The organism is Spongiibacter tropicus DSM 19543 (genome assembly GCF_000420325.1).
GTDB lineage: Bacteria > Pseudomonadota > Gammaproteobacteria > Pseudomonadales > Spongiibacteraceae > Spongiibacter > Spongiibacter tropicus.
The window spans coordinates 1-57,179 of record NZ_ATUS01000004.1; the positions used below are offsets into that span (position 1 = coordinate 1).

General features: G+C 55.8%; 53 protein-coding genes (1 of these 53 running past the window's edge). 20 read left to right on the forward strand and 33 right to left on the reverse strand.

Features of this window, described 5'->3' with window-relative positions:
- The 3 genes from G411_RS22280 to G411_RS0114850 form a co-directional block, all read left to right on the forward strand.
- Positions 1-747, forward strand: a 747-nt coding sequence (locus G411_RS22280) for a hypothetical protein (protein ID WP_022960004.1), incomplete at its 5' end; no start/stop codon positions are given.
- A gap of 130 nt (positions 748-877) precedes the next feature.
- Positions 878-1,657, forward strand: coding sequence for an OmpA family protein (locus tag G411_RS0114845; RefSeq protein ID WP_022960005.1), 780 nt, complete (start codon positions 878-880; stop codon positions 1,655-1,657).
- 209 nt (positions 1,658-1,866) lie between these two features.
- Entirely contained in the window at positions 1,867-3,561 is a 1,695-nt protein-coding gene (locus G411_RS0114850; RefSeq protein WP_157581352.1) for a ShlB/FhaC/HecB family hemolysin secretion/activation protein, read from the forward strand.
- Between the two features lie 35 nt (positions 3,562-3,596).
- Here G411_RS0114850 and G411_RS20695 read toward each other — a convergent pair whose 3' ends face one another.
- The 3 genes from G411_RS20695 to G411_RS0114865 are packed head-to-tail and all read right to left on the reverse strand — an operon-like array spanning position 3,597 to position 5,958.
- On the reverse strand, positions 3,597-4,955 hold the full coding sequence (locus tag G411_RS20695; protein WP_022960007.1) for an ATP-binding protein: 1,359 nt from the start codon (positions 4,953-4,955) through the stop codon (positions 3,597-3,599).
- Entirely contained in the window at positions 4,948-5,631 is a 684-nt protein-coding gene (locus tag G411_RS0114860; RefSeq protein ID WP_022960008.1) for a response regulator transcription factor, read from the reverse strand. The genes G411_RS20695 and G411_RS0114860 overlap by 8 nt, the downstream gene beginning before the upstream one ends.
- Positions 5,632-5,640: 9 nt before the next feature.
- The gene (locus tag G411_RS0114865) at positions 5,641-5,958 is read right to left on the reverse strand and encodes a PepSY domain-containing protein (protein ID WP_022960009.1); all 318 of its coding nucleotides are present in this window, start codon (positions 5,956-5,958) and stop codon (positions 5,641-5,643) included.
- Between the two features lie 194 nt (positions 5,959-6,152).
- Between G411_RS0114865 and G411_RS0114870 the strand changes: the two genes are divergently transcribed.
- Positions 6,153-6,776: a glutathione S-transferase family protein gene (locus tag G411_RS0114870; RefSeq protein WP_037509707.1), complete on the forward strand. Its 624-nt coding sequence runs from the start codon at positions 6,153-6,155 to the stop codon at positions 6,774-6,776.
- A 38-nt stretch (positions 6,777-6,814) separates the two neighbouring features.
- On the opposite strand, the gene G411_RS22175 is transcribed toward G411_RS0114870, so the two are convergent.
- The gene (locus G411_RS22175) at positions 6,815-6,985 is read right to left on the reverse strand and encodes a hypothetical protein (protein ID WP_157581354.1); all 171 of its coding nucleotides are present in this window, start codon (positions 6,983-6,985) and stop codon (positions 6,815-6,817) included.
- Positions 6,986-7,240: 255 nt separating this feature from the next.
- On the opposite strand from G411_RS22175, the gene G411_RS20700 reads away from it, so the two are divergent.
- Genes G411_RS20700 through G411_RS21620 form a run of 3 tightly spaced genes read left to right on the forward strand, consistent with a single transcriptional unit; the run spans position 7,241 to position 10,948 of the window.
- A complete protein-coding gene (locus G411_RS20700; RefSeq protein WP_022960012.1) occupies positions 7,241-9,175 on the forward strand; it encodes a DUF3604 domain-containing protein in 1,935 nt (644 codons plus the stop codon).
- Positions 9,172-9,975: a peptidylprolyl isomerase gene (locus G411_RS0114885; RefSeq protein WP_022960013.1), complete on the forward strand. Its 804-nt coding sequence runs from the start codon at positions 9,172-9,174 to the stop codon at positions 9,973-9,975. Before G411_RS20700 ends, G411_RS0114885 begins: the two co-directional genes overlap by 4 nt.
- The gene (locus G411_RS21620) at positions 9,965-10,948 is read left to right on the forward strand and encodes a HupE/UreJ family protein (RefSeq protein WP_022960014.1); all 984 of its coding nucleotides are present in this window, start codon (positions 9,965-9,967) and stop codon (positions 10,946-10,948) included. Before G411_RS0114885 ends, G411_RS21620 begins: the two co-directional genes overlap by 11 nt.
- Positions 10,949-10,960: 12 nt before the next feature.
- Here the strand turns inward: G411_RS21620 and G411_RS0114895 are convergent, their stop codons facing one another.
- Entirely contained in the window at positions 10,961-11,758 is a 798-nt protein-coding gene (locus G411_RS0114895) for a hypothetical protein (protein ID WP_022960015.1), read from the reverse strand.
- A 52-nt stretch (positions 11,759-11,810) separates the two neighbouring features.
- On the opposite strand from G411_RS0114895, the gene G411_RS0114900 reads away from it, so the two are divergent.
- Together G411_RS0114900 and G411_RS0114905 are read left to right on the forward strand one after the other, a co-directional pair.
- Positions 11,811-12,605, forward strand: coding sequence for an alpha/beta fold hydrolase (locus tag G411_RS0114900; protein WP_022960016.1), 795 nt, complete (start codon positions 11,811-11,813; stop codon positions 12,603-12,605).
- Positions 12,598-13,470, forward strand: coding sequence for a DUF2971 domain-containing protein (locus tag G411_RS0114905; RefSeq protein ID WP_022960017.1), 873 nt, complete (start codon positions 12,598-12,600; stop codon positions 13,468-13,470). The genes G411_RS0114900 and G411_RS0114905 overlap by 8 nt, the downstream gene beginning before the upstream one ends.
- Here G411_RS0114905 and G411_RS0114910 read toward each other — a convergent pair whose 3' ends face one another.
- Positions 13,471-15,069 carry a GMC family oxidoreductase gene (locus tag G411_RS0114910; RefSeq protein WP_022960018.1) on the reverse strand — a complete coding sequence of 533 codons (1,599 nt, stop codon included), beginning with the start codon at positions 15,067-15,069 and terminating at the stop codon, positions 13,471-13,473.
- A gap of 89 nt (positions 15,070-15,158) precedes the next feature.
- Positions 15,159-15,980 carry a pseudouridine synthase gene (locus tag G411_RS20710; protein WP_022960019.1) on the reverse strand — a complete coding sequence of 274 codons (822 nt, stop codon included), beginning with the start codon at positions 15,978-15,980 and terminating at the stop codon, positions 15,159-15,161.
- On the opposite strand from G411_RS20710, the gene G411_RS0114920 reads away from it, so the two are divergent.
- Entirely contained in the window at positions 15,979-16,572 is a 594-nt protein-coding gene (locus G411_RS0114920) for an SRPBCC family protein (RefSeq protein WP_022960020.1), read from the forward strand. The two genes, G411_RS20710 and G411_RS0114920, sit on opposite strands and share 2 nt — an antisense overlap.
- Before the next feature lie 47 nt (positions 16,573-16,619).
- Here the strand turns inward: G411_RS0114920 and G411_RS0114925 are convergent, their stop codons facing one another.
- Entirely contained in the window at positions 16,620-17,201 is a 582-nt protein-coding gene (locus G411_RS0114925) for a YtfJ family protein (RefSeq protein ID WP_022960021.1), read from the reverse strand.
- Positions 17,202-17,359: 158 nt separating this feature from the next.
- Positions 17,360-18,301, reverse strand: a complete 942-nt coding sequence (locus G411_RS20715; RefSeq protein WP_051151364.1) for an oxygenase MpaB family protein — start codon at positions 18,299-18,301, stop codon at positions 17,360-17,362.
- Between the two features lie 376 nt (positions 18,302-18,677).
- Here G411_RS20715 and G411_RS20720 point away from each other — a divergent pair, with 376 nt between their 5' ends.
- Positions 18,678-20,891 carry a TonB-dependent receptor gene (locus tag G411_RS20720; RefSeq protein WP_022960023.1) on the forward strand — a complete coding sequence of 738 codons (2,214 nt, stop codon included), beginning with the start codon at positions 18,678-18,680 and terminating at the stop codon, positions 20,889-20,891.
- Between the two features lie 273 nt (positions 20,892-21,164).
- Positions 21,165-21,755, forward strand: coding sequence for a porin family protein (locus G411_RS0114940; protein ID WP_084495586.1), 591 nt, complete (start codon positions 21,165-21,167; stop codon positions 21,753-21,755).
- 77 nt (positions 21,756-21,832) lie between these two features.
- Here the strand turns inward: G411_RS0114940 and G411_RS0114945 are convergent, their stop codons facing one another.
- Both G411_RS0114945 and bioA read right to left on the reverse strand, forming a co-directional pair.
- The gene (locus G411_RS0114945; RefSeq protein ID WP_022960025.1) at positions 21,833-22,651 is read right to left on the reverse strand and encodes an ion transporter; all 819 of its coding nucleotides are present in this window, start codon (positions 22,649-22,651) and stop codon (positions 21,833-21,835) included.
- Positions 22,648-23,955 carry an adenosylmethionine--8-amino-7-oxononanoate transaminase gene (bioA, locus tag G411_RS20725; RefSeq protein ID WP_022960026.1) on the reverse strand — a complete coding sequence of 436 codons (1,308 nt, stop codon included), beginning with the start codon at positions 23,953-23,955 and terminating at the stop codon, positions 22,648-22,650. Before bioA ends, G411_RS0114945 begins: the two co-directional genes overlap by 4 nt.
- Before the next feature lie 134 nt (positions 23,956-24,089).
- On the opposite strand from bioA, the gene G411_RS0114955 reads away from it, so the two are divergent.
- Entirely contained in the window at positions 24,090-25,472 is a 1,383-nt protein-coding gene (locus G411_RS0114955; protein WP_022960027.1) for a class II fumarate hydratase, read from the forward strand.
- Positions 25,473-25,477: 5 nt separating this feature from the next.
- On the opposite strand, the gene G411_RS0114960 is transcribed toward G411_RS0114955, so the two are convergent.
- Positions 25,478-26,092, reverse strand: a complete 615-nt coding sequence (locus G411_RS0114960) for an arylesterase (RefSeq protein ID WP_022960028.1) — start codon at positions 26,090-26,092, stop codon at positions 25,478-25,480.
- Here G411_RS0114960 and G411_RS0114965 point away from each other — a divergent pair.
- Positions 26,091-26,765, forward strand: a complete 675-nt coding sequence (locus tag G411_RS0114965; RefSeq protein WP_022960029.1) for an ABC transporter ATP-binding protein — start codon at positions 26,091-26,093, stop codon at positions 26,763-26,765. The genes G411_RS0114960 and G411_RS0114965 overlap by 2 nt on opposite strands.
- Complete coding sequence (locus tag G411_RS0114970) at positions 26,765-29,248, forward strand: ABC transporter permease (protein WP_022960030.1); 2,484 nt, start codon at positions 26,765-26,767, stop codon at positions 29,246-29,248. The genes G411_RS0114965 and G411_RS0114970 overlap by 1 nt, the downstream gene beginning before the upstream one ends.
- Before the next feature lie 20 nt (positions 29,249-29,268).
- Here the strand turns inward: G411_RS0114970 and G411_RS20730 are convergent, their stop codons facing one another.
- Entirely contained in the window at positions 29,269-29,934 is a 666-nt protein-coding gene (locus G411_RS20730; protein WP_022960031.1) for a TetR/AcrR family transcriptional regulator, read from the reverse strand.
- Between the two features lie 217 nt (positions 29,935-30,151).
- On the opposite strand from G411_RS20730, the gene G411_RS0114980 reads away from it, so the two are divergent.
- Complete coding sequence (locus G411_RS0114980) at positions 30,152-30,943, forward strand: SDR family oxidoreductase (protein WP_022960032.1); 792 nt, start codon at positions 30,152-30,154, stop codon at positions 30,941-30,943.
- A 36-nt stretch (positions 30,944-30,979) separates the two neighbouring features.
- Here the strand turns inward: G411_RS0114980 and G411_RS0114985 are convergent, their stop codons facing one another.
- From G411_RS0114985 to mutS, 4 genes are all read right to left on the reverse strand, one after another.
- Positions 30,980-32,707 carry a potassium/proton antiporter gene (locus G411_RS0114985; RefSeq protein WP_022960033.1) on the reverse strand — a complete coding sequence of 576 codons (1,728 nt, stop codon included), beginning with the start codon at positions 32,705-32,707 and terminating at the stop codon, positions 30,980-30,982.
- 113 nt (positions 32,708-32,820) lie between these two features.
- On the reverse strand, positions 32,821-33,039 hold the full coding sequence (locus tag G411_RS0114990) for a hypothetical protein (RefSeq protein ID WP_022960034.1): 219 nt from the start codon (positions 33,037-33,039) through the stop codon (positions 32,821-32,823).
- A gap of 277 nt (positions 33,040-33,316) precedes the next feature.
- The gene (gene fdxA, locus G411_RS0114995) at positions 33,317-33,640 is read right to left on the reverse strand and encodes a ferredoxin FdxA (RefSeq protein WP_022960035.1); all 324 of its coding nucleotides are present in this window, start codon (positions 33,638-33,640) and stop codon (positions 33,317-33,319) included.
- Between the two features lie 138 nt (positions 33,641-33,778).
- Positions 33,779-36,343 carry a DNA mismatch repair protein MutS gene (mutS, locus tag G411_RS0115000; RefSeq protein ID WP_022960036.1) on the reverse strand — a complete coding sequence of 855 codons (2,565 nt, stop codon included), beginning with the start codon at positions 36,341-36,343 and terminating at the stop codon, positions 33,779-33,781.
- A gap of 199 nt (positions 36,344-36,542) precedes the next feature.
- Between mutS and recA the strand changes: the two genes are divergently transcribed.
- Positions 36,543-37,571 carry a recombinase RecA gene (gene recA / locus G411_RS0115005; RefSeq protein ID WP_022960037.1) on the forward strand — a complete coding sequence of 343 codons (1,029 nt, stop codon included), beginning with the start codon at positions 36,543-36,545 and terminating at the stop codon, positions 37,569-37,571.
- Positions 37,572-37,646: 75 nt separating this feature from the next.
- Here the strand turns inward: recA and G411_RS0115010 are convergent, their stop codons facing one another.
- From G411_RS0115010 to G411_RS20740, 12 genes are all read right to left on the reverse strand, one after another.
- Entirely contained in the window at positions 37,647-38,807 is a 1,161-nt protein-coding gene (locus G411_RS0115010) for a PilT/PilU family type 4a pilus ATPase (RefSeq protein WP_022960038.1), read from the reverse strand.
- Between the two features lie 125 nt (positions 38,808-38,932).
- The gene (locus tag G411_RS0115015) at positions 38,933-41,023 is read right to left on the reverse strand and encodes a pilus assembly protein TadG-related protein (RefSeq protein WP_022960039.1); all 2,091 of its coding nucleotides are present in this window, start codon (positions 41,021-41,023) and stop codon (positions 38,933-38,935) included.
- A gap of 5 nt (positions 41,024-41,028) precedes the next feature.
- Positions 41,029-41,292, reverse strand: coding sequence for a DUF3613 domain-containing protein (locus tag G411_RS0115020; RefSeq protein WP_022960040.1), 264 nt, complete (start codon positions 41,290-41,292; stop codon positions 41,029-41,031).
- A 10-nt stretch (positions 41,293-41,302) separates the two neighbouring features.
- Positions 41,303-42,001: a hypothetical protein gene (locus tag G411_RS0115025; protein ID WP_022960041.1), complete on the reverse strand. Its 699-nt coding sequence runs from the start codon at positions 41,999-42,001 to the stop codon at positions 41,303-41,305.
- A 5-nt stretch (positions 42,002-42,006) separates the two neighbouring features.
- Positions 42,007-42,879: a type II secretion system F family protein gene (locus G411_RS0115030; RefSeq protein WP_022960042.1), complete on the reverse strand. Its 873-nt coding sequence runs from the start codon at positions 42,877-42,879 to the stop codon at positions 42,007-42,009.
- An 11-nt stretch (positions 42,880-42,890) separates the two neighbouring features.
- Positions 42,891-43,757: a type II secretion system F family protein gene (locus tag G411_RS0115035; protein WP_022960043.1), complete on the reverse strand. Its 867-nt coding sequence runs from the start codon at positions 43,755-43,757 to the stop codon at positions 42,891-42,893.
- 11 nt (positions 43,758-43,768) lie between these two features.
- Positions 43,769-45,028, reverse strand: a complete 1,260-nt coding sequence (locus G411_RS0115040; protein WP_022960044.1) for a TadA family conjugal transfer-associated ATPase — start codon at positions 45,026-45,028, stop codon at positions 43,769-43,771.
- Positions 45,029-45,045: 17 nt separating this feature from the next.
- A complete protein-coding gene (locus G411_RS0115045; protein WP_022960045.1) occupies positions 45,046-46,356 on the reverse strand; it encodes a type II and III secretion system protein family protein in 1,311 nt (436 codons plus the stop codon).
- A gap of 35 nt (positions 46,357-46,391) precedes the next feature.
- Positions 46,392-47,264 carry a Flp pilus assembly protein CpaB gene (gene cpaB / locus G411_RS0115050; protein WP_022960046.1) on the reverse strand — a complete coding sequence of 291 codons (873 nt, stop codon included), beginning with the start codon at positions 47,262-47,264 and terminating at the stop codon, positions 46,392-46,394.
- A gap of 160 nt (positions 47,265-47,424) precedes the next feature.
- Positions 47,425-47,895 (reverse strand): TadE/TadG family type IV pilus assembly protein, encoded by a 471-nt coding sequence (locus G411_RS21625; RefSeq protein WP_022960047.1) that lies wholly within the window; start codon positions 47,893-47,895, stop codon positions 47,425-47,427.
- 13 nt (positions 47,896-47,908) lie between these two features.
- Complete coding sequence (locus tag G411_RS0115060; RefSeq protein ID WP_022960048.1) at positions 47,909-48,385, reverse strand: prepilin peptidase; 477 nt, start codon at positions 48,383-48,385, stop codon at positions 47,909-47,911.
- A 43-nt stretch (positions 48,386-48,428) separates the two neighbouring features.
- Positions 48,429-48,608 (reverse strand): Flp family type IVb pilin, encoded by a 180-nt coding sequence (locus G411_RS20740; protein WP_022960049.1) that lies wholly within the window; start codon positions 48,606-48,608, stop codon positions 48,429-48,431.
- 175 nt (positions 48,609-48,783) lie between these two features.
- On the opposite strand from G411_RS20740, the gene G411_RS0115070 reads away from it, so the two are divergent.
- Both G411_RS0115070 and G411_RS0115075 read left to right on the forward strand, forming a co-directional pair.
- A complete protein-coding gene (locus tag G411_RS0115070) occupies positions 48,784-49,221 on the forward strand; it encodes a regulatory protein RecX (RefSeq protein WP_022960050.1) in 438 nt (145 codons plus the stop codon).
- Positions 49,218-49,682 carry a Spy/CpxP family protein refolding chaperone gene (locus tag G411_RS0115075; protein ID WP_022960051.1) on the forward strand — a complete coding sequence of 155 codons (465 nt, stop codon included), beginning with the start codon at positions 49,218-49,220 and terminating at the stop codon, positions 49,680-49,682. Before G411_RS0115070 ends, G411_RS0115075 begins: the two co-directional genes overlap by 4 nt.
- Before the next feature lie 37 nt (positions 49,683-49,719).
- Here G411_RS0115075 and G411_RS0115080 read toward each other — a convergent pair whose 3' ends face one another.
- The 4 genes from G411_RS0115080 to mnmC form a co-directional block, all read right to left on the reverse strand.
- Entirely contained in the window at positions 49,720-52,659 is a 2,940-nt protein-coding gene (locus G411_RS0115080) for an insulinase family protein (RefSeq protein ID WP_022960052.1), read from the reverse strand.
- A gap of 11 nt (positions 52,660-52,670) precedes the next feature.
- Entirely contained in the window at positions 52,671-53,483 is an 813-nt protein-coding gene (locus tag G411_RS20745; protein ID WP_022960053.1) for a glutaminyl-peptide cyclotransferase, read from the reverse strand.
- Between the two features lie 70 nt (positions 53,484-53,553).
- Positions 53,554-54,060 carry a nuclear transport factor 2 family protein gene (locus tag G411_RS20750; protein ID WP_022960054.1) on the reverse strand — a complete coding sequence of 169 codons (507 nt, stop codon included), beginning with the start codon at positions 54,058-54,060 and terminating at the stop codon, positions 53,554-53,556.
- A gap of 46 nt (positions 54,061-54,106) precedes the next feature.
- A complete protein-coding gene (mnmC, locus tag G411_RS0115095; protein ID WP_022960055.1) occupies positions 54,107-56,158 on the reverse strand; it encodes a bifunctional tRNA (5-methylaminomethyl-2-thiouridine)(34)-methyltransferase MnmC2/FAD-dependent 5-carboxymethylaminomethyl-2-thiouridine(34) oxidoreductase MnmC1 in 2,052 nt (683 codons plus the stop codon).
- Between the two features lie 50 nt (positions 56,159-56,208).
- Here mnmC and G411_RS0115100 point away from each other — a divergent pair, with 50 nt between their 5' ends.
- Positions 56,209-57,179: the 5' portion of a peptide ABC transporter substrate-binding protein gene (locus G411_RS0115100; protein WP_022960056.1), read on the forward strand. Its footprint extends 643 nt past the window's final position; 971 of the gene's 1,614 nt are visible here — the first part of the coding sequence; its start codon is at positions 56,209-56,211; the stop codon falls past the right edge of the window.

Sequence of the window (57,179 nt, forward strand, 5' to 3'; positions counted from 1 at the left end):
CTGGATCAACTGGCCGGCCTGAGTGGCGGCGCTGGCGGTGGTGATAACCCATTGCAACCGCTGCTTGACCAACTGCAAGGCGCCGGTGGTGGCGACAACCCGCTGCAACTGCTGCTTGATCAACTGCAAGGCTTGGGTGGCGGTGCTGGCGCTGGTGGTGAAAACCCCCTCGCTCCTTACGTTCTCCAGCTGACAAAAACGGTTGATGACCTGCTTGCTGATGTGGCGGGTGAAAATGGTACTGTCGATGCGGTTACCGATGTCGTTGATACGCTGGTTACCGACCCTGCTGGCATACAGGCCAGTGTCACAGTCATTCCCGCATCACTGCAGTACGCCTTGGGTCGTCTGCAAGACAATCTGATGGGCTTTGCTCCTGCCTCTGGGGGTGACAATCCGCTGCAACCTCTGCTGGATCAGCTGACTGGCTTGGGTGACATGGCGGGCGGTGGTGCCGGTGGCGATAACCCGCTTCAGCCGCTGTTGGACCAACTGCAAGGTGCCGGTGGTGACAACCCACTGCAACCTTTGATTGATCAGTTCCAGAATGCCGGTTCAGGCGGTATGGAAGGTGACAACCCTCTGCAACCGGTTCTGGATATGCTGACTGGAGCGGGAGAGGGTGGTGATGCTGGTGATACCTCGGCCGCACCGTTCTCCTTTGCGTTCTCTTTCGAGTCTGACGCATTTTCGGTCTCGTACAGCTTTGACGGCCAACAGCCGGAGTTCAGCGTACCCACTCCCTGAGTGAGTTTGCTGTAAGAGTAAGCGCTCAAAAGCCAGCCCCCAGGGGCTGGCTTTTTTACTTTCATGTTGTGACACGCTGTATAACAATACTCGCCATTAGCGAGAGTTTTCTTTTAACAGGCGTTAACCCTTGAATAACCGGCTACTGACATATCTGCTGTTGGTCCTGATGGTGGCATCCGTCAGGGCGCATGCGCAGCTGATCTCTGTCGATGTGCTGGGGGTTGGCGTCGATACCAATATCCCAGGTGCGGCCACCGGCGGTGATGATGATTTGTCGGCGCTGTCACTGGATGCCCTGAACGACGATAGTATTTTTGGCAGCGGCCTCTCGGGGCAGGACATCCTGTTGCTGGGGGCTCCTGCTGAACCCTTGGGAAATGCGCCGGGCTCTGACAGCGCACTGGCGCCGTTGCTCAACAATATCGGCGGCGATAGTCCGGTTATCGAGTTCCTACAGGAGACGGCGGGCGGAGAAGATATCACGCCAGAAATCCTCACTATCGACCTTTCCGGCGAAGATGAGAGTGGACTGTCAGCGGACGCGTCGTCGGATCGGCTCAGGGAACAGGGGCAGCGCGAGTCTGCTCAAATGCAAGCGAGTAGCGCCCGACAGTGCGAGGATGCTGATGGAGACAGTGTTTGTGATGACGTAGATAGCTGTCTGCAATCCCCCAAGGGCGCGGTAGTGTTGCCCAGTGGCTGCCATTTTGATGGTCGTCAGGCGCTGGAGTTAAGAGGCGTCAGCTTTGCGACGGGTACCGCCTTGCTGGATACCGCTTCTGGCGCGGTTTTGCGCCAGGCTGCCAGAATTCTCAAATCTGCCGCCAATGTTCCTTTGAGTATCGAAGTCGCCGGTTATACCGATGATCGGGGCGATGAAGAGAGTAATATGCGGCTCTCTGTTTAGCGTGCACTTGCCGTCATTGACTTCCTGATTGCTGAGGGTGTGGCTGCAGAGCGTTTACATGCGGTTGGTTACGGTGAAAGCCGACCGAAGGAGTCCCTTTCTGGACTCAGTGGCGCCGCGTTAGATGCGGCAAGAGCAAAAAATAGGCGCGTAGAACTGCGCGCGATTCCCGCAGGCGGGAAATAACAAGGTTCACAGGCAGAATAACTATGGCTATTGATTTACCACCAGTGATCCCTCCTCAGGCATGGACTGCTGAGCGTGTAGAGCACGCCGCAGCCAAGCTACCTGTGGCGATGTACGAGGTAGGTGGCTACTCCCTTCATATCACTGGTAATCGCCATTTGAGTGCTGACCAGCTCGACCTGCTGATGCGTAACGCGAAGACCCCGGCACAGGCGATAAATGCCATTAATCAGGCTTACTATCAGTTGGGGCACCTGCTGACTACGGTTTATTTTGCGCAGCGTGGCGATGTGATTTATGCCCATGTCGTACATGGCCGCTTGGCGGATGTAAAAGCGCCTGATTCGATTCGGGGATATTTTAGCGGCTTGATCGGCGATGACGACCTGCGTCGCCGCGAATTCGATGCTCAGAGAGTATTGGCGAATTTGAAAAGCGATAGAGCGGGTATGGACTACAGCGTGAGTTATCAGGTGGGTAAAGACCCGAGCGCGCTGACGCTGGTGCTCAACGAGCAATCGCAGCAGGATTATGATCCGACCGAGTTCAGTTTTGCGGCGAATAACTACGGTAACCGGTTTTTAGGGCGTTATTTTGCCGGTGGCTCCGTGACACATAATTTTCGTAATGGTTTGGAGGCGCAGTTTTCCTACGATCGCGCGTTGACAGAGTTTGGTGAGGTCAATGGTGGTGATTTTTACGATGGGTATACGTTTCGCCTGAATAGCCCCAGCCCATGGGGGCTGTATGGGTTTGAGGCGCGGCGCGTGGATTATGCCCGTTTTGTCGATGCCCGTGTTCAGAGCCCAGACGATCCGCTGTTTACGCTGGATGCCTGCGCGCTGCAAGCATTGTGTTCGATTCTCGGGATTGATGACGGCCTGATTGTTGTTGGCGGCGGGACGAGCATTGAGGATCGACGGCTGGCTCTTGAGGCAGAGACGACGGTACTTGCGCTAACGGGTGAGCAGGTGCTTCTCAGTGATGCGCTTTATCGCCTGACATTTACGCAGCGACTCGAAGATGTTGATTCCCGTATTGATGTAAAGCGTGGGCAAAACTTGCTTGATGAGCCGCAGCAGAGTCTCGAGTTGGGACTGAAATACAATCAGCTCATGCGCTTGTGGGGCCTGCCCAGCAAACTGGCGGTGCAGGGGTTCGTTGATCTGGGCTTTAAGTCCGATTCCGGTACCTTGGGTACGGACGATACTGAGGGCTCGGTCAACTTGGGCCGGCGCAGCAGTGAATTCACTATCTTTAAGCCCCGCTTGTCGTTCCAGACGTCACTGACAGAGCGCGTCGAACTCACGCTCAGTTACAGCGGCCAGTACTCTGACAATACCCAGCTTCCCCTTCAGCAGCAGTATTTTCTCGGCGGTAATAATGGCTTGAGTGCCTATATGCCTGGTGTGCTGGTGGGTGACTCCGGACACTACGCCAAGGCCACGTTGGCGGCTGTCGAATTACCTATTGCAGGTCTGCGTTTCACGCCAGCGTTTTATGTTGAGCGTGGAGAAGCCTGGTTTGAGAATGCCAGCGGAGCCGACGGCGATACGCGAATGCTCAGCGATATCGGCGTGTCTTTTCGGTTCAGCTATCAAGAGCTGATGGAGACGGAATTGGTAATCGCGCGACCGCTATCGGATCAGAATATTGATGAGGAAGTGCGTGAGGCTGCTGAGGCCGATTTCTTCTGGCGATTGAGGGTTAACTTCTAGCTGGGACAAAGCTGGCTCGCGATTTGTGGAGAATGTCAGCGGCGTGGAAAGGTAAGTCGCACACGGCCGCCGGGCGCCTGTTCTCGGCTGACGAGTTCAAGCCCGATATCGCAGCTATCCGCGATATCGCGGACAATAGCTAATCCCAACCCCTGGCCTTGACCATATTGATCTCCCCGTCGTCCGCGATCCAACAGAGCTTCCACTTCACTGGGCTGCAATCCTGCGCCATCATCGTCAATACATAGTTGCAGTGCTTCCGTGCCTGGTGCTGATGATGTCGAGAGCGTGACGCGTTTTTGACAAGCTTTGCAGGCGTTATCTAACAGGTTGCCAAGTAGCTCGAGCAAGTCGTCTTCGTCGACGGCAACGCTGGGGTTGCCGTCGATATGCAGGTGAATCTCAAGGTTTTTGCTGTGATAGACCTTCATTAGTGTATTACGGAGACGCTCAAGCGCCGGCAGCAAGGGTATTTGAGGCCCCAGTTTTCCCGCGCTTCCACTGACTGCTCGACGTAGTTGGTGCCGAATAATATCGTCCATGCGGCTCAATTGCTCCCGTCGACTTTCGTCATCCAGCTGATTGTTCTGAAGCACGGCCAGTGGCGTTTTCAGACTGTGAGCGAGGTCGCCCAGGGTATTGCGATACCGCTCCCGTTGTCGCCGTTCTTTCTCGAGTAACTGGTTAAGGTTCTGCGTAATCCCGCTAAGTTCTTCAGGGTAGTCGTCGCTGAGTTGATGAGTATCGCCTTTTTCCAGATGTCGCAGCTCTCTAGCCAGTTTCCGAAGGGGTTTTAAGCCCCAGAATTGCAGCCCGGTTACCAGCGCAAGAGACAGCAGCGCAACCATGCTCAGCCACAGTGCGAGTTGGCGGCGGAACTGCCTCAGTTCATTCAACATGCCTTGCTTACTGGCGTAAATCGAAAACCGGATGGGAATATCGCGGCCATTATCGGTTTCCCACAGGGCGTAATAGCGGTAGTAGAGGAAGGCGCGCTGATCAATGATGGACTCGCCGAACAAATCTTGTCCGAAGCGTTGTCCTTTTTCTGTTGAGGGAATACCCGGCAGTTGAAGGGTGTCTGCGCTCAGGGATTGCCAGTAAAGTGCGCCATCCAAGCCCTGAATATCAGCATACAGTCCCGACCGGAATTGCCAGAATCTCGGTTCTTTCAAGCGGTCGCTGGTATCGAAACGGTCACCACTCCATTCAACCGCGCCAAGCAGGGAAAAGAACTGTGTTTTTAGCCGGTTTTCTTCCGCCTTGATCAGACTGCTGTGATAGGCGCGGTCGATAGCTAACCCCGTCAGGCCGAGAAGTACCGGCATGCTCAAACTCATGGCCAGCAGGAGCCGGCGGCTGATAGAGCTGCGCCGCGTGGGGCGTTCAGGCATGGGTTTCCTTCAGCTCAAAACGGTAGCCGCGGCCGCGCAGGGTTGTGATTGGCTTGAGGCTGCCCTCGGGGTCGAGTTTTTTGCGCAAACGAGCAATAAAGACCTCGATAACATTACTGTCTCGATCGAAGTCCTGATCGTACAGGTGCTCGGTAAGGTCCGACTTCGATACTACCTGACCACTCCGCATGACGAGGTATTCAAGCGCATTGTATTCAAATGTGGTTAATTCCAGTGCTCGCTGGTCGACGCTGACAGATTTCGCGGCGGTGTCGATAACGACGGGGCCGAATGCCAGCTGAGGGCTGGCGAATCCCGCTGAGCGCCTGATCAAGGCATTGGCGCGGGCAAGGACTTCTTCGATTTGAAAGGGTTTCGCTACGTAATCGTCAGCGCCGGATTCCAAGCCTTTGACTTTATCCTGCCAGCTGTCGCGAGCGGTGAGGACCAGTACCGGGAATTTGATACCTTGTTGGCGCCACTGACTGATCACGCTAATGCCGTCCCGCTTGGGTAGGCCGATATCGACAACCGCAAGGTCATAGGGCATTTCTTCCCCGAGGTAGGCGGCTTCCTCTCCGTCTGAACTGGCGTCACAGGCAAACCCAGCTTCGGTGAAATACTTCAAGAGTTGCGCCTGCAGGAGTGGTTCGTCTTCCACGATGAGTACACGCATGCTTGCTACCTATTTGCCGTCAATAATGACGTTTTTTATTTTTCCATCGTCTTGGAGAATACGCACTTTGTAGGCATTACCGATCTTCTTCGCGCCCACAGCACGGCCGCCATAGCGGCGTTCGGCAATGGCGATGGCGTCCCGGGCTGTCAACTGAGGCTGCAGGCGCTGATGTTCCAGCTGGCCGTTTAGAGAGGGCGAGCCCAGAGCACCATTGCCTCTGGGCAGGTTGATGCCGCCGCGGTCGAGCAAACCTGCGGCAAAGCTCGTGGCCGGCGCTGTGCCGATGCCAAATATCAATGCGGCGAATAAAAAATAACGGGCCATATTCCACACTTTGCTGGTTGGGCGTTTGAGGTCGGTAGGCTATGTGTCCTTTGCCAAGCTTAACCCAGTAACGTAGCGAATTTCAGCTCCTGCCTGTATTTCACAGTGATCTGACCGTACTTGCAGTTTGGATAGCTTCGGCTTAACTTTCGCTGAACCCAGATTCAAGTCACAACATAAAAAGGAAGATGACGGTGAAGCTTTACACCTATGACCCTGCACCCAATCCGCGCCGTGTCGCGCTGCTACTTAAATACAAAGGCGTTGAATTAGACGCCGAGCAGGTGGACCTTACGAAAGGTCAGCAAATGAGCGCGGAGTTCTCAGCAATTAATCCGCAGTGGACGGTGCCCGCGTTGCAGCTGGATAACGGCGAGGTGCTGAGCGACGTGATCGCTATTTGCTATTACCTCGATTCCCTGTATCCCGAAAAGTCGGTTTTTGGCAAGGATGCATTGGAATGTGCAAAAGTCATTGCCTTCTGTCAGCGGCTGTATGTGGACGGCTTGGCTGCCGTGGCTGAAGTCCTGCGTAACGGGAATCCGGTATTCAAAGATCGCGCGTTACCCGGCGCGCTGAATGTGCCTCAAATCCCTGAGCTGGTTGACCGAGGGCACCTGCGTTTGGACGCGTTCTATCAATCGATGAACGAGGTTGTTTCCGGACGGGAATTCGTCGTCGGAGAGCAACTGAGTCAGGCAGATATTGACCTCTATGTCGTGCTGGGTTTCTGCGGCTGGGTAAAACGCAGCATTCCGGAAGATTGCGAAGCGCTGGTTCAATGGTTTGCCGACATGAAAAAGCGCTTCGGTGAGTGACAGGGCCTAGCGCAGCCAGTATACATTCACTCTAGTGTTCAACGATGGGCGGTGGCCACATCGCGGCCCGTGTTGGTGGTAACGCGTTCCTGCTTGCAGGCGGTGGCGATAATCGCGGTGATAATTGCTGCGATACCGCTGGTCGCGCAGGCCATCGCGATAGCCTTGTCGATACGCCCACGACGAGGCGTGTCGGTCGTGAAAGCCATGATACGAGTGTGTGCTGTGACGCATTTGGTAGCTTTGTGGCACAGGTCTGGGGTCAGCCAATGCCAGAGCAGGCAGTCCTAGGATCAGCAGGCCGGTCATGATTCTTGCAAACATGGGATTCCCTCCTGTTAGCATTTCGAGCTCAGTATACCGCCGATAGCGTTAACCCAGGCTGAACCTGCCATATGGGTGATGTTACTCGCTCGCTGCCTCTTTAGAATCTTCGCTAATATAATAATGATAAGGAGCAGGATATGTCGGTGATAGGAGCCCAGGTGAGGGCCACTGGCGCGTTACTCTTTGCATGTGCGGTTGGGTGCTTGTTTTCGCCGCCGCTGCTTGCCAGTGACGATACTTGCCCCGAATGGACCGATGAGCGCCAACTCTTCTTTGGCGATTTACATGTACACACAAAGTACTCACTCGATGCGAGTACACAGGGAACGCGAACGGGGCCGGCTGATGCGTACCGCTTTGCTCGTGGAGAGAGCATTCCTCTGCAGCCCTGGCTGGAGAATGGCGAGGCGCTGCGTCAGCTGAAACTTGAGCGGCCACTGGATTTTGCGGCGGTGACCGATCATGCAGAGCTGCTGGGAGAACGTGAAATCTGCAACAGCCCGGATGACGAGGGCTATGGAAGCTGGCAGTGCAAGTTGTATCGTCACTGGCCCAGAGGGGCTTTTTTCCTGTTCAATACGCAAGCGGCCAGAGCCGTTCGCATGGGTTTTTGCGGCGAGGACGGGGAGTATTGTCGTCAGGCCGCGATGCGTCCCTGGCAAGATATCCAATTATCAGCTGAAGCCGCGAATGACCGTTGTGCATTCACCAGCTTTGTCGCTTACGAGTGGACTGGGGCGGCTGAAAACCTCGCTAACCTGCATCGCAACATCATCTTCCGTAACGCGCAGGTGCCGCGCTTGCCTTTTTCCTTTATCGATGCGCCTTCTGCACCGGCCTTGTGGGACGGGCTTGATGCGCGCTGCGGTCCCGGCACGGATTTGCCCGCCTGCCAGGCACTGGTTATTCCTCATAACAGCAACCTCAGTGATGGCTATATGTTCGTGCTGGATGAGGTCAATACTGAGTTGGGCACTCGTCGGGCGGAGCAACGCTCACGGCTAGAGCGTCTTGTTGAAATCATGCAGCACAAAGGCGCCTCAGAATGTTTTTTTGATCCGCTCAATACGCAGGATGAGCTGTGCGCCTTTGAGCAATTGCCTTACGGCAGCTTTCGTAGCAAGTTTGTCGGCAAAATATCCAGCCGATTGAGTGAACCCGCGCAGAGCGATGCGGGATTCCTGCGAGACGTGCTGAGCGATGGCCTGGCCTATGCACAACAAGACAAGGAAAATACAAACCCTTACACCCTCGGTGTTATCGCAAGTACCGATACACACATCTCCGCGCCCGGCGCCGTGAGCGAGGATAATTTTCCGGGGCATGGCGGCGCCGGCCAACCGGCAGGTCAGGAATTACCCCCCGGATTGCCCGACGACCTGGAGTTTAATCCTGGCGGCTTGGCGGCAGTCTGGGCGGAGGAAAACAGCAGGGAGTCGATTTTCGCTGCGCTTGAGCGGCGCGAGGTCTACGCCACCAGCGGGCCCCGTATTGGACTGCGGGTTTTTGCGGGAGCCGACATGCCACAGAACCTGTGTGAGTCAGACGAATTTGCGCGGCAGGCTGATCAGCACGGCGTACCGATGGGCAGTGAATTAACGTTGGAAAAGGACGGGGCTCCGGTTTTTGCGATACTTGCTGCGATGGATGTCGGGACCGCGAATTCGCCAGGGCTGCCACTGCAAAAAGTGCAGTTGATTAAAGGGCAGCTTGGCGCGGACGGGCAGCGTAAGGAATCCGTTGTGGATATCGTCGATTCTGGTATTGCGGCATCTGTCGATCCGCTCAGCTGCCAGCTTGAGGGTAGCGGCGCTGCGCAGCTCTGCCAGGTGTGGCGTGATCCCGACTACGATCCGCAAAGCCGCAGCTACTATTATGCCCGTGTCTTGGAGGTACCTCGTTGTCGCTGGAGCCAGCAGATCTGCGTGGCGCAGGGGGTGGATTGCAGTAAGCCTGAGACAATCCAGGCGGGCTATGAGGACTGCTGTCGCGCGGATCACCGACCGATTATTCAAGAGCGGGCATGGAGCTCTCCGATTTGGGTGCATCAGGCAAAAGAGGAGGCTGAGTGAGGCGGGGGCTTTGGCGGCTGGCGATTTTTTCTGGTTTGGCAATATTGCTGGCAGCGGGCGTGACTCGCTGGGAAACCTACCAATATCGTGTGCTGGACTGCCCGTCGTCGGTCAGTGTGGCGGAGCGCGCTCGTCAGTGGCGAGCCCTGTATCCGTCGCAGCCGGTGGACCTTTACGGCGTGCAGCAAAGCCTGATGGACGAGGACATGTTGCTGAAAGAAGCGTTGCTGCTAGGTATTCACCGGGAGGACGTGGTGATTCAGCAACGCCTCAATCGGGACATGAGCTTCCTGAAGCTGGAGGGCCAGGGGCTGGAAAAGGATAGCCCATTGCTTGAGGCGCTTATTCTGGGTGATGTGGTCATCCGCCGGCGCTTACTGCAACGCATGGAGGCCATGATGACGGCGACAGCGCCTGAGGTTTCATCTGCTGCGATTCAAAATGAGACTTGGCGGGTCGATTTTCAGCAGTATTTGTTCCGGGAGAGGTCGACCGCCGAGCAGGCGCTCGCCAACGGCGAGTACAGTGAAGCCATACCCTTCCTCCACGGTGGCGCGCTGATGGGACTGGATCAAGCCAGGGTAGATGCCCTGTTTGGAGACCGTACCGATATGACACTGCCGTCTCTGCCTTTGAGGCAGTGGTTTGGGCCGGTTCAGTCGCCCTATGGTTGGCATGTGTTGCGGGTGGTCGATCGCCGTAAGGAGCTGATCAAGGTGCCATCGCCACCGTCAGAAATGTCGGCGTCAGCCCTGACGCGATTGCGGGATAAATACCGGAACCTCTGTCATGCCACGTAGCTCCGTGTTGTCGCTTCTGTTCCTACTCAGTCTGCTGTGTACCCCGGCACATGCCCATAAGCTGGCGCCAGCCCTGTTGGAGCTGCGGAGCCTGCCTTCGGGCACTATTGCGGTCAATTGGCGCTTGCCTGCGGATGGCAGTGCAGCGCTGGCGCTGAGCTTCTCGGCGGACTGCCGACGTTTGGGCGAAGGGCCGCCAACGCGTCAGGGCACGGCATTGGAATGGCAGTTTCATGTCCAGTGTGGCAGCCAACCGGAAGTGCGAGTCGAGGGCCTCAGCCCCTCACAAAGTGCGGTATTGCTGAGGTGGTGGCCGGAGGAGGGCGATGAGCAGCAGCTGCTGTTAAATAGCGATGAACCGGGATATGTACTCGAGAGCAAAGATCAGAAGCCTCATGGCGTTGCCCAATACCTGCAGTGGGGGATTAGCCACATTCTCATCGGTTTTGATCATCTGCTTTTCGTATTGGGGCTGTTTCTGATCTCCGAGCACTGGCGGCAGCGATTGCTTTGGGTCACCGCGTTTACCCTTGGACATAGCCTGACATTGATAGCCGCCAGCACGGGGCTGGTGTCGTTCGACACGGGTCTGGTGGAAGTCGCGATCGCCGCTTCGATACTGGTACTCGCACTGGGTATCAACACCAGGCCCAGCGATGTGACGCGTTCTGGATTTGCTTTATTGGTGTTGGGATTTGGCCTGCTGCATGGCCTCGGTTTCGCGTCTGTATTAGGGGAGCTGGGCTTGCCGCTGGGACAACAGCTGACCGCTCTGCTGCTGTTTAATCTTGGCGTGGAAGTGGGGCAGTTGCTGTTTATCGCCATGTTGGCGCTGGTGTTTGGTCTGATCGCCCGGATTCCGGTCAACGGTGGCGAGACGCCGCTGTTTGCGGCGCGTTTGCTGTCGATTTACACGATGGGCGGCTGCGCGATGTATTGGATGGTCTCCCGTGCAGCCACTAGCCTGTGGTAGCGAAGAGTACGCTTACTGGTTCTCGGCTGTTTGCTTCGGCGGTGCGGGATAGCGCTTCATCGGAATCAGCGGGTGAAAGCCCAGCTCGATACCTTCTTCGATATTGCGGCTGTTGCTCAGTATTTTTGTCCGGCGCACGAAGCTGCGCTGGGATTTCCGAGAATTGATTGCATGCAGGGTGTCCAGGCCTCCGCGGCTGGAGAACAGAGGTTGCCCTTCGCTGCTGTAGATCGTGACGGCGAGACTGGCCCCTTTGATAATCTGCGTCCAGTTGAAATCAGAGGGCACACTGGCGGTGGCGCCCTCGGTGGCCGGCTCTCGGGTGACGCCGTACCAACGGGCGTAATGTTTCATCCCTGCGCTGTGCTGAATATCGTGCACCATAAGGTCAGTAAACAGCACGGCGTCGATCTCTTTGTGTTCCTGCAGGCTTTTGAACGTAGCGCCCATCACATTTTGCCAGCCCACTTGATCAACCTTACCGGTAGTCGGGTCGTAGAAATCGCCGAAGTTCAGCAATGCCTGCTGCCAAGCGTTATTGAAAATATGCTGCGGCACAATCTGGTAGCCATTGGCGGTCAGATAATCCTGAACCATGCCGTCGATTTTCCCCTCGCTGTCCCTTAACATGGAGCGCGTTGGCTCACCGCTGACATTAACGCTGGCTATGATGATTTTCTTGATAGGCTTTTTGGCCAGAGACTCTTTGGCGATGAAGTAGTCATATACCGTTGGGTTGTAACTCACCGAGCTACAGGCGCTGGTGATGACGGCCATCAGTGCGGTAACAATCAGAAGCGTTTTTTTCACAGCGGTACCTATTTATTCGGATGCGCAGGCATTCTAACAACCGGGGTAGAACATGAGAAGTGAACTGGGAGCAGGCGCGGTATGCCTGAACAGTGAGACGAGAGGTAGTGGTGAGCCGGTAGTATTACTGCACGGACTGTTTGGCTCAGCCAGCAATCTGCTCTCATTGGGACGCAGTCTGGAAGCGCACTATCAGGTAGTGCGTATGGACTTGCGCAACCATGGAAAATCTCCCCACTGCGACTACATGGATATCCCGTCGATGGCCAAAGACGTGGCGGTGACCATGGATGAGCTTGGCATCGCGTCGGCCTCGGTTCTGGGCCACTCCTTGGGCGGAAAGGTCGCAATGGAGCTGGCAGCAACGCAGGCCGACCGTGTCAGTAAGCTGATTGTCGCGGATATCGCTCCGGTGAGTTACGGCCGAGGCCACGACGCTATTATTACGGCGCTGCTGGCGATGGATTTGCGTGCCTTGCGCAACCGCGAACAGGCCGACCAACTTTTGCAGGATGCCGTGCCGGAGTTAGGCATTCGTCAGTTTTTGCTCAAGAACCTGATGCGCGATGGCGACCATTGGGCATGGCGGATGAATCTGCCAGTGATTGCCGATTGCTATGACCTGCTGCGGGCAGCACCCGATACAGGGGTATACAAGGCGCCAGCGTTGTTCATTCGCGGGGAATTGTCTCGCTATATCAAAGACGAAAATCGGGTGGGAATTCAACGTCAGTTCCCGGATAGTCGCTTGGAAACCATCGCCGGTACCGGGCACTGGCTTCATGTAGAGAGACCTGCGGAGTTCAACGCTCTGGTGGCTGGCTTTCTGGCGAGCGGCAATGATTGACGCGATTACCGCCAGTCTCTACGCGCAGCAGCCCACAGAGACGCTCTACCATTACACCTCGCTGGGGGGCGTGCTGGGTATTGTCGGCAGTGGTGTGTTGTGGGCCAGTGATATCCGCTATATGAATGACTCGGCAGAACTGAGGCATACGGCAGATTTGGTAAAGCGCGATGTCGAACAGCGCATTGCGGCCGGGCACCCTCACCCCGGGTTGCTGAATGCCTTTCTCGACTGGGTGCAGCACCGAATTACTAACGGCCATATTCTCTTTGGCGCCTCCTTCCGTTCTCACGGCAACCTGCTCAGTCAGTGGCGGGGCTACAGTTCAGTGGGGAAGGGAGCCAGCCTTGGTTTTAATGCCGAGGCCATCGAGAGCTGCGCTGCGGCGCAACACTTTAAGTTGGGCCGTTGTGTGTATGAGGCGGTGGAGCAGCAGCGGCTGATTGCGCAGATTATCGACGCAGTGGAGTTGCTGGCAGAGCCACAACCTCAAGGCAGTGCCAGTGATCAGCGTGAACAATGGTTTAAGCGCTTTCAACACCTGGAAACGGATCTGCTGCGCATCGCAGCGATTCTCAAACATCCCTCATTTGAGGAAGAGCAGGAGTGGCGGCTGGTATCGCCGGTGATTTCCGACTACCTGGGGGCCAAGGTGTATTTTCGCGAGGGGAGGAGCATGCTGGTCCCCTTTATGAAGTTTTCATTGGCGGAGCAGGGCGAATCCATGCTGTTGGATCACGTATACCTTGGGCCGACACCCAATATCAGCTTGTCGATGAACTCTTTAAAAATGTGCCTCAGCAAGCACGGCATTCAACCGACGCAGGGCATCGACTATTGTCAGATACCCTATCGACAGCGTTGATCATTTTCCCGACAAGATAAAGTCTGCACAGCGCTCACCAATTAATACGGCCGTTGCATTGGTGTTGCCGGAAATAATGGTCGGCATCACCGACGCATCAGCAACCCGCAGCCCCTCGAGGCCGTGGACTTTCAGGTGCTGGTCGACGACGGCCATCTCATCGTCACCCATTTTACAGGTGCCCACAGGATGGTAGACGGACTCGCCGGTGTTGCGGACAAATTCCAGAATGTCTTCGTCGCTCTGAACATCGGCGCCGGGAATCAGCTCTTCGCGGCGCCAGGGCTCCAAAACAGGGGCCTCAAAAATTGCCCGCGTCTTGCGCACTGCCGCAATGATCGCGCGACGGTCTTCCTCTTCTGCCAGGTAATTATGTACAAATGCAGGGGCCTCACGCGGATCAGCGCTGCGAATGTGGACGTGACCGCGGCTCTTGGGGCGTAAGTAACATACCGTTGCGGTCGTGCCGGGCACGGTGAGCATACGGCCATTTTCATCCTGATCACCTGCGGCAGGAGTGAAATGGATCTGGGCGTCGGGGCGCGCTACATCGTCCGATGTGCGGAAAAATACCCCGACTTGGGCAGCCGGGTGGGAGAGCATGCCGCTGCCCTTGAAGATCAGCTTCATCAGCGTGTTGAGCATTGCCAGCGGGCGAGAGTCTTCATAATACGTTCTGACACCCTCAAATGAGCGCTGGGTATTCACCGTCAGGTGGTCCTGCATGTTCTCACCAACGCCAGGCAGGTTCTTAAGCGGCTTGATCCCTTTTTGAGACAGCATCTCGGCATTGCCGATGCCGCTCAGTTCCAATAATTGCGGCGAGTTAATCGTACCGCCGCAGAGAATGATCTCGCCGCGGCAGCGCACGGTGACTTCCTTGCCATTCTGCAAATAGCGCAGCCCACAACTGCGGTGGCCTTCGAACAGGATCTGGGTGGCGATGGCATGGGTTTGAATGTGAAGGTTGGCGCGTTTTGCGGCGTTGCGTAAATAGGTTTTGGCTGTACTTTGGCGTCGTCCCCGGCGAATATTCACCTGATAGAAGCCAACACCTTCTTGTCGCTCCCCGTTGAAATCGGGGTTGAAGGGAATACCGGCTTCCTGTGCGGCTTTGACATATAGCTCAGCCATGTCGTAGCGATTCTGAACGTCGTCAACCCAGAGCTGGCCGTCTCGGCCATGGTAGTCATCGCCGGATTGTCCAACATAACCCTCGCAGCGCTTGAAGATCGGTAACAGCTTGTCGTAGCTCCACTCCGTATTCCCGAGCTCCGCCCAGTGATCATAGTCCTCTCGCTGGCCACGGATATAGACCATGCCATTAATTGAGCTGGAGCCGCCGAGCACCTTGCCCCGGGGTTGGTCAATGCGGCGGCCATTCATATGCGGCTCCGGATCACTGACGTAGCCCCAACTGAGTGTTGGGTGCTTCATGGTAAAGGCAAAGCCGAGCGGGATGTGGATCAGGGGGTTGCGGTCTTTGCCACCGGCTTCCAGCAAGAGCACATTGCGTTGGCTATCTTCGCTGAGCCGGTTTGCCAGTGCGCAGCCTGCGGAGCCGGCGCCGACAATAATGTAGTCATAGAGCTTGGTCACGGAGTACTTGCCTCATTTATTTTTCTTGAAGTATCACTGTTGGTACTAAGTGTGTAACTAGACTAAGTGCCTTTGTCTGACTTGTGAAGTTATATGTCTGTAACGTTTTTCCGGCGTTCGGGTATTGCGAGTTCTGTGGCACTTTTCAGCCAGCCGAAGCGTTCCAAAAGTTGCTCGTAGACACCGTCCACCGGGCAGTTGAGCACAATGCGCTCAGCGGTTTTGGGGTGTGTAAATCGCAGCTGCGTGGCGTGAAGCAGCAGTCGGGGGCAGTTCAGAGACTGTGCAAAGTAGCGGTTGTGCCGGCCTCTGCCATGCTTGGCATCACCGATAATCGGGTGAGAGATGTGCTTCATGTGACGCCGAATCTGGTGGGGGCGTCCAGTGAGTGGCTCAGCCAGAACCAGAGAGTAGCGTGATTGAGGATAGCGCTCGATCTCGACGTCGATTTCATGGCTCGCCAGTCGCTGATAATACGTCCGGGCTGGCTTGGCTTCGCCAAATTCTGGCCGTCCCGCGTAGGGATCGGGATCCGCTCGCAGTGCGTGATCAATCCACCCTGACTCTGGTGCGTAACCTCGAACAACCGCCAGGTAGGCCTTTTGAACCGTGTTTTCGCTGAATTGCTTGCCCAGTTGGCCAGCAGCTTCTCGGCTTAGCGCAAACAGCATGACGCCCGACGTCGGTTTGTCCAGGCGGTGGACGGGGTAGATCTTCTGGTCAAGCTGTCTTCTGAGTATCTGCAGCGCGTAACGGGTTTCGTGGCGGTCGATGGGGCTTCGATGAACCAACAGACCGGCTGGCTTGTGAATGGCAACCACGTATTCATCCTGGAAGAGAATCGGCAATGTTTCATCGGCTTGTACGACGTTCGTGCTGATTTCGGAGCAGTTTGATGAAGAGTTTGTCATGTTGGTGTCGTTTTCTTGTCGATATGACGGCTGCGGGTTAGATTCGGTTCTGCGCGGAAATATTGCGTTGAAATACTATGCGGAGAAGACAGTGGCAGACAAATTTCCATGCACATCGGTTGATATGACCTTTTTTGAATCTGCGCCATTTATCTACACGGCAGAAGAAGTCATCAACGTGAGTGCAGACACTGTATTTCAGTCCTTTGAAAATGCAGAGGACTGGCCCGTGTGGGCGGCTCCGATTCAGCGTGTGGAGTGGACCTCGCCGCAGCCTTTCGGTATTGGTACCACGCGTACCGTGTATATGATGGGCGGTTTGACGGGGTATGAGGAGTTTATCGCTTGGGAGCGGGGCCGTGAAATGGCTTTCTGTTTCACACATTCCAGCAAAGACAATATTGTCAGTTTTGCCGAACGTTATCAGGTAGAAGAGTCCGGCCCCAATTGCTGTTGCGTGCGCTGGACAATGGCGATGAAGCCCAAGGGGTTTAGCCGTTATTTCTTGCCGGTATTCAGCCCGTTTATGAATATGGGCGTCAAACTTATGTTGCGCAACTTACGAAAACTGCTTGAGAAGCGGGCTGCCTGAAAAGGGCGAAAAAAAGCCAGAGCGATGGCTCTGGCTTGGGTTAGTGCTTAATTCTTTGCCAGTTGCTCAGACTTGGCAATTTCATCATCAAGCGCGCTGATGATGTCGTTTACATCCTCTTCTGACAGCTTCCCTTCCTTGAGCAGGCGGATATTACCGTCAGTATTCAGTAAGATCACGGCGACTCCCTTGGGCTCCAGGGACCAAGCCTTCAGGCCACGGCCCTCATCGTCTGCGACCAGTACGGCCTGTGGGTGAGCACGCTTGTTCTTGGCCAGTTCGCTGGTTACCAGGCCCTGTGTTCCCCAGAGGGCGTCATCAAGGTTGACGACCGATATGGATTGGAAGCTGCCGGGCGCATAGTCCCCTTTGTCCAGACGGTCGCGCAGAGGCGCAATAATCGAGTCAGAAGACATGCGTGCCGCCATGTGGAAAATCAGCGCAGGGGTGTCTGCAGTGATCTGTTCTGTCGACCAGGGAACGAAGCGAACACTGTCGCCGTTGATTTCCAGCTCACCTCGGCTGGGCACATCCAGCGCGGGCAGTTCTCCGCCCAGTTCCAGGGCAGTACTCGCGGCGCTGACACACAGCAAACCGGCAGCAACCAATGATTTCCATAAACGCAGCATGTAAGATTCCTTGTTCGTTATCAAAACAGCGACTCGCGGCAGAATAGCACAGTCATTTGTCCGCAAAGATGACGCTTAGTTCACATTGTGCCGGGCTGTATATTAATCCGTGCTGAACCGGCCATATCCCCTGAAAAGCCGCTCCTTGCGGGCTGCTATCAGGACGCGTCGTTGCTGTATGACTCCCAGCTCTTCAGGCGTCCGCTGGCCTGTAATTCTTCCAGCAGGGCTGCTTGCTTCCGCTTACTCATCCAGAGGAACGTCCGCGGCAGGCCCAGTCGCTCGCAGCTTTGACCCGCGGGGCTGTCGGGTTTGGGAATGCGCTCGGAAAGACGTGCGACGAGCTTTACCAATAGTCGTCCAGACCGGCTTAGCTTGTACTTGTCGTTCAATCCCAGCCGCTCACTGACGGATTTCGGTACGATATCGACCGCCGCACAGACGATGGCGTGCAGCAGGAAACCCGGTATCTTCCTCTCCTTGGCGGAATTCTGGAGCACTTGCAGGAATTCCTCGTTGATAGGGTGCGCTTCGAAGCCGGGTTCCAGCTTTGCCATCATTTGATGAAAATCTTCCAGCGACGCCGGTTTTTTTTTCACGCCATACAGTTTTGCGATCTCGGTGCTCTCGCTAAAAAACTGTCTAATTTCCTGGTCGCTCAGTGGTGATACAAAGCGATGATAGGCGACCAAAAAACCATAGCCTGCGGTCGCAGCTACCCAATCCAATAGTTCCTGATCAAGCGCTTTGTAGTGCTGCCCATCGGGGGTGACGCCCTCGACCCGCGCATGCATCCTGTTGACCCCTCCGATAATTTTTCGGGCGGCGCTTGCGGGGCCGTATGCACCGATCATGGCTGCGTGCCCAGTGCGCTCGGAGCGGCCGACTGGATCCCGACGATAGGTAGAGTGATCCCATACGCCGCTGCGTATGCGCGGGTCGGCAAACTCAAGAAGTACCGCACAGACCCCACCAATGACCCGGCTGATCGGGTTCTTGTAGATTCGCCACGTCACGGAGTCAGGCCCGATATACGCGGGCTCACCGGGTGGTTGGGTGTAGTCCAGTTTCCACCCCATGTACGTGCTGCGTTCCGCCATAGTCTTATCCATATTTTTCAGAAGCTGCTGTTTGTGTGATGTCATTTTTTTGAACGGGCGCCAGTATTAGCCGCTGCTTCGAAGGCCCTTGTGAACGCTAGATTACGGTAAATTTTAGCGGCATTTTGTTTCGGGCGGACGAAAAAGGTTATTGGGTGCCAGCGCCGATGCCCGCTGTCTTGCCCTCGCATTAGCACACTGACTACAGTCTTCACCGAACGCAGGCTGTTCCCCCAGATGCTAGGGGGGAGGGCGGCATTAACGACAGTGTCCGGGCGGTTTTGTACGAGCCAAACCCGTTGATAAGAAGAATAGTTGGGGAAGAATTATGGCCTTGTCACCTAGAGCCGTTTTACCGTTAGTTTTTTTGTCTGGTATGGCAGGTGCTCAAGAGGAGCCCCGTCGTCAGTTGGAGGAAGTGGTGGTGACCGCGCAGAAGCGGGCGGAGTCTCTCAGTGATGTGCCTGTTTCGGTTACGGCCGTGTCATCTGAAAAGCTCAACCAAGCGGGTATTGAGAACCTCTCCGACCTTTCGGAATACACGCCCAATTTCAAAATGGTGAAAGGCGGCCTGGCCCCGAATGTTTATATGCGAGGTATCGGTTCAGGTTCAAACCTGGGTTTTGAAATGTCAGTGGGCTTCTTTTCCGACGGCATTCATCTGGGGCGCGCCCAGCAAACGCGCGCGGCGTTCATGGACGTGCAGCGGGTCGAGGTGCTGCGAGGGCCGCAGTCAATATTGTTTGGCAAGAACGCTATCGCGGGGGCGATAAATCTGATTTCTGCACAACCCGGCGACGAATTTGAGGGCATGGTTTCCGGTATTTATGGTCTTGAACTGGATAATCGTGAGGTCAATACGGTGTTGTCAGGTCCTCTTACCGAAACGTTCGGTGCCCGCCTGGCTCTGCGTTACCGCGAGGATGAGGGCTACATCTACAACACGGAGCTCGATCGCGACGATGGGGGCTCGGAGGAAGTCTCGGGCAGGCTCATTTTGCGCTGGACGCCGACAGACAGTGTCGATGCCAGCCTGAAGCTTGAGAAGACAGAGCTGGAGCAGATAGGTCGAACCTTGCAGGTCACGCACCCAAGTGCGTTAACGGGGTGTTCCGGCGAGAACACACGCCGCGATTATGTTCGCGCGAGTGACACGGATGAGCGGGTTAAGCTCGACAACTATAACGGCACCTTGAATGTCGACGTTCATACCGATGGCGGTACGTTTACCTCGGTGACCGGTTATACCGGCTTTGAGAATGATGAGGTATTTGACCCCGATTCGAGTAGTTTTAATACCTCAGTATTCGATGGTGTCGAGGAATTCAGCCAAGTCAGTCAAGAGTTCCGGTTTGCGTCACCCGGCGGTGAATTTATCGACTATATCGGTGGGGTCTTTTACCAGAAGAACGAGGTGAGTTCCGATGTTAAAGCGCCACTGAATGTTCGTACCGGTGCCATTGAAGATACCGGAGTTTGTCTGCTGAACACAGCACAGCTGGTCGCTGCTGACCTTGATCGCCAATTTGATATGGACGCCGAGGCATGGTCGGCGTTTACGCAATTTACCTTCAATTTCAGCGAAAGCTGGCGCAGCACGCTCGGTCTGAGATATGTCTCTGAGAAGAAGGAAGGTGAGCGGGTGTTTAACCTGTATGAGCGCAACACGGAAATTCCCGTTAACCCGGTGACCGCGTTGCTGCTGAGCCAGCTGAATGTGGGGGCCCATGAATTGCAGGGAGAGCGCGATAGCGATGTGTTACTGCCTTTGGTGAATACCCAATGGGATATCAATGACGACGTTATGCTCTACGTGTCCTACACGCGCGGTGCGAAATCGGGTGGCTATGATGCGCAGGGCAACAACGGTGACGACGGCCCGAGCGGCGGAGCCACCAATTTTGAGTTTGATGATGAAATCGCGAACGCTTGGGAAATCGGGGCGAAAATGCGCCTGCTGGATGGCGCGGCTGACTTGAATTTGGCGGTGTATCGTGTGGAATACGATGATATGCAGGTCAGTGTATTTGACGGTGTTGCCGGATTCAGTGTGACGAATGCCGGCCAATCGCTGACCCAGGGCTTCGAGCTTGATGGCCGCTGGTTGCTGACGGACTGGATGATGCTGACCGGGTCGGTGGCCTATCTTGACTTTGAGTGGCTCAAGTACGAGCAGGGGCCCTGCTATCCGGGGTCTCCAGACGAAGACCCCAATACCGGTACCTGTAATTTTGAAGGCAAGGTAAATCAACAAACACCGTCGTGGACGAGCAGTTTGTCGGCGATCTTTACCTGGCCGATCAGCGACGCGTTGATGCTTGAGGCTGCCGCTGACGTGAATTACCGCGACGAGCATTACATTTCCGGTGACCTTGATCCCAGAGGGCTGGAAGAGGCGGTGACCAAATACAATGCACGGGTTCGCGTGTTTGACGTCGCAGAAACCTGGTGGTTGTCTCTCGTGGGTAAAAACCTGACAGATGAGCTGGTCATGGGCTTCGGTGGCGGAACGGGCCTGGATGTCGGCGGCTATCGCGCCTCCGCGGAGCCACCGCGTTCGGTTTATCTGGAGGGCGGTGTGCGGTTTTAATCACATCGGGGGCTGGCCTGCATGGCGGGTCTAGCCCCGACTCGTAAGCACTTTCCCATTGAATGGGCAGCGGTGCAGGTCAACGAAAGCGGCAAAGAATCTTCCTCTCTTTTTCTGCCTGCTCATCCAATCACTTCTCGCCGTCTATTGCTGCCTCTTGAGCGCCTGAGGAACTTTTTACCTCCCAACTTCATCGTACTAGTGACAGCGGAATGCTCTTGCTACCAGCGAGAGCACTCCGCTGACGATGATTACGTTAATTAGGAGGAAGGCATGACACATAACGTCAAAACGACTCCAGGATTAAAAGTCGGTCTAGGGGTGATCGCTGCCGGTTTGCTCGCGGGTACAGCCAGTGTTCCCGCATTGGCGGCTGGAGATTCTCACTTGTACATCGGCGGTAGTTACGGACTTTATAAAGACCGCAACGGTGACTTTGACGAAGACGACAATTTCAAAGAGATCTTCGTCGGGGCGCAATTCAACCCGGTACTGGGGCTGGAGGCGAGCTACCTCGATTTCGGCGAATTCAGCGGAGCCTTGGGCAGCAGCGATATTGACGGCTATGACCTGGCTTTGGTCGCCCGTCTTCCGTTGACAGAGAGCTTTTCCATATACGCCAAAGGCGGCCAATTGTTTTGGGATGCGGATATCCGCGTAGCCGGATTCAAGGACAGCGCAGATGGCGATGATCCCTTCGTTGGCGTGGGCGCCGACTTCGCGATCACGGACAACCTCGTCGTGGCCCTTGAGTACGACCGGTACCGTATCGATATTGAAGACAACCAGTTCCCGGGAACAGGCAGTCAGGACTGGGATGGCGATATGGATACGATGAAAATCGGGGCGAGATTACTTTTCTAGGGCACCCGTCCCATATCTGGTGTCCCTTCGCCAGCCGCACAGCGGAGTCCCCCTAACGCACGGCGGCTGGCTTTTTTCTAATCGTGGGGAGGTAGCTTGGCGCCGCAGTGCCGGCAGTACATGGCATCGCGTTCATGACCACGGCGTCGGCAGGCGTGACACATGACTGCACTGCGCATGCGCTGGGTTTCCTGTATGAGCTCTGCACTTAATATCCCTGTTGGTATAGCGATGATGGCGTAACTGGTGACCATCGCCAGTGCCGCAACGGCTCTACCAATGGTTGTTTGGGGAACAATATCGCCATAGCCGACGGTGGTGACGGTGACAATCGCCCAGTAAATGCTCTGCGGGAGGCTGGTGAAACCGTTGTGTGGGCCCTCAATCAAATACATCAGCGAGCCGAAGACAATCACCAGGGTTACGACCGTGATGAAGAAGACGGTGATTTTGTGTCGCGAGGCTTTGACTGAACGAATCAGCACATTGGCTTCCGACATGTATTTGAACAGCTTGAATACCCGAAAGATTCGCAGCACCCGGAACACCCGGATCACCAGTAGGTGCTGGGCTCCAGGGATGAATAGCGCGAAGTAGGTGGGCAAGGCCGCGAGCAGGTCGACGATACCGTAGAAGCTGAGCACATACTCCCGGCGGTTTTCAGAGCAGTAAACGCGGGCAACGTATTCGATACTGAACAGAATGGTAAAGCCGATTTCTGCCGCGTAAAGCAGGTTGCCATAGCGCTCATGCAGAGAGGATACCGAGTCGAGGAAAAGGGCGAAGATGCTGGCGATGATGACGACAATCAGTGCGATGTCGAAATTGCGTCCTGCGCCCGGTTCGGTGCCGAAAATGACCTGCCTCATCCGTTCCCGGAGGTCGGTTTGGCTCATGACTGCGCTTCCTCCCGGAGTACGGCGACCATGCGTTCACACAGCGTCTGAAGGTCATCATCACTGATGACATAAGGTGGCATGGTGTACACCAGCTTACCGAAAGGCCGAATCCAGATGCCGTGTTCAACAAAGCGCGGTTGGATACTGCTCATCTCGACGGGCTCTTTCATCTCAATGACGCCAATCGCGCCCAGGCAGCGGACATCGGCAACGTCGTCAAGCTCGCTTGCGGCTGCCAGTCCCTGATTCAGGCCTTTTTCAATACGTTGGATATTTGTCTGCCAATCGTCGCTGAGCAGTAGGTCAATACTGGCATTGGCAATCGAACAGGCCAACGGGTTGCCCATAAAGGTCGGGCCGTGCATGAACACACCGGCTTCGCCTTGGCAGATACCTTGCGCGACGGCTTCGGTGCACAGTGTTGCGGCAAGGCTCATATAGCCGCCGGTCAGGGCTTTGCCGACGCACATGATATCGGGACTGATGCCTGCGTGGTCGCAGGCGAATAACTCGCCGCTGCGGCCAAAGCCCGTGGCAATTTCATCGTGAATCAGCAATACATCAAATTCGTCGCACAGTGCGCGGGCCTTGCGCAGATAATCGGCTGAATAAAACCGCATGCCCCCCGCACCCTGAACGATCGGTTCGAGAATGACGGCGGCAATGTCCTGATGGTGCTGTTCCAGCTGCGCGCGCATGGATGCCATATCCTCGGTACTGGCCTCGCTGCCGAAGGGGGTGGCGGGCGCGTCACAGAAGAAATGCTGGGGCAATACGCCGTTAAAAAGATGGTGCATACCATTCACTGGGTCGCAGGCGGCCATGGTGGCAAACGTATCGCCGTGATAGGCGTGATGCAGCGCCAGCAGTCGGTTTTTCTGGGGCTTACCCTGAGCAATCCAGTATTGGACGGCCATCTTGATCGCGACTTCGACAGCAACGGAGCCAGAGTCGGAAATAAACACGCGGGTCAGTGGCTCGGGGGTTAAGTCAACGAGGCGCTTGCCCAGCGTTGCTGCAGGAGCATGAGTCAGGCCGCCAAACATGACATGCGACATATCTTGCAACTGGCTCGTGGCGGCGGCATTGAGTGCCGGGTGGTTGTAACCGTGAATGGTCGACCACCAGGAAGACATTCCGTCGATCAGGCGACGGCCATCGGCAAGGGTTAATCTCACGCCGCTGGCGGAGGAGACGGGGAAAACAGGGCTGGGGTGAAGGGCCGATGAGTAAGGGTGCCAGATGTGCTGTTGGTCCCATTTCAGCCAGGTGGCCGTGTCGGTATTGCGGTAATCAGGCATGCGGTTCTCCGTAGCAAGGGGCCATTTTAGAAGTTGCCGAAGGCTTTTGCATCTTTACATGGCTGCGGTGATACTGGCTGGATAGATGTATCTAGGCAGCGTGCCTCATCGTTACGGGAAGAGAGGAGTGTTTGATGTCCGATCGTCGAATCGAGCGGGATAGCATGGGCGAGGTGTCGGTGCCGGTATCGGCCCTCTATGGTGCGCAGACCCAGCGTGCGGTGGACAACTTTCAACTCAGCGAGTTGACGCTGCCAGCCGTTTTCATCGACGCCGTATTGCGTATCAAGCAGGCGGCGGCGCGGGTCAATGCTGAGCTTGGTTTGCTGGACGACGCGCGGTGTGAGGCGATCTGCGCCGCCGCTGATCAGTTGCTGGAAGGTGAGCATCGGGATCAGTTTCCGGTAGATGTTTTTCAGACGGGGTCGGGTACCAGCACCAATATGAATGTGAATGAGGTACTGGCCACATTGGCGGCATCGCGCAGCGGGCTGGCGGTCAGTGCCAACGATCACGTCAATATGAGTCAGAGCAGCAACGACGTGATTCCCACCGCGATTCACAGCAGTGCGGCCATTGAAATCAGCGAACGCTTGCTGCCTGCATTGGCAACCTTGCAGGCAGTTATTGAAGACAAAGCCGAGGCCAGTGCGGGACTGGTGAAGACCGGACGCACGCACCTGATGGATGCCATGCCGATTCGCCCGGATCAGGAGTTGATGGCCTGGGCCTGTCAGATTGAAAAGAGTCGCGAGCGTATTGCCGATGTGCAGATGCAGCTCTGTGAACTCTCGCAAGGGGGCACGGCAGTGGGGAGCGGTATCAATGCGCCCACCGGGTTTGCTCCCCGGTTTTGTGAAGTGCTCAGCGCAGCCACCGGACAGAGCTTTCGGCCTAATCGCAGTTTCTTTGAAGGACTGGCCTGCCAGGATACCGCCGTTGCCGCATCGGGGCAGTTGCGCACGCTGGCGGTCGCATTGATGAAGATCAGCAATGATCTTCGCTGGATGAATAGCGGTCCGTTGTCTGGACTGGGGGAAATCCAGCTGAAAGCCCTGCAGCCCGGCAGCAGTATTATGCCGGGCAAGGTAAACCCGGTAATTCCCGAGGCCGTTGCCATGGCGGCAGCGCAGGTGATCGGCAATGATGGCTGTATTACCGTAGCGGGACAATCCGGCAATTTTCAGCTGAATGTCATGCTGCCGGTGGTTGCCTATAACCTGCTGCAGAGTATTTCTCTGATGAGCAATGCCTGCGAAGCCTTGGCTGAATGTGTTCGCGATTTTGCCTATCAGCCTGACGCGCTGCGCGAAGCGGTGGCCAGAAACCCGGTACTGGTGACGGCGCTGAATCCCCTGATTGGCTACCTGAAGGCGGCAGAAATAGCCAAGCGCGCCTACTCCGAGGGTCGGGATATTTTAGATGTGGCTGAGGAAATGACGGACTACAGCCGGGAAGCGCTGTCAGAGTATCTCGATCCCCTGAAGCTCACGGAGGGCGGTGTCAGCCAGGCTTGAGCTAGTCAGGGAGCGAGCAGTGGTTGCAGAGCTTGTTTAACGGCGGCGGCCATTGCGGGTTGGGCGTCGGCGTTGGGGTGGATTTGATCGTCCTGCATTAGCTCTGGATTCCCGGCAATGCCTTCGAGGAAGAACGGTAGCAGAGCAACATTCAACTCATCAGCGAGTGACGTGTACAGTGCGGCAAAGCCGCTGCTGTAACGCTGTCCATAGTTGGGCGGAATTTTCATGCCGAGAAGCAGAACGCGAGCCTCTGATTGCTGACTCAGTTTGATCAGTTCTGCCAGGGTCTTGCGTATGCTGTCCAATGGATAGCCTCGCAGACCATCGTTGCCGCCCAGCTCAAGGATGACAATATCCGGGCGATGGCTGTCGAGCAATGCTGGCAGGCGTTGTTTGCCACCGGTGGCGGTTTCTCCACTCACACTGGCGTTGATGAGCTGCACCTCATCGTCATACTGCTGATCGAGCAGGGCTACCCAGCCCTGTTGGGAGTCCATGCCGTAGGCGGCGCTCAGGCTGTCGCCGAGTACTAATACCCGATGGGCGGTGGCAGCCTCGCTGGCCGCAGCCGCCAGGAACAAGACGACAACAAGAAATCGACGTATCAGGATAGACATGATTGAAGTAGAACGGCTTTTCAAAACGGTTCCCAGCGGTGACGGCGAGCTATGCATACTGAAAGGGATTGATCTGGAAATCAACACGGGAGAGAGCGCCGCTATTCTGGGACCGTCTGGCTCCGGTAAATCAACTCTGCTCGGGCTGCTGGCAGGGCTCGATATCCCGACCAGTGGCGATGTGAGGCTCGATGGCCAATCACTGGTTGGCATGAACGAAGACCAACGCGCCGCGCTGCGGGCGCAGAAAGTGGGCTTTGTGTTTCAATCCTTTCAGCTGCTGCCATCGCTGACGGCCCTGGAAAACGTCATGCTGCCGCTGGAATTGGCAGGCGTGACGTCACCGCGTGAGCGAGCGAGAGCGCTGCTTGCGCAGGTCGAGCTGGCCCATCGCGAGCGCCACTATCCGATGCAGTTGTCTGGAGGAGAGCAACAGCGGGTAGCGATCGCCCGTGCCTTTTCTACCGAACCCGCGATCTTGTTTGCCGATGAGCCGACGGGGAATCTCGACGCCACGACCGGGGCGCATATCACCGAGTTACTGTTTACGCTTAACCGCGAACGTGGAACGACCCTGGTGCTGGTCACCCACGAGCAGGCGCTGGCGGATCACTGTCAGCGGCGTTTCGAAATGAGCGACGGTGAGTTGCGAGAGCAGGCGGTCTGCGCGTGATGTTGGTTGTTAAGCAATTTTTCCGTGGGTGGCGGGGCGGTGAGTTTTCCCTGCTCTGGGTTGCGCTGGTGCTTGCCGTTGCCAGCGTCAGTGGGGTTGCCGGCTTTGCCGAGCGTTTAGAGGGGGCGATGCAGGACCGCAGCCGTGATTTTCTGGCGGCGGATCAGGTGCTCAGGAGCAGCCGACCCATCGACGCAGTACAACTCGACGCCGCAACGTCGGAAGGCTTGGACGTGGCGCGTATTGTCAGCTTCCGAAGTATGGTCTTTGCCGAAGAGAAAATGCTGCTCGTGGCCTTGCGTGCAGCCTCCGACAATTATCCTCTGCGCGGCGAATTAAAAGCCGCTGCGAACGTCTTCACGGATGGGGAGGCGGTGTCGAATGGGCCCGCACCGGGTGAAATCTGGCTGGATTCCCGTGCTTTTGCCCAGCTTGGAATCTCGCCGGGGGCCAGCGTTGACGTCGGTGAACGGCAGTTGCGTGCCAGCCGTGTACTGGTTGAGGAACCGGATAGAAACAGTGCTCTGAACATCTATGGGCCGAGAGCGCTGATGAATCTGCAGGATCTTGCCAGTACCGAGGTGGTGCAAACTGGCAGTGTCGTGAACTACCGCTATCTGTTCGCCGGGGGTTCGGCAGACTTGCAGCAGTATGTTGCCGCGTTTCCGCTGGGGGTGGGACAGAAATGGCTGTCGGTAGAAGAGAACCAACCGGCTATGGCCGATACGCTTAAGCGGGCGCGCAGCTACCTGCTGCTGGCGGCCAGTTTGGCACTGGCGCTGTCGGGGGCAGCAATTGCGCTGACCGCTCAGCGCTACGGTCAGCGCAATCTTGATGCCGTCGCACTCATGAAAACGCTGGGCGCGAGCCGAGCCCGAATCTTTTGGCATTACCTCTGCCAGTTGCTGCTGGTTTTCGTACTGGCGGCGATGGTTGGCGGGCTGCTGGGGGAGCTGGTCCAGAATCTGCTGCTCGGCAGCCTGGCCGAGCTGGTGGATGCCGATTTGCCACCATCTACGTTCCGCCCATTTATCACGGCGCTGCTGAGTGCGTTGTTTTGCCTGCTGAGCTTCGCCATGCCGCCAATTATTGAACTCAGCCGTGTGTCGCCGCTGCATGTTCTGCGGCGACGTCAGGACGCTGCTGCGGGCAGTGTCATATCGTCGCTGCTACTCGGTTTCGCTTGCATTGCGATACTGATGTTCTGGTACAGCCGCGATGTACTGTTGACTGCGGCGGTGATGCTGGGCGCGGCCCTGTTGCTGCTTCTATCCGTCGTGGTGGTTGTTCTGATGTTGGCATTGATACGTCGTGTCAGTCAGCGCCTGCCCGGCAGCGGCCAGCGTTTGGCAGTGTCCGGCATGTATCGGCGGCGCTATAGCAATGCCTTTCAGGCTGGCGGGATTGGTCTGGCGCTCATGGTCTTGTTGAGTCTGGCGATGTTGCGGCAGGTGCTGTTGAAAGACTGGCAACAGCAGTTAGCCGAGGATACGCCTAATTATTTCCTGGTGAATGTCGCTGCTCAGGAAGTGACGCCGCTGCGAGAGTTTTTTGATGAGCAGGGCGTGCGTAGCGAGGGCGTTTACCCGATGGTTCGTGGGCGGCTGACGGCGATTGATGGCCAGCCTATGGCTGAGTTGGACGAAGATCGTCAACGCCATGAAAGCCTGGATCGCGAGCTGAATTTGAGCTGGGCGGAGGAGCTTGGTAGAGACAATACACTGCTCGAAGGGCTGTGGTGGCCTCAGTTAGGGGCGTGGCAGAGCCGCTCGCGCCTGCCGGTTTCTGTCGAGGAAGAGCTGGCCAGTGGGCTGCGTCTGACGCTAGGCACGCCGTTACAATTCAATATTGGCGGCCAGTTGCTGGAGGCGGAAGTCAGCAGTATTCGCAGCCTTAATTGGGCAAGTATGCGGCCTAATTTCTATTTCGTGTTTCCGCCAAACAGTCTGGAAAACTTTGCCGGTAGCTATATCAGCAGTTTTTATCTGCCAGAGGAGCAGCGTCAGCTCCTTGTGGACCTGCTGGCGCGATTCCCAACGATGACGCTGATTGAAGTCGGGGCCCTGCTGGAGCAGATTCAGGGCGTGGTCGGCCAGCTTACGTCAGCCATTGCCGTGGTGCTCTGGTTGGTGCTGGTCTGCGCCTTGTTAATCACGGTGGCCAATGTGCAGCTCAGCTTTGCCCTGCGCAAGAAGGAAAATGCGCTGCTGCGGAGTCTTGGCGCCAGTAACCGCTTTCTGCGGCGAGTGCTGCTGGGCGAGTTCGCTCTGCTGGGCGCCCTGGCGGGAACGTTGTCCGCGGTTGGCGCCAACATATGTGTGGCGGCTGTACAGTACTGGGCGCTCTCGATGTCGCCAGTGTGGTACTGGCAGATGCTGCCGATTGCCGTGCTTATCGGGGGGCTGCTGTTGGCGGGGCTGGTGTGGTTGACCAGTCGGCAGCTGCTGATCAGTTCGCCGCTGCAGTTACTTCGCAGTGAGTGACTGCAGGGGGGCGCCTTTGCTCACTGCTCGGGCGGGTAGGGTGTTGCTTCGCTGGGGAGATTCGCGATGAAGCTTGGATCGGTACACAGTCCGGCTATCATCATGCGCATCGACTTTTCCGCCTGCAGGTGCAGGTCGCGGTGATAGCCGTAGGTGTCCGCGTGGTCGAGCATCAAGGTGGTAACACCGTGAACGGCAGCCCACACCGTATGGGCAATCGACGCGACATTGTCTAATGCTCGCAGTTCGCCATTATTGAGGCCGCGTTCAACGCCCGCTCTGACTTTGTAGATCGCCTCCCGTCCTGCGGCAAACAGCTCGGGGTACTGGTTACGCGGCTGGAGCGCAGGTCCGAACATCAGGTGGAACAGCTCGGTGTGCTCGCGGGCGAATTTGACATAGGCCAGGCCGAAGTAGAGAAGGCTTTTGTCGGCACGGGGCTCATCTTGACTGGGCTTGCTCATTTCGAAGAAGCGTTTAAACCCCTCGGTGGCGAGCGCGGCGAGCAGGGCGTTTTTGTCGCGAAAGTGGCGATAAGGTGCCGTTTGCGACACGCCAATTTCTCGTGCCAGTGCGCGCAAACTTAAATCGCTGACGCCATTATCCACCAGGTGCTTTTCCGCCAGCTCCATCAGTTCTTGACGAAGGTTGCCGTGGTGATAACTCGATGAGGTTTGTGTAGCCATGTGTTTACTTCTGTACCAGTGCAGTGGGCAATGTTGACAGCGATCCGCAGCCTTGTCATCTATTTTTCATGATGTCGGCGGAATTGCGTGAGAACCGTGATTAATCCCGACGTTTGCCTCAAATTTCAAGCAGGTTTCCGACGAGTGACGTTTGATTTCGCGGTGCAATATACTCCTTCTGGCATACTGTTGAGAGTACACCGAACGAGGTAATTGCATGGATTTACAGCTAAGAGACAGAGTTTATCTGGTCGCGGCCGGAAGCCGGGGCTTGGGTTATGCCATCGGACGACAGCTGGCTCTGGCGGGAGCGCGCGTCGTGCTCGGCAGCCGCAATATTGAGGATGTTGAGGCGGCGGCCCGGCGCCTGTGTGAAGAGTGTGGCAGTGTGGTAAGTGGGGCCTCGCTGGATATGAGCGATGCACAGAGTATCCAGCGTTGGGTGGCAGAGGCCGAGGAGCGCTTCGGACGAATTGACGGTGTACTGGTTAATGCTGGCGGTCCGCCGCCCGGCGGTTTCGATGATTTTGACGACGCGGCGTGGCAGGCTGCTTTTGAGCTGACCTTAATGAGTGCCGTGAGGCTGGTGCGAGAGGCCTTACCGGCATTGCGTCGCTCGGATGCGGCGTCGATCTTGATGTTGACGTCCTCATCCGTGAAGGAACCCATCGATATATTGCTGCTATCCAATGTGATGCGATCCGGTGTGAGCAGCCTCGCCAAGAGCCTGAGCCGCTCGCTGGCCGCCGAGGGTATTCGTGTCAATAATCTGATACCGGGCCAGATCTATACCGATCGCATAAAGGCGCTGGACGCCAAACTGGCGGAGACAAATGGCGTAGATGTCAGCGAGCAGCGAGCCAGCAACGAATCGCTGATCCCGCTGGGGCGCTATGGAGACCCGGAGGAGTTTGGCAAAGCCGGTGCATTCCTGTTGTCGCCCGCTGCCAGCTATATTACCGGCGCATCGCTAGTTGTAGATGGCGGCACGATGAAATCCCTGTTCTAGCGACATGCCTTGGCGGTCAGGGCGAGGGAGGAAGGTCTACTCGCTCTGCAAGGCAGAAACACTGCGCAGACCAATTTTGCTGATGCGCTTGCCATCCATCTCGGCGACGGTCCAAATCATCCCCTGCCAGTGAATATGATCGCCCAGTACCGGGCGGGCAGACAGGCGTTGAGACAGGAACTGAGCCAACTGGAGGTCGGCTTCTTCAGGGCCGACATTGAGGTTATAGAGCATGGCGAGGTCGCCGAGTCGTGCATCGGCCTGAAGAATAAAGTCGCCGAAAAAGCGCATATCCAGACCTTGCTTCGGTGCCTCGCTGAACAGCTTGCCGAGGGCAGGGAGGTCACTGTCTTTGCCGATGACACAGAGAATATCGCCAGCCAACAGCAGTGTGCTGCCGCTCGGGTGCAGTAGCTGTTTGTTGCGGAAAAGCGCCGCAATGCGTGTGCTGTCCGGCATATGGAGTTGACGCAGTGGTTTGCCGATATACCATTTTTCTGCCGCCAAGGTGTAGATGAACAGCTCCCACTGGCTGGCGACGTGGACTTCTAAGCCCACGCGCGATACGGGGGATGGCGATGCCGGAATGAGGACCTTAGCTCGCTGGGCCGCCCAGCCAAGGCTGCTACCCTGGAGAAGCAGCGAGATCAGCACGATGAAGAACGCGACGTTGAAATACAGCTGCGCGTGCTCCAGTCCCGCCATCATAGGGAAAATAGCCAGAATAATCGGTACGGCCCCCCGCAGGCCCACCCAGGCGACAAAGGCGCGCTCGCGGAGCTGAAAACTTCGAAAGGGCAGCAGGCTAAGCATGACTGCCGAAGGGCGTGCAACGAGAATCATCCACAGGGCGAGTACCAGTCCGGGCAGGGCAATTGCCACGAGACCACTGGGGTCAATCAGCAGGCCGAGCACCAGGAACATGGCGATTTGGCTTAACCAGGCCAGGCCATCAAACATATGTAAAATGCCGTGGCGGTTTCGCACCGGACGGTTGCCCAACAACAGGCCACAGAGATAGATGGCGAGAATGCCGGACCCGCCCGCGGCGATGGTCAGTGCATAGATAATCATGCCACCGCTGACTGCAAGCAGGGGGTACAGGCCGTTGGCCAGTTCCATGCGGTTAATCAGCCGCCAAAGCAGGTAGCCGCCACCGAGGCCGATTACGATACCCACGCCGAACTGCCAGAGCAGGGTGAACAGCAAACCAAGGCCTATCGGCTGGCCACTCAGCAGTAATTCGATAAGCGTAATGGTCAGGAACATCGCCATCGGATCGTTACTGCCGGACTCGATTTCCAGTGTCGCGCCAACCCGCTCGTTCAGGCCGCGTCCCCCCAGCAGAGAAAATACGGCAGCGGCATCAGTGGAGCCAACAATGGCGCCAACCAGAAGGCCCTCCATCCAGCTCAAATCAAACAGATAGCTGGCTGCGAGTCCGGTGAGGGCGGCCGTTCCAACGACGCCGACGGTTGCCAGCGACAGGGCAGGCCAGAGCGCTACGCGGAAACTGGCCATGCGGGTTCGCATCCCGCCATCGAGCAGAATAACGGCCAAAGCCAGGTTGCTGATTAAATAGGCGGCCGGGAAATTGTCGAAGCGAATGCCGCCAGGGCCGTCTTCTCCGGCCAGCATGCCTACACCCAGAAAGATCAACAGAATGGGAATACCCAGCCGAGAGGAGACCGAGCTGACCAGAATGCTCGCGGCGACCAGGCTCGCGCCGACGAGAAACAGAGTGTTGATACTGGCTGTGTCCAAGCGTGGTCCTTACATGGGCGGGTGATACAGACTTGGCAATAATACCATTTGCGGTGGGCAGAAATAAAAAAGGCCGGCGAGAGCCGGCCAGCTGGAGGGTAAACCTTAAAATATTAGTTGCTGCTGTGATCGTCGATTTCGTCTTTTACTTCTTCAACGCCTTCGTTGTAGCTGTCCTTGGCATTCTCAATGCCCTGGTCCATGCTTTCGCCCATTTCTTCCATCGGTCCTTCGTTGCGGTCACAGGCCGTCAGCAGCGAGGTGCCGCCGATCCCTACGAGCAGCATCAACATGACTCTGGCAACAGCCTGCGAATTCATCAGTTTTTTCATGGCGTAAACGCTCCTTTTTTGCCTTTGACAGGCGGCAGAATTGCCGCAGAGGCCGGGCACAGAATGCTTGTACCCCGCGCGTTTAATACAGACAGCGATGTTTGTCGTGAATGCGATACAGATCCATCCTGTCTGGGGCTTGTGACTGGTTTACCGCGTCAGTGTTCCCCGGATAATGGGAGAAGTGTGATGAACTTCAGTCTTTAAGCCATTGGTTCACAAACGTTTGGGCATAAAAAAACCCGCTTGAAGCGGGTTTTTGGTATTCGGAGAGAGCTCAGCGCTCAAGATACTGCAGTTTGTCGGGCTTGCCTGCCCATTCCTCAGCATCCGCCGGTGCCTCTTTCATCTCGGTGATATTCGGCCATACTTCGGCCAGCTCAGCATTGAGCTCGAGGAAGACCTGCTGATCATCAGGCAGTTCATCTTCGGAGAAAATCGCCTCTACGGGGCATTCCGGTTCGCACAATGCGCAGTCAATGCACTCATCCGGATGAATAACCAGAAAGTTCGGGCCTTCATAGAAACAGTCGACAGGACAAACTTCAACGCAATCCGTGTGCTTACACTTGATGCAATTTTCACCTACAACAAAAGTCATTTTTGTCAGCCCCTTACTCTCTGACTGTGAATCGGCAAGCGCGCATTGTAACACCAGTGAAAATTATCGGTATAGCACAAAGCCTTAACAATAATTTAGGTGTGGCTTATCGGTTTTGTGAATGATTTGCCGGTCAGATCACTTCTTGATCAGCGCTTTTAACGCATAAAGCTGTTCGAGTGCTTGCCTTGGTGTCAGCTCATCGGGATCGATGGTATCCAGCGTTTCTTCGACGACAGAGGGACCCGTACTGGCGAAGAGGTCTGGCTGCGGGCCACTGGTCTGGGCTACCGGCCCAATGGCTTGTTTTTCCAGCGCGTTCAGTTTCTTTCTCGCCGCGTGGATGACGGGCTCTGGAATGCCGGCGAGTTTGGCAACTTGTAAACCGTAGCTGCGATTGGCAGGGCCTTCTTCAAGCCGGTGGAGAAACACCACGTGGTCCTGATATTCCTTTACGCCGAGGTGAACATTTGCTGCGCAGGGGTAGTTTTCCGGCAGAACGGTCAGTTCGAAGTAGTGGGTGGCAAACAGGGTAAAGGCGCGCAGCTTGTCCGCCAGTTCAATGGCACTGGCCCAGGCCAGCGACAGGCCGTCGAAGGTACTGGTGCCGCGCCCGATTTCATCCATCAATACCAAGCTGTTTTCGGTGGCGTTATGCAAGATATTGGCGGTTTCTGTCATTTCGACCATAAAGGTCGAGCGCCCGCCGGCCAGGTCATCCGAGGAACCGATACGCGTGAATATCTGATCGACAATGCTCAGGTTGGCGGCTTTGGCGGGGACGAAGCTGCCGATATGGGCGAGCAGCGTAATCAGCGCAGTTTGCCGCATATAGGTCGATTTACCCCCCATATTGGGGCCGGTAATAATCAGTGTGCGGCGCTGTGGATCGAGGTGGAGGTCGTTGGCAATGAAGGGTTCGTCCAACACGCTCTCTACCACTGGGTGGCGTCCCTGCTCAATATGCATGGTGCCGTCGTCGTTAAATTGCGGTTCACACAGATCAAGCTGAACGGCGCGTTCGGCCAGGTTACACAGTACATCCAACTCACAGAGTGAGTGGGCACTGAGCTGCAGGGCACCGAGGTCGCGATTCAGGATATCTAATAGCTCGTCATACAGTGCTTTTTCCCGCGCCAGTGCCCGGCTTTTACTGCTCAGGGCCTTATCTTCGAATTCTTTCAGCTCGGGGGTAATGAAGCGCTCGGCATTCTTCAATGTCTGGCGGCGGATATACTCAACCGGCGCCTCGCCAGCCTGTCCACGGCTAATTTCGATGTAGTAACCGTGAACCCGGTTGTAGCCCACTTTCAGGCTGCTCAGGCCTGTTCGCTCGCGCTCGCGCTTTTCCATGTCCAGCAGAAAATCACCGGCATCACTGCTGAGACTGCGCAGCTCGTCCAGCTCGGCATCGTAGCCGGTGGCGATGACACCGCCATCGCGAATTACCATCGGCGGGTTGTCGATAATGGCCCGTTGCAGCAATTCAGCGAGTGAGGGGAACTGACTGATCTCGGTGGCCAGTTCGCGAAGGTGTGGCAGTTCCTGAGTACTCAATAGTTGCTGCAAACCGGGCAGCACTGCCAGCGACTGCTGCAGGCGGGAAAGGTCTCGGGGCCGTGCCGAGCGCAACGCAACGCGGGCCAGAATCCGTTCCAGGTCACCGATTTGCTTCAGTGGCTCGCGCAAGGCCTCGAAATCATAGTTGTCGATCAACGCGGCGATGCTGCCGCGTCGGGCTTCGAGTACCTCGCGGTCGCGCAGCGGACGGTGCAGCCAGCGTTTCAGCAGGCGACTACCCATTGCTGTTTGGCAGCGGTCCATTACCGAAGCAAGGGTGTTGTCGGTGCCGCCGCTGAGGTTGATATCCAGTTCGAGATTGCGACGAGTGGCCGCGTCCATCGCCACGGCCCGCTCGTTGGCATCGTGTTGGAGGCGGCGAATATGAGGAAGCTCACAGCGCTGGGTATCTTTCACATACTGCAGCAGGCAGCCCGCTGCCGCGATACCGGCGGTCAAACCGTCACAGCCGAAGCCCGCGAGGTCCTGCACTGCGAAATGGCTGCACAGTTGCCGGTGGGCGGTGTCGGGCTCAAATTCCCACGGCGGCAGGGGGCGTCGCCCCGGCATGTCGGGCAGCCATTCGCCGCCGAAGTCTTCAGGAATCAACAGTTCGGCAGGGCGAAGCCGCTGCAGCTCGCTGAGCAGCGTCGCGCTGCTCCCGGGTTCCGAGACGCTGAATCGGCCGCTGCTCATATCCAGCACGGCCAGCCCTTGTCTGCCGTCCATTTCGCAGCAGGCGACCAGCAGGTTGTCACGGCGCTCGTCCAGTAATGCTTCGTCACTGAGGGTGCCCGGGGTCACTATGCGGACGACTTTGCGCTCTACCGGTCCCTTGCTGGTAGCGGGGTCGCCTATCTGTTCACAGATGGCTACCGATACGCCTCGTTTAACCAAGCGGGCTAGGTAGCCTTCAGCTGAATGATAGGGCACTCCGCACATGGGAATCGGCTGGCCGCCGGATTTACCGCGTGCGGTCAGGGTAATGTCCAACAGATCAGCGGCGCGTTTGGCATCGTCAAAAAACAGCTCGTAGAAGTCACCCATGCGATAAAACAGCAGCTCCTGAGGATGCTGTGCTTTGATCTTCAGGTATTGCTGCATCATTGGCGTGTGCTGAGCCAGGTCGATGCCTGCATTCATAGGTGTTCTCCGCGTTCGGGGCTGGGACAAAGTGAAACGCAAAAGTGTACGGAATGCGCGAGGTGCTGACCAGCACTCGGCCCGACACTTTTTTACGCTTGGGGATTGACAATCACACTGATGATACTGAGTATATATACAGTAATTTTGTGACCGCTATTTCGCATCTTATTCGTACAACCTTAAGGGCAGAAAAACTATGGACCCCAATAAGCAGAAGGCACTCGAATCCGCGCTGAGCCAGATCGAACGTCAATTCGGTAAAGGCTCTATCATGAAAATGGGCGACAGTTCGCGGGAAGTCATGCCTTCTGTCTCTACCGGTTCATTGGGTTTGGATATTGCCCTGGGCATCGGCGGACTGCCTTTTGGGCGCATCGTTGAAATCTATGGTCCTGAGTCTTCCGGTAAAACCACCCTGTGTCTGCAGGTGATGGCAGAAGCTCAGAAGCTGGGTAAAACCGTGGCCATTGTGGATGCCGAACACGCTCTGGACCCCCAGTATGCGGAAAAGCTGGGCGTTAATCTGGAGGATCTGCTGGTGTCGCAGCCGGATACCGGCGAGCAGGCGCTGGAAATCACTGACATGCTGGTACGTTCTGGCTCCGTTGACGTGATTGTTATCGACTCCGTTGCCGCGCTGGTGCCCAAGGCAGAGATAGAAGGGGATATGGGCGACTCCCACGTTGGTCTTCAAGCGCGCTTGATGTCTCAGGCGCTGCGTAAACTGACCGGCAGCATCAAGCAGACCAATACCCTGGTGATCTTTATCAACCAGATTCGTATGAAGATCGGTGTGATGTTCGGTAATCCCGAGACGACTTCTGGTGGTAATGCGCTGAAATTCTATGCGTCTGTGCGCATGGATATCCGTCGCACCGGCGCTGTAAAAGAAGGCGACGAAGTGGTTGGCAACGAAACTCGGGTCAAGGTGGTGAAAAACAAGGTGTCGCCGCCATTCAAACAAGCCGAGTTCCAGATTATGTACGGCCGTGGCATCTACCGCATGGGCGAAGTCATCGATCTTGGTGTAAAACTCGGACTCGTTGACAAGTCGGGTGCCTGGTACGCCTATAAAGGCGATAAAATCGGGCAGGGTAAGGCGAATGCAGCCAAGTTCCTCAGCGAAAATCCCGAGATTGCCGCTGAGATTGAAGGCGCTATTCGTGAGCAGCTGTTGCCAAAGCCGTCGACAAAAAAGGTTGAGATTGTCGAAGAAGAGCAGTAAAAGGATAGTGATAGCGGCGGGAGTCCCCGCCGCTGGTTCAATGGACTTATGGGATAGCGATAGTCCGCAGCTATTCTAGTTCTCCGGTTCCTCTGGCGTATCTTCAATTTGCAGGCTAAACGCGGAGCTGCTGGTCGGCTCCGGTGACGCTTCGACCGCATCTGCGGGCAATCCGCGTGTGCTCTCCAGCTTTATGCGAAGTCGAAGGTTGTTTGCCGAATCGGCGTTTTTCAGGGCTTCTTCAAAACTGATTTTCCCATCTTCGTAGAGCCTGAACAGGGCGGCATCGAAGGTTTGCATCCCTAAATTTTCCGACTTCTGCATGATCTCCTTAATGCTCTCTACCTCACCTTTATGAATGGCCTGGGCGACGGTCGGAGTACCCAAGAGGATTTCAATTGCCGCACAGCGTTTGCCATCAACAGTGGGTACCAGTCGCTGAGAAACAAAGCATTTCAGATTCAGTGACAGGTCAAGAAGTAGCTGATTTCTGCGTTCTTCCGGGAAAAAGTTAATAATCCGGTCCAGTGCCTGGTTGGCGTTGTTCGCATGCAGGGTAGAGATACACAAGTGTCCGGTTTCGGCAAAAGCAATGGCGTGTTCCATCGTTTCGCGATCGCGAATCTCACCAATGAGAATGACATCGGGAGCCTGGCGCAGGGTGTTTTTCAGTGCCTGATGGAAACTGCGAGTATCCACGCCGATTTCCCGCTGATTGACGATGCTGCGTTTATGTCGGTGAATAAACTCAATGGGGTCTTCGATAGTAATGATATGCCCACTGCTGTTGGTATTGCGGTGGTCAATCAGCGCCGCCAGCGAGGTCGACTTGCCAGAGCCTGTGGCGCCGACAAAAAGCACCAGGCCGCGCTTGGTCATGATCACCTCTTTGAGGATGGGGGGGAGTCCCAGCGCATCCACATTGGGGATTTCTGTCACGATATTCCGCGCAACGATTGAAATCTCATTGCGCTGTTTGAAAATATTGACCCGGAACCGTCCGATACCCGGAATGGTATAGGCAAGGTTCATTTCCAACTCTTGATCAAACTCCTTCTGTTGCTCGCCATCCATGATCTCGTAGGCAATTTTGCTGATTTCACCGGGACTGAATGACTCTTTATCAAGGGGCTTGAGCTTGCCATGGAATTTGGCACAGGGAGGGGCTCCAGTACTTAAGAAAAGGTCAGAACCGCCATTTTTAGCCAATATAGTCAGGTAGTCATTGAACGTCATTGCGGGCCTTATTGTTCTTTTGGGAAGTGTTGACTGTACGGAAAGTGTCGCCCCCCAGGTAGGGGGGCGGTGTATTCTATTCGTAAAATGTGAACCTCAGGCCGTAAGCAGGAACGCGGTGTTACTTACATCACCAGTTGCACACGGTCGCTCTCGCAGCTCATGGTCGCGCCAATTTCTGTTTCTGCCAAGCCGATTCCCAACACATCGAGGAGTTGGTCGACGATCGCCATCAGAATCGGGGACAAGACCGAAGTCAGGAGCGCAGAAATCGCATCCGTTAATGCGTTGGCAGCACTGCCTACCAGGAAGAGAAGGCCGCCAAGCAGGTTGACGCCGATGCCGTCGCCAGTGTTGTTTGGCTCGTAAAACTCCAGCTCTAAGCCGAGCAAATTATTTTCTAAACCGGAGACCAGACTGTCAGAGTTTAGGCCCTGGTAGGCGTTTTCGCCGGGCTGAACACCGAACTCGGGCAGGAATTCGTCGCTGGGAGAGTTAACAAAGTTAAGTGTCTGTGAGCCGCTTAGCAGGTCGGTATCCAGCCGGAGGCCGAGCCCTCCGCCGGTAAACGCTTCGCGTGCGGCATCGGCGGGGTTGTTGGTCCAGCTGTCGCCATCCCAGTATTCAGTCCAGCAAATCAATAGGATCGTGCATTGATAGCGAATCCGTTTCGTACCCAGATCAAGTATGGGCACAGGGGTGACAGAGGGCTCTTCTTCGGCAAATGCATTTGTGGCGGCGTCAGCCATGGTGTCACCCATTCTGCCGACTTTGATACTCGCTGCTGCGGTGCTGGCAAGAGTCTCCAGGGTCTTGTCACCTTCATCGCAGTCGTATTGGGTCACGCGGCCATCACCGCCCCCTGCCTCAAGCAGTATGTCTAAACGAGGAGAGCTGAGAACTTTGATATCAAGCAGGTCTTTTTGAATGTCGCAGTAAACAACACAGCTCAGGCCTTGCAGTACGCCAACAATGTCCAGAGACAGCAAGCTCGTCAGTACGCCACTAACCCCGGTTAATAGTGGGCTGGTCAGCAAGTCTGTGAGTGTGTTCAGTGTGGCTCCGACAATGGGAAGATCCAGTGAGACAAAGGTTCTAACTTGGGCCGATCTTACATAAATCCCGTCACTGCTGTAGGGCGCCTCACTGGCAAGCTTCGGGTCGCCCACGGCAGTCAGGTTCGGTGGATCGACCACTTGTAGCTTGATGGTGGCATTGACCAGTCCGAGCAAACTGACGGGGATATCTGCCGCGATGGCTGATTTGGAATTGGCTAATTGAATACTGCCTTGCACCAGTTGCATGAGCTGCAAGCCCACGTCCAAGGCCGTATCAGGACTGGCGGTCTGTACCTGGAGCAGTTCGCCCAACGAGAGCAGGGGGGTTGCAGGCGGTATTGCGAGCTGAAGGTCTTGCAGCGCGGTGAGCGTTAATGTGCTCGCATTGCCTCCGGCCTGAAGGACGTCAGCAGCAACCACCAGAAAGTCGTTAATACTCAGTTGGGTATTCAGCACGCTGTCGTAGTCGCCAACGTCCAGTCCCAAGTTCAACGCCAAGGCATCCAAATAGTTGAGGAGGTTCAAGTCGGTATTGATCAAGCCGTCCCACTGGCCGACGCCGAGGTTCAGTGTTGTTCCCAGCAGACCACCCAGCACCGAGTTAAGTAAAGCTGATTGGCTGCTGTCTACTGTCAGGAGGGTGCTTCTAATGTGCAGTGAGGCCAGTGGTTGGCAGGCTTCGGCAACCCCCTGAGTTCGCAGAGTTAGGGTTGTCGGGCCTGCAGTCAGAATTGAAAAGATCGATGACTGAACGGTTCTACTGAGAGTGACGCGTACCGCTTTACCCGTTTCGTCCGCGGTAAATGCCTTGAATGCTCCGTTTTCGTCGGCAGGCCCGCTGATCAGCCCGAGTTCAACTTGTACGCTACCGGTGTCACCCAAAAAGTTATTTCGATCGGCTGACAGGGTTGCTTGTGCTGCGGCTAAGCGGTCTGCTTCAGTCATGCTTTGGTCACGACAATACAGTCGCGCAGTTTCCAAGGCCGCTAAGTCAGCTTGGCTTTGAAGTGTACGTTTTTCCAGGAACAAGCGACCCGTGTCGATGGTAATGGCCAGAAACGCCAGCAGTGCAATCATCATCACCGCTGACGCAATAGCAATAACGCCCCGTTGCTCACGCGGCAGCCGGATAGTTTCAGATCGACGAACGGGTCTCATGGCGTTTACTTCTTGTCGCTAAAGCTGGTGTCCACAAAGGATTGTGGTATCGGTTGGGCGAAACTTTCTACATAGCGCTTATACGTACCCACACGTGCTTTACCACTTAAGTGCTGTTCTTTATCTGAGGCGATATCGCCTGATCGTTGGGCAGCCATCGCTTTAGCCACAGCGCTTTCTGTGCCGAAATCTTTCGTGCTTTGATCACTGGCAAAAACTCCAGTACTGGTTAACACAGCGATTGCAAACAGTATTTTTCTCGGTTGCATACGGATTCTCCTAATTAATAACCGCTCGCTTGGCGACAGCGGGCTCGGCAAAATGGTTTGCTTTTTCAATCAAGCTTTTGAACTCTGCTTCTTGAATATCGTTATTCTCGGCCATGCGCATTGCCGTCCTGCTATCGCCGTCGAGTATGAGGCTCATGATCATATTTCTCAGCGCTACAGGGTGGCCTGGCTGAAGCTGAAGCGAGGTCATGAATTCGCGCTGAGCCGCCTTGAAGTCCTGCATGGCGAGTAAGATGAAGCCGTAGTCATTACGTATGTCGGCATTCGTGGGCGCCAGGCGGCGTGCTTTAAGCATGTGCTGGTGAGATATTTCTAGGTCGCCACGCGTTGCTAAGATTTTTGCCATACCGGCGTGGCCATAGGCCGTCATGCAGGTCAAGCTGAGCTCTCGGTAAACGTCATAAGCTTCAGAGAGCATTCCTGTTTTCCTCTGTGCTTCGGCCATCAGCCAGAGGGCGCGTGGGCTGCCAGAGTTGTCATTTTCCAAGTGAGCAAGGGCAGAGTAGTAGCTGCCTTCGTCAATGAGCTGGGCAACCAAATCGAGTTTAATGGTTTGAGGCTGGCTCAGTTTTGTCCCGCAGTCTGCCGATGTTTGGTAGTTGGTCTCTTTTACGCTCGCGCAAGCAGAGATAGCCATTACCGTTATGATGACCAGAGCGGAGCGGGTAAATGATTGGTATCTGCGCATTTCTCTTACCCTCCGTTTCCGAGCGTTGAAAGGCTCTTCACCATAGAGAGGAGTCCTGGGCCTGCAGTGAATATCAGTAGCGCAGGAAACAGGAATACCATCATTACCAGCGACATTTTTCCCGATAATTTATTGACGTATTCCTGCAGTCCCAACTTCCGGCGATTTTGCAGCAGGGTGTAAAGCTCATCGAGAGATTTGTCGATACTTCCACCGGTGATTGATTGCTGTCGTATCACAATCAAATACTCTTTAAAGCCCTCGGCGCTGCTGCTATTGATCAGCTCGTACAAGGCTTCCTCTTGGCTTTGGCCGGCTTCGATTTTGTTGACGCCCAGGGCGAGTTCCTTTGCGCAATTTGGCGCTAGCTCATGGAGCTGTTCGCATATCACCCCCATTGTTTTGGGCAGCGACAAACCAACGCGCCAAAGCATGCGTGTCGTTTGAATCAGCATCATCGTTTCTTTATCGAGTGCGTTCTGGCGATCCTCTGCGACTTTTTTAAGGATAAGGTATGCGAAGACGGCTCCTGCCAGCAGGGACCCAAATACGGCAGCTAATATCTGGCCGATATCCATACCTTTGTAGAGCGCGTAAGTGCCCCCTGCGAGTGCGGCCAGTACTATCGTGGCAGAAGTCCCTCCCAGCGCGCGCAATTGTTGTGTACTGGTGAACAGGCCAGCGCGTCGCAGCAGCTGTGACAGCGACGCAATATGGGTGTTTTCTTCACGCAGCAACCGCCACGTGTCGTGTTTTCCAAATTCAAGGCGGTCGCTTGGCTCATCGTTGCTACCTGCATACGCCGTAGCAAGCAACAGCACTGGTGCTGTGCAGAGAATGAGCGCGCCAATGATAAAAAAGTAGTGCTGGGCTTCCATTGGGTGCTTCCTTATGAATCTATGGAATTAATCATTCGCCAGAGAACAAAAATACCTGTCAACTCCATAAAGCCTGCGAAATAGAGCATTTTTCTGCCGGAGCTCTGCTCCCAGACATCCAGCATCATTTCTGGGTTGGTATAGAACATATAGCCGCCGATCAAAATAGGTAGAACGGCCAATACCACGGCGGTGAAACGCGTTTCGCCAGTCATTGCGCTCAATTCACGCTTACCGCTTTCTTCCAAGCGCAGTATTCCCACGATATCGTCGAGAATGGTGCGGATGCTCCCGCCGTACTGCTCGTTAATACGTATCGCTGTAGCAAGAACGTTGAACTCGTGCAGCTTGGTGTTTTGTGCTTCTCGCTCGAATGCCTGATGGAGCTCGTAGCCCATGTGTACACGACGAACTACCCGGCGCATTACGGTACCAAGGGGGCGCTCAAGCGTTTCAACGGAGTCGGCAAACGCATTTTCAACCGAGATACCTGCGGAGAGCCGGCGAGTTACCTGATTGATAAATGATGGCAGCTGCTCGAGCATTTTTGCTCGACGTTTGTTTCCCAGAACTTTTATTGCGAGGAACAGTACGGCAATTGTTGATACAAATATCAGCAACGCGATTTGCATCGGAAAAAGTGCGAAGCCGAGGAGTGAAGCCGCGACCGCACACGCCAGCGCACCGTAGATCGCCATTGGCGGCAGCTCAACGCCATTCCCTGCCAGGTAATCGACGACAAAAGTTGGCACGCCATCTCGCTTGGTATTGATACCGACATCCGTCGTTTTCGCCGGTTCTTCAACGTTAACGAGCAGTAGCAATACGAAGGCCAGCCCAACTACAAGACCTACAAGCGCGATCCAAAACCAGAACATAGGTGTCGCCCCTATACCGTTTTTACTACATCATCAAGCAGGGGGATTTCAGTGCTGTCAGGACATCGTTCCAATTTGCCATTGGTCGGATTCAGCGCAAAAATCTCTTTTAATGCCACGCCGTCTTTTGTTCCGTTGAGTTCGCATATTTGCAGAACGCAGCGGTGACCATTGGCGAGCCTGCCGATATGCACGATCATGTCCAGTGCGCTGCCGATCATCTTCAAGATCAGCTCACTCGAGCCTTTGAAACCCGACATGCCCACCATCATTTCAAGGCGGGTCACGGCGTCCTGGGCTGAGTTCGCATGGACGGTACTCATAGAGCCTGCGTGTCCGGTATTCATGGCTTGCAGCATGTCGACGACTTCAGCACCACGACTTTCGCCAACGATAATCCGGTCCGGACGCATCCGCAGCGCGTTTTTAACCAGTTCTCCCGGACTGACGAGTCCGACCCCTTCGTTGTTGGCAGGGCGGGTTTCGAGTCTGACCACGTGAGTGTTTCGCAGCTGAAGCTCTGCGGCATCCTCAATCGTGACGATTCGCTCACCCGCGGGGATGTACTGGCTGAGAATATTGAGCAGGGTAGTCTTACCTGAGCCGGTTGCACCACTGATCAGCAGGTTCTTACGATTGCCTACGGACTTTGTTAAAAAATCCAGTGCTTCTTGGGTAATTGAGCCGCCAGCCAGCAGCTCTTCGGCTGTCAGCGGATCTTTTCTGAATTTTCGAATCGAAAGGCAGGGACCGTCCAATGCCAAAGGAGGAACAATGGCGTTAATACGGCTGCCGTCCGCCAAGCGGCCGTCCACGATCGGGCTGGATTCATCAATGCGCCGCCCTAATGGAGAGATCATCCGGCGAATAACACGCAGCACGTGTCTGTCGTCCAGAAAGCGGATCGAAGACTGCTCCAGCACACCCCGGCGTTCGACAAACACTCTGCGCGGACCATTAATCAGAATATCGTTGATTTCCGGATCCTCGAGCAATACTTGCAGTGGGCCGTAACCGATAATTTCGTCGAGCAGCTCTTTCTCGAGATTCTCAAAGCGAGTGCGGTCGATGATCACTTCATATATGCGGCAGTACTGGCGTATATAGGCCGCGATAGCCTCTTCGAGTTTCTTCGAGTCGTCGTCGTAGATGATATTGTCATCTTCGATACGGTCGATCACGAAGCGGTGAAGAGAGGCCTTGAGGCTCTCGTAATCATCGTTCGGTGATGGCGTTTGGTTAACGGCTTTTCTGCGTTCTTTCATTCGCATCTACGGGCTCCCGTGCCTTAGTTGGCAAAACCGACGTCTGATTTTCTGGTTTTACTTGATGCACGATTTACCGCCTCTTTATCCATATCGCGGAACAGCATATCCGTGAACGACGGAGCGTAGTTGCTGTAGGTTTCCCCGGGTAATTCAGGGAGCTCTGCATCTTTAGCAATTGGCTTGACCAAGTGCGGGGTAACGATCATCAACAGCTCTTTGTCTTCCTGCTCGAAGCGTGTTGAGCGGAAGAGGGCGCCGAGAATGGGGATATCTCCCAGTCCGGGCAAGCGATCAGCGTTTGCAAAGGTACTCCGGCTGATCAAACCACTGATGATGAAGCTTTCGCCCGGTGCGAGCTGGATAGAGGTGTCGGTTCGACGAACATTAAGTGATGGAACGGATACGCCACTGGCCTGGACGCCGCTGGTGAAATCCAAGTCGCTGACTTCAGGAGCAACTTTCAGCATGATGCTGTCTTCGCTCAATACAGTGGGAGTGAGTTGAAGCCGAACGCCGAATTGTTTGTACTCAATCTGAACTTGTCCATCCCGGTTTGATACCGGATACGGAAATTCACCACCCGCCAGGAATGTTGCCGTTTGCCCGGAAAGGCTGACCAGTGAGGGTTGCGCCAGTGTGTAAGCATAGCCATTGCGCGACAAGGCGTTAATCGCGGCTTTGAAATTACCGGTATCATGGCCGACCAGAATAGAAGACGATGTGCTTCCGTTCGTCGTGTAGCCAATCAGCTGCCCAAGAGGAGTGGGGTCGAGAATCGATAGCAAGCTGCTTGAGCCACCGGCTGCTGATGTATCGCCGCCTACATACGAGAGCGCTGTGCCAATTTGTTTCAATTCCGAGCGGCTGAATTCAACAATTCGAATATCGGTCTGGACCTGAATGGCACCGGTTTGATAGGTGTTGTCCAGCGAGGTAGGGCCGCCAGCAGTCAGCAGGCGGTCATGCTGCTCAAGAGACTGGGTTTGGCCTTCCAGACTGACAAATCCGCCGCTGGCATCTACGGCAACCCCATTGCGGGCATTAGCAGGCAGGGATGGAATGACATCGATCTTGAATTCGGTCGGCTCACGTCCGCCTTGCCATAGTAATAACGACGTAGAGCCGGCTTGTTTTGCGGTGATTAAGAATTCTCTGGAGTTGAGAACTTTCAGTGTCGCGATTTCCGGCCGACCAATGGCGCTGCGCTTTACACTGTACTTTGTTGTGAGCATCTGCTGCTCGCCAGCTTCCAGTCGCAATGTTTTGAACGGGGCCGCACTAGCCGCCGATATCAGGCTAAACAGTAGGGCAATGATCGCTCCCTGTTTCATGACAGATACTCCATATCGATAGTCGATTCGACGCATTATTGGCTCACCCGGATGGTTTCAACTTTGTCGCCGTTATATACATAAACAGATTTCGGTGGTGGTGCAGGCTTGAAGCCGGTAACCGCGCGCATGAGTGTTGCTTTGTCTTCGGCAGCATCCTCAGGAAGTTGCTCGCCTTCTTCTAGCGCTAAGACGTCGGCTTCACCGATTGCCGACAGGCGAAGGTCACCATTGTGCTCGGCCAACACGAGAATATTGATATCGTCGATAGCCACTTCGAGCACCGCTGATCGACTGCGCTTGCCGGTATCCTTGTTAGCCGCTTTGTTATCGCTTTCGGGGCTCATCTGGCTTTCGCCTTCAATCTCTGCACCGTAGGCAATCAGGCGGATATTACGCAGAATGCGCCGAGCCATACTTTTGTCGTTGGTTTCCTTGCTCGCCCGGCTGTTGAAAATGACATCAACGTAGTCACCGGGCTTGAGGAAGCCACCGGTACCAATGACTTCGTCGACTTTCACTGCGATGGCGCGATGCCCCGGACGAATTTGCGTGGCGAGTTCACTATCGTCCTCGAAGTCTGTCGTGCGTATGACTGCGCCCTTGAAAATATCGCGCTCGCTGCGTCGATTGATGAGTTCGGCAGGGGTGTTGAAGCTGCCTTCGACGGTGATGGCGTAGGGCACCTGCATCAGATCTTCTTCGGTGAGCTGCTCACCTTTGCGGATGTCCCGAGTCGCGATCATTAGCTTTTGGGCGTAAGTGTATGAATCGGCAGCCGTTGCCGCTGACTTACGTTGCACTTGCCGCTGTGCATCCTCCTGACTGATGCGATAGCCAATAACGCCCATAACAACTGCGCTGATGATAAGCAGTGCCGCGATGATTTTCAGAGTCCTTGCTTGCATGGGTATATCCCTTAAAGCATTTGATATCAAAGTGATTTTTGGGTAGTTCAAGCTGCGAAGTGCCAGCTTATGTCACACTATTTGTCCCTGATGCTAGATTGTGTGACCTTGTGTCGATATAGGGGGTCGTACGTATACTTCCCTGTAAACGTGCTCTGTGTCACATGCGCAAGCTGGCAATGCCAACCAGCCTTTCCGGTAGGTCTGGAATTTCGCCTACAAGAGGGAGGGTGATACCGTTAAGTAATGGCGCGGCCCCCAACCTGACCTTACACAGCATTTCTGCATTACAAGCAAAAAAGTCGTCAGCCGAAATGGCTTCGCTGATAACTGAGGCGGCGAGCCAATCGAGTGATTGTTGCACTTGCGCAGTGACGACAGGCTTCAATTCAGCTTCAGTGCATGTTGAGGCGGCGCATTCGGCTGCCAATGCAGCCCTTAGAGCATCCTCCGCCGCATAGGTGAAACTTTGCATCATTAAAAATGCGGTGCCGTAGCAGATGATGCCGTAGATAATGGCGAAAAAAACGGGGAAGATCAGCGCGAATTCAATGGCTACCACACCGCGCATTTGTTGTAGCCCGGCCCCCATTTGCTGTAATCGCCCTGCGGAGACTTTGGTTCCTGACATCGCTCCTCCTGCCCTAGTAGCTTGTCAATAGCGTTAACCATTGCGTGAATATCGCGCCGACGAAAACGGCAGTACCCAAAGGCATTCGCGACAATAGCTTTGTGTTTGTCTTTTCTACCTTGCTGCATGAGTGTCGGCTAACCCGCTTTTTGAGCGATAGCATGCCTAAGAACAGCAGTAACAGCGTTATCCCAGATCCCAAGGTCCACAAGAAAAACGTCGGTGACCAGCAAAGCGACAAGCCGCAAAAAAGCTTGATATCACCTGCGCCCACATTTCCCGTGAAGTACCCGGGCAGGAACAAAATTGCGGTAAGTACTAAATTAACCGCAATAAAAACTGTCGAACTCCCGTCATCCAACAGATGCAGCAAGGCCGCATTTACAGCTATCAGCAGGTTAAGCTGATTCGAAATGCGGCGCTCCCTGAAATCTGAGATGGCAACCAATAGCAGCAGTGAGTACAGCGAGATTTCTGCTACGACGGCCATCAGCCAGGCCTGTAGAAGCTGACAGGGGCTTTAGCCCCTGTCATCAGGCGTTGTCAATTGACGTGTTAATGTCTGTGAAGATACCTTGCAAGTCGAGCAGACCTACAGCAGCGATGATCGCTACGATAAGTACCGCCGCCATAATGGCGTACTCGATGGCGCTTGCGCCTTCTTCATCTTTGCGGAACTTGGTAATACCTTTAGAAATAAGCTTCAACATCATGGGCTCTCCATTGATAAAATTAGGCAGGCCGATGCAAAGAGGACATCCTGTCGACCATGTGTGTAATGTCGTACTTGCACAGATTAAAGGAAATAGGTACTTGCCGTAGTGAGACTAAAATTGCCAATAATGGGTAGCGTCTGTGCACACTGACTCTTCTATAAAAGAACAAAAGGTGTTGATACGCAAGAAGGCGATGGATCTTTTAGCCCGTCGTGAGCACAGTTTTTATGAGCTGTATCGCAAACTGCGTGTTCGATATCCCGATGAAGGCCTTGAGGGCCTGCTGGAGGAGGCCATTCAGCGCCTGGCTGACGAGGGCTTGCAGTCTGATGAGCGATTTGCTGAAAGCTATCTTCGCCTGAGGGTTGGGGCAGGATTCGGGCCTCAGCGAATACGCATGGAGTTGCGTGACAGGGGGATAGAAGACGGTCTGATAAGTCGGGTTGTTGAACACAGCGGTGAAGATTGGCTGCTGCGGGCCTGTGAGGTTTATGAGAAAAAATTTGGCAATGATCCGGTGAATGAGCGCCGTGAACTGGCAAAGCGCCAGCGGTTTTTGCATTATCGTGGCTTTAGCCCGGAGTTGATCCGTCAGGTCGTGGACGGATGAGCACTGTCATGGTCAACATGGCGAAAAGGGCTCCATTTGTTTTAAAGGACTGCGTTTATATGAAGAAGTTAATCATTGCCCTGTTACTTTCCTGCGGTGTTGTTCAGGCTCAGGCAAGCGAGGGACTCAATAGCGATGGTATCCAGGCATTGGCGGACCAGTTGTCGCTGAATGAGGCGCAGCGTGAAAAGGTGAATGTGCTCATTTTGCGTTACGCAGAGCAGGCGGCAGCCCTGCAGAAGGAAAGTGTGGCACTGCGCCAACAGATGCAGGCTCTCCCTTTGACTGAGCTTAGCCGGGATACGATCAAACAGCTTAGTCAGCGCGCTGGGTCCGTGGCGGCAAGACACACCGGTGCTGTGCTTCAGACCCAATTAGAGTTTTACAAAGTGCTCAATGCGTCTCAAAAGGCGGAATATGCTGAGTTGCGCAAGCAGGGGAAGGCTAAGAGCAACAAATAGCCCCCCGCCTGTAAAACACTGGCCAGGGGGCGATTCGTCATAGTTTCTGTATGCTGAAGCCCCCGTCGCGGAGCCACTCTTCCAGCTGCTCCGCGCGGCTGGCGTTACTCAATACCGCAATACTTGGCTCGACACCTTCCAGATACTGTTTGGTCACACGTTTCAGATCATCGCCGGAGACCGCCAGCACGCGTTGACGGAATCGACGGCGATCCTCCAGATTGCGGCCGAAAATACGGTTGTGATAGTCCTGTTTGGCCTCACCGGCCGGTGACCCCGGGCGGTCGATGCTGCCGACAACACCCAGAATGGATTGCTCAAGCGCGTCCTCTGAAACCGGGGTCTCCAGCATCCAGTTGATTGCTGAGCGGAAGTCGTCGAGGGTTTCCTGCAGGCGAGGGTCGCGGTAAGAGTAGAAACGGAATGCCGCGATGTTGGAGTCTTGTGACGCGCCGCCGCCATAGGCGCCACCCTGTTCGCGGATGCAGCGATGCAGTATGCCGTTGCGCAGATAGACTGCCAGCACGCTGAGGGCCGCTGCGTCAGGGTGATCGGACGGCACAGTGGGGTAGGCGCTGGCACAGAAATTGACTTGGGAGTTGGCGCACCAGAACTCTCTGCGTTGGCCGCGAACGGTCGCCAGCTGCAGCGGCGCCTGCGAAGAGGCTTGGAAGTCTGCCCAGATCGCGGCAAGCCCGGGATTGTGTTCGTCGAAGCCGTGTTGTTCGGCAACAATCAACAGGCGTCGCTGCGCGGCGAGCAGTTTTTGGTGCAATGCGGTGAGTTGCTGGCCTACGCCTTGTTTGCCATCTTCGCTTTTCAGGGAGTCGTCGATTGCCTTTAGTGCGCGGATTCCTTGGAGGCCGGCGAGTTTCTGGTTGAGTTCGGCAATCGGGCTCATGCCGCCGCAGGCGGCAGCCATTGCGAGCCCGTGCCCGTTGCCGGTGATGGATGACTCCCGGCGAGCCCGAATGTGCGCCACAATGTCAGTGATGCGCTCCACTTCGTCGAAACGCAGCTTTTCCAGTGTGTCGCGCATCAGTTGTGCTTGTTCACTGCTGTTGCGCAGTAAGGCTTTCGATGACAGGACCAGGAAGGCCTTCATCTGCTGTTCATCGCCGATATCGCCCCGCATGCTGGTGTAAGCAGAAATGCCCCCGCATACAGCGGCCTGACGAGCTTGCACCTGCAGGTAACTCTCATCGCCAAGGCCAAGCTCTGTCAGGGTCTGGGTGTAGATTGGCAGCAGGCTCAACTCTGCATCGTCAAGCTGGGGAAGCTCGATGAGCAGTTGCTGGTAGATCAATCCATTGGTGCCGCTGGGATAGAAGGTGTAAGGCAGATTGCCGAAACGGTCGTCGCCGTAGTCCAGTACGGGCATGTCTGGCGCCACATCTTCGAGCCCGACTTTGGGCAGAATGCTTTCATCTTCCTGTTGGGTTTGGCGTGTTTCCAGCGCCGCAGCCTGCTCGATAATGGCCTGTTTTTGCTCGTCGCTGAGACCGGCCTTGATATCGGCAAGGCGCAGCTTTTCCGCCTGCTCTGCGCGCTGCTGGTATTGGGCGTCGGGGCTGAATACCAGTGTTACCCGGTGAGGGTTGTCGATAAGTTGTTGCAGCAATCCAGTGATATAGCTTGGCTGAGCGATTTTCTCACGCAGACGCGCCAGCGCGGGATCGAGATTCAGCGCTGACACAGGGTCGCCGCGGTGGGTTGCTGAGCCGAGGGCATTCAGAATCAGCTGCAGGCCGTAGGGGTAGCTGTCACCACTGATTTCCCGCTGCTGTAGCTCAATCTGGTGGAGCACCGACTCCACTTGTCCGGCGTCCACACCTTCGTCAATGAGCCGCTGCAGCGTGCTGAGGATCAAGTCCTCAACGGCGGTCATCTGCTCGGGATCACTGCCCTCAAGACCGCAGGCAAACACCATCTCACGCATGGAGTCTTCCAGTCCGCACATGGGAGACGGCGAACTGCCGAGCGAGCTGGTTTCCAGCGCGTGCAGCAATGGGCTTGCGCTGTTGTCGAGTAAAATGCCCGCCAGCAACTGGGCTTCCAGTGCGGTGTCCAGGTCGTTGCTCTGGCCCAGCAGCCAGGCCATCACGATATGGGTTTTGCCTTGAGGGTCCTCGTCGGCGGGCAGGGGATAGGCTTCCTGAGCGCGAATTGGCGCGTGATAGCGCTTTTCCCTCGGTACGGAGATATCGTCGTTCAGCGCCTCAAAGCGAGACAGCGCCAGCTCTTCAAAGCGAGACTGCAATTCCACGGCAGGTGTGTCGCCAAAGCTCATGAAGATGGCGTTGCTGGGATGGTAATGACTCTCGTAGAAGGCCTTGAGTTGTTCATAACTCAAGTCGGGAATCGCTTCAGGGTCGCCGCCGCTGTTGTAGTGATAGGTGACTGTCGGAAACAGGTATTTGCAGAGCGTGTGCCACAGGCGGCTCGGGATGGAGCTCATAGCGCCTTTCATTTCGTTGAATACCACGCCTTTGAAGACCAGCTCCGAGTTCGGGTTGCCGGGTTCGGCGAAATCAAGGCGATGGCCTTCCTGAGCGAAGTCCAGCGGGTGGAGGCGAGAGAAGAACACCGCATCCATGTATACCTGTAGCAGGTTGTCGAAATCCTTGCGGTTGCTGCTGGCAAAGGGATAAGCGGTCCAGTCTGAGCTGGTGAAGGCGTTCATGAAGCTGTTCAGCGAGCGACGGATCATCATGAAAAAGGGGTCGCGCACCGGGTATTTCTCGCTGCCACACAGCGCGGTGTGCTCCAGAATATGCGCCACGCCGGTAGAGTCGTGGGGAACGGTGCGAAGCGCGACCAAAAACACATTTTCGGGGTTATCGGCGGCTATATGGTAGTGGCTGGCGCCGGTTTTACGGTGGCGGTACTCGGTGAGTGTGACATTCAGCGCGTCGATTTCTTCACTCTGGATGATGTCAAAGGCGGGATGGGCATCGGTGTTCGCGATAAAGCTCATAGTCGTCCGTTTTATTGGTGGCCTGCGGTGGATGGCATGGCCGTATTGATAGAAGGTAGTGTGAAAGCGATACGGTAGATATAAGGCCAGAGTTTACCGGTAACAAGCCATGTTTGATCGCTTTCGTCAAAGGCAATGCCGTTAAGCACCGCTTCGGGACTGAGTCCCTCGGGCTGCAGCGCACTCAGGTCCAGCGTTGCCAGCACTTTCGTATTTCGGGCATCGATGACCAGCACCTCATTGCTGTACCAGCGATTTGCCAGGATGTAGTCACCATGGCATTCGAGCTCGTTCAACTTGTCGATGTGGTCATGTCCCCAAAGCTTCTGGCGGCTTACCAGGGCGAAATCACCGGGGCGCCGCCACTGTAGCGTATCACTGCCGTCAGACATGGCGAACATTTCTCGCCCGGAGTGATAGCAAAGCCCCCAGCCCTGGCCCTGATAGAGATGTTGTTTCAGTAAGCCAAAGTGCTGTGGGTCAAGCTCCAGCGCGAGCCCGGCTCGCCAGGTCAAGACAAACAGGCGTCCCCGGTAAAAGCTCAGTCCCTCGGCGAACAGCCGCTTGTCCAGCGCAACGCCGCGTAGCGTCGGTGGACTGTTTTCCTTGGGCGGGAAGGGGCGGGAAATGAGTTTTGAGTGACCGAAGAGTCCGCTGCTTTCATAGAGCTGGCCTTGATATAGTTCCAGCCCTTGGGTGAACAGCCTTGTGTCGTGCGGGTACTGTGCGAGCAGTTCGTACGGCAGTGGGCTGGCTGGCGCGGACACGCCGCTCAGCGGGTAGCCGAACAGCGTAAAAAGTGTGAGTAAAAGCAGGCGTTTCAAGCGCAATCCACAAGTGAGCCAAAACGTATGGCGCTCACTATGCCAGCTTATCTCCGCGTCTGCACCCCGCTTACGCCTGCATGGGTGGCATGTGATTGCCGGTGTAGCTGACGACGGCGGTGTCACCTGAAAAGTCGATCATTTCCGCCGCGCAGACGGTAAAGCAACTGCGGGTCATCAGCCATTGGCCGTCAATGCGCTGGTATTCGTCGTCGTAGTGGCCGCCCAACTGAACGCGCAGCTTGTCTCGGGTATTGATGCTCAGGAACCGAAGGCCGATATGCGCCGTGGCGCTGTCGTTGCCGGTCAGGGTGACCAGCGGGTTCTGGGCGTGGTGCATATCGACGATGTGGTCGTGGCAGCCCAGTTCTTCAAAGACCGCGACAAAGGCCTCGCGGCTGTCGAACTGCCCGATATGGCCGAAGTCGATATGGATCTTGCCCGGCGCGAAGCAGGCGAGCACGTCCTCCGGCTGCTTGGCATCGCAGGCATTGAGGTAGCGATACTTCAGCGCCGTAATGGCATTGATATCTTCTATTGCCTGAAGGCGCTGGGCGAGGGCCTGAATATCCGTCATGGCGGGTCCTTGTGAGCGTGTCGAATCAGCCGGGCATCTTGCCAAGTTATCGGCGGTTGCGCATCAGGTCGCGAATCAAAAAGCGGGCCGGGGCTAAATTTTCAGCCAATTGGCGGGAAATTGGCCGGGATTCGCCGCAGAGATAGCTGGCAAGCAGCTCGGCACTCATGGGCGTTGATGTCAGCCCGCGCGAACCGTGGGCGACATTGAGGTACAGCTGGCGATAATAGCGCCCGGCACGGGGAATTGCCCGCTTTGCGTCCTTGCGCAGCGCTGCGTAATCCTCGTCAAAGGCGGCAACGTCTGGGGCGGCACCCACGATGGGCAGATAGTCCGGGCTGGCGCAACGCAGTGCCGCGCGTCCACCGACGGCCTGTGCACCCGCTTTCAGCAGGTCTGGGCTGAGTTTGCGCAGGGTATCAATATTGAACTGGTGATCGTGGTCGCTCAGAGCGGTATCGGTATTTTTCAGGTCGAAGCTGGCGCCAAGGCAAAAGCGGCCATCCGTCGGCGGCGCGAAGTAGCCGTCGTGGCAGACGACACAGCGCGGGCTTTTGCTGATGTCCTCCTGGTTGAAGTAACTGATTTGCCCGCGAATACGGCGCAGGGGGAGGGTTGCGCTCTGTGCCAGTTGGCGGGCTTCATGACTGCCTGCAATAACTGCTGCGTTGCCTGTTGCGATGAGTTCACCTTTGGTGTCCGAGGCCTGCCATTGTTCGCCATCGTCGGAAAGCGATGCGACTTCCCGGTCATGAACTCGCTCAATCAACGGATGATCCACATAGGCGGCACAGATGGCTGGTGGCGACAACCAGCCTGCCTGCGGATAGAAAATGCCGTCCCGGTTAAGGGCGAGGCCGCTGATCGCAGAGGCCTGCTCTGCACTGAGAAACGCCAGCCAACGCTGGTCACCGAGCATCTCTTTCAAGCGACTGAATAACTCTGCCTCGCGGTCGTTGCCCGGTAGTTGCAGCACACCGCAGAAATCACCCGTTCCCGATGCCCCAAAATACGCCTGTCGATAGTGCGACAGGGCATAGAGGAAGCTGCTCAGGGTAAACCAGTTCAGCGCGCCGGGCTCGGGTGAGAGCTTGGTGTATAAAACGCCCTGCGGATTACCGGAGGCTTCTCGGGCCAGTGTCGAGTGACGCTCGATCAGTGTCACGGCAATGCCGCGCTCGGCCAGGGCTCTGGCGGTGCTGCATCCGGCCAGCCCACCGCCAATAACGAGTGCGGATTGCGGCGCAGCACCTTTGTCGGGCTGGTGCCAAGGCACTGGGGTGAGTGGAAGTCGTTGCGCCGCTACCTCGCGGTCTACCGCTTGGGCATAGGCGTTAAACTCACCACAGAGCATTTCTCGTTTGCGGCCGTAGCCTTTGACCTTCTTAACATTGAATCCCACCTGCTTCAGGCCGCGCTTAACCACTCCGGCAGAGGTGAACGTGGCAAAGCTGCTGCCGCGGTGGCTGAGCCGCGCCATACTGTCGAACAGTGCTGTTTGCCACATGTCGGGATTCGCGGCGGGCGCAAATCCGTCGAGAAACCAGGCGTCTACCGGGCCCTTGGAGACGTCGGGGCTCGCGCCGTCGATCACCCCGTCGATCAATTGTGGCAAGGTGTCGAGAATGTCGCCAAAGAGAACATCCAGACAAATTTGTGACTTGTGCAGGTATCTGCGGTGCTGACCCGGTATCAGCGGCGGATAATTGTCTTGTAGAATCGTTGACAGCTCGTGAAGGCTTGGCCACGCGCCAAGGGCCCGTTTGAGGTCTTCGGGCCTCAGCGGATGTTTTTCGCAGGAGATGTAGTGCAGGGTCCAGTTCGGCGGCGCCGTACGCAGCCACAGCTCGCAGGTCAACAGGAAATTCAATCCCGTGCCGAAGCCGGTTTCGCACACGGTAAATCGGCCGGGTCTCGCGTTATCCAGTTGTTGCCATCGCTCTTGCAGACGGTTGTGTTCCAGAAACACATAGCGACTCTCGGCCAAGCCGTCATCGCGGGAAAAATAGACATCGCCGTAGTCGATGGCACTGGGAACGCCGTCTTGCCAGTCGAGTTCTGCGGGGACGATAAAATAAGGATGGTTGCGGTGAGCCAAGGTGGAAGCCTGCCAATAGCAATGGAAAAGCGGGGTGCATTGTAGCAGTGATGGGGTGTGAGTCTGTACGTTTAGCCCGTTGGCTGGCCCTGGCTGTACTCGGTTTCTCTGCCTGGGCGCAGGCGGCGGCCGTCGACCCACAGCAAAGCCGTATTCAGCTCGCGTTGGCGACTGAACCGCCGACGCTGCACTCTGCCCGCGCCACCGATACCATCGCCAATTTTGTGCTGTCTCACCTGATGGAAGGCCTGTTGCGGTATGGCCCCGATGGTGAACTGATTGGCGGCGTGGCGGAGCGCTGGCAGCTCAACGAGTCGGGTGCGCGATTCTGGTTGCGGGAGGATGCTCGCTGGGCAGACGGCAAGCCGGTGAGGGCGCAGGACTTTGCCTTTGCCTGGCAATATGCCTTGCGCCCGGAAACGGCCTCGCAATACGCGTTCATTTTTTATCCTATTAAAAACGCCGAAGCGGTCAATCGCGGCGATATGCCCGTCAACGCACTCGGCGTACGCGCAGTGTCAGATCGCGAACTGGTCGTAGAGTTTGACGGGCCGTGTCCGTATTTTCTCAGCCTTACGGCGTTCATGACCTACATGCCCCTGCGTGAGGATGTGGTGAATCACTGGGGACGTCGCTATGCCGCCGATGCTGACAAGCTGATGGTCAACGGGCCCTATGTGCTGGAGAAGTGGGTGCACGGTGCCGAGTTGCGGCTGGCTGCCAATGCTCGCTACTGGGATAACGAGAATGTGCAGATACGCCACATTGATTTGCCCTATATCACCGCTGACCCGAGTGCGCAGTTCAACCTGTTTCGGGATGGGCAGATTGCATTGGCAAACCTCGATACCGGCCTGCTGGACGAAGCGATTGAACGCGGCTTTGATATTCATCACTTTCAGACGGGCGCGCTGTATTTTCTGGAGTTCAACTTTCGCGAAGGGCGTATCAGTGCGAACCGGCACTTCCGCAAGGCGGTACAACATCTACTGAACCCCGAGTTGCTGGTTAACAAGATTAT

What these genes read in the sequence shown, in the direction of transcription:
- G411_RS0114850 (WP_157581352.1), top strand. Translation starts at nt 1,867, where the DNA reads ATGGCTATTGATTTACCACCAGTGATCCCTCCTCAGGCATGGACTGCT.
- G411_RS20695 (WP_022960007.1), bottom strand. Translation starts at nt 4,955, where the DNA reads ATGCCTGAACGCCCCACGCGGCGCAGCTCTATCAGCCGCCGGCTCCTG.
- G411_RS0114860 (WP_022960008.1), bottom strand. Translation starts at nt 5,631, where the DNA reads ATGCGTGTACTCATCGTGGAAGACGAACCACTCCTGCAGGCGCAACTC.
- G411_RS0114865 (WP_022960009.1), bottom strand. Translation starts at nt 5,958, where the DNA reads ATGGCCCGTTATTTTTTATTCGCCGCATTGATATTTGGCATCGGCACA.
- G411_RS22175 (WP_157581354.1), bottom strand. Translation starts at nt 6,985, where the DNA reads ATGGCTTTCACGACCGACACGCCTCGTCGTGGGCGTATCGACAAGGCT.
- G411_RS20700 (WP_022960012.1), top strand. Translation starts at nt 7,241, where the DNA reads ATGTCGGTGATAGGAGCCCAGGTGAGGGCCACTGGCGCGTTACTCTTT.
- G411_RS21620 (WP_022960014.1), top strand. Translation starts at nt 9,965, where the DNA reads ATGCCACGTAGCTCCGTGTTGTCGCTTCTGTTCCTACTCAGTCTGCTG.
- G411_RS0114900 (WP_022960016.1), top strand. Translation starts at nt 11,811, where the DNA reads ATGAGAAGTGAACTGGGAGCAGGCGCGGTATGCCTGAACAGTGAGACG.
- G411_RS0114905 (WP_022960017.1), top strand. Translation starts at nt 12,598, where the DNA reads ATGATTGACGCGATTACCGCCAGTCTCTACGCGCAGCAGCCCACAGAG.
- G411_RS0114920 (WP_022960020.1), top strand. Translation starts at nt 15,979, where the DNA reads ATGTTGGTGTCGTTTTCTTGTCGATATGACGGCTGCGGGTTAGATTCG.
- G411_RS20710 (WP_022960019.1), bottom strand. Translation starts at nt 15,980, where the DNA reads ATGACAAACTCTTCATCAAACTGCTCCGAAATCAGCACGAACGTCGTA.
- G411_RS0114925 (WP_022960021.1), bottom strand. Translation starts at nt 17,201, where the DNA reads ATGCTGCGTTTATGGAAATCATTGGTTGCTGCCGGTTTGCTGTGTGTC.
- G411_RS20715 (WP_051151364.1), bottom strand. Translation starts at nt 18,301, where the DNA reads ATGGCGGAACGCAGCACGTACATGGGGTGGAAACTGGACTACACCCAA.
- G411_RS20720 (WP_022960023.1), top strand. Translation starts at nt 18,678, where the DNA reads ATGGCAGGTGCTCAAGAGGAGCCCCGTCGTCAGTTGGAGGAAGTGGTG.
- G411_RS0114940 (WP_084495586.1), top strand. Translation starts at nt 21,165, where the DNA reads ATGACACATAACGTCAAAACGACTCCAGGATTAAAAGTCGGTCTAGGG.
- G411_RS0114945 (WP_022960025.1), bottom strand. Translation starts at nt 22,651, where the DNA reads ATGAGCCAAACCGACCTCCGGGAACGGATGAGGCAGGTCATTTTCGGC.
- bioA (WP_022960026.1), bottom strand. Translation starts at nt 23,955, where the DNA reads ATGCCTGATTACCGCAATACCGACACGGCCACCTGGCTGAAATGGGAC.
- G411_RS0114955 (WP_022960027.1), top strand. Translation starts at nt 24,090, where the DNA reads ATGTCCGATCGTCGAATCGAGCGGGATAGCATGGGCGAGGTGTCGGTG.
- G411_RS0114965 (WP_022960029.1), top strand. Translation starts at nt 26,091, where the DNA reads ATGATTGAAGTAGAACGGCTTTTCAAAACGGTTCCCAGCGGTGACGGC.
- G411_RS0114960 (WP_022960028.1), bottom strand. Translation starts at nt 26,092, where the DNA reads ATGTCTATCCTGATACGTCGATTTCTTGTTGTCGTCTTGTTCCTGGCG.
- G411_RS0114970 (WP_022960030.1), top strand. Translation starts at nt 26,765, where the DNA reads ATGTTGGTTGTTAAGCAATTTTTCCGTGGGTGGCGGGGCGGTGAGTTT.
- G411_RS20730 (WP_022960031.1), bottom strand. Translation starts at nt 29,934, where the DNA reads ATGGCTACACAAACCTCATCGAGTTATCACCACGGCAACCTTCGTCAA.
- G411_RS0114980 (WP_022960032.1), top strand. Translation starts at nt 30,152, where the DNA reads ATGGATTTACAGCTAAGAGACAGAGTTTATCTGGTCGCGGCCGGAAGC.
- G411_RS0114990 (WP_022960034.1), bottom strand. Translation starts at nt 33,039, where the DNA reads ATGAAAAAACTGATGAATTCGCAGGCTGTTGCCAGAGTCATGTTGATG.
- fdxA (WP_022960035.1), bottom strand. Translation starts at nt 33,640, where the DNA reads ATGACTTTTGTTGTAGGTGAAAATTGCATCAAGTGTAAGCACACGGAT.
- mutS (WP_022960036.1), bottom strand. Translation starts at nt 36,343, where the DNA reads ATGAATGCAGGCATCGACCTGGCTCAGCACACGCCAATGATGCAGCAA.
- recA (WP_022960037.1), top strand. Translation starts at nt 36,543, where the DNA reads ATGGACCCCAATAAGCAGAAGGCACTCGAATCCGCGCTGAGCCAGATC.
- G411_RS0115010 (WP_022960038.1), bottom strand. Translation starts at nt 38,807, where the DNA reads ATGACGTTCAATGACTACCTGACTATATTGGCTAAAAATGGCGGTTCT.
- G411_RS0115015 (WP_022960039.1), bottom strand. Translation starts at nt 41,023, where the DNA reads ATGAGACCCGTTCGTCGATCTGAAACTATCCGGCTGCCGCGTGAGCAA.
- G411_RS0115020 (WP_022960040.1), bottom strand. Translation starts at nt 41,292, where the DNA reads ATGCAACCGAGAAAAATACTGTTTGCAATCGCTGTGTTAACCAGTACT.
- G411_RS0115025 (WP_022960041.1), bottom strand. Translation starts at nt 42,001, where the DNA reads ATGCGCAGATACCAATCATTTACCCGCTCCGCTCTGGTCATCATAACG.
- G411_RS0115030 (WP_022960042.1), bottom strand. Translation starts at nt 42,879, where the DNA reads ATGGAAGCCCAGCACTACTTTTTTATCATTGGCGCGCTCATTCTCTGC.
- G411_RS0115035 (WP_022960043.1), bottom strand. Translation starts at nt 43,757, where the DNA reads ATGTTCTGGTTTTGGATCGCGCTTGTAGGTCTTGTAGTTGGGCTGGCC.
- G411_RS0115040 (WP_022960044.1), bottom strand. Translation starts at nt 45,028, where the DNA reads ATGCGAATGAAAGAACGCAGAAAAGCCGTTAACCAAACGCCATCACCG.
- G411_RS0115045 (WP_022960045.1), bottom strand. Translation starts at nt 46,356, where the DNA reads ATGAAACAGGGAGCGATCATTGCCCTACTGTTTAGCCTGATATCGGCG.
- cpaB (WP_022960046.1), bottom strand. Translation starts at nt 47,264, where the DNA reads ATGCAAGCAAGGACTCTGAAAATCATCGCGGCACTGCTTATCATCAGC.
- G411_RS21625 (WP_022960047.1), bottom strand. Translation starts at nt 47,895, where the DNA reads ATGTCAGGAACCAAAGTCTCCGCAGGGCGATTACAGCAAATGGGGGCC.
- G411_RS0115060 (WP_022960048.1), bottom strand. Translation starts at nt 48,385, where the DNA reads ATGGCCGTCGTAGCAGAAATCTCGCTGTACTCACTGCTGCTATTGGTT.
- G411_RS20740 (WP_022960049.1), bottom strand. Translation starts at nt 48,608, where the DNA reads ATGATGTTGAAGCTTATTTCTAAAGGTATTACCAAGTTCCGCAAAGAT.
- G411_RS0115075 (WP_022960051.1), top strand. Translation starts at nt 49,218, where the DNA reads ATGAGCACTGTCATGGTCAACATGGCGAAAAGGGCTCCATTTGTTTTA.
- G411_RS0115080 (WP_022960052.1), bottom strand. Translation starts at nt 52,659, where the DNA reads ATGAGCTTTATCGCGAACACCGATGCCCATCCCGCCTTTGACATCATC.
- G411_RS20750 (WP_022960054.1), bottom strand. Translation starts at nt 54,060, where the DNA reads ATGACGGATATTCAGGCCCTCGCCCAGCGCCTTCAGGCAATAGAAGAT.